The sequence below is a fragment of the Paenibacillus sp. JSM ZJ436 genome (genome assembly GCF_044383795.1).
Classification (GTDB): Bacteria; Bacillota; Bacilli; order Paenibacillales; family Paenibacillaceae; genus Paenibacillus_AQ; species Paenibacillus_AQ algicola.
Genome location: NZ_JBISEO010000003.1, coordinates 57672 through 114921 on the forward strand (window position 1 = coordinate 57672; position 57250 = coordinate 114921).

56 protein-coding genes and 1 riboswitch (2 of these 57 only partly in view) are annotated in these 57250 nt (G+C 53.1%); of the genes, 42 read left to right on the forward strand and 14 right to left on the reverse strand.

Annotation, left to right across the window (positions count from 1 at the left end; translation table 11 throughout):
- The 7 genes from ACH6EH_RS04485 to ACH6EH_RS04515 all read left to right on the forward strand — a co-directional run.
- A protein-coding gene (locus ACH6EH_RS04485; RefSeq protein WP_397331301.1) for a VWA domain-containing protein crosses the window boundary here: on the forward strand, positions 1–1258 show its end. Its footprint begins 1652 nt before the window's first position; only the last 1258 of its 2910 coding nucleotides appear in the window; its start codon lies off the left edge, out of view; it ends in the stop codon at positions 1256–1258.
- 224 nt (positions 1259–1482) lie between these two features.
- Entirely contained in the window at positions 1483–1749 is a 267-nt protein-coding gene (locus ACH6EH_RS04490) for a hypothetical protein (protein WP_397331302.1), read from the forward strand.
- 597 nt (positions 1750–2346) lie between these two features.
- Positions 2347–4362, forward strand: a complete 2016-nt coding sequence (gene tkt / locus ACH6EH_RS04495; RefSeq protein WP_138226760.1) for a transketolase — start codon at positions 2347–2349, stop codon at positions 4360–4362.
- A gap of 104 nt (positions 4363–4466) precedes the next feature.
- Positions 4467–4784, forward strand: a complete 318-nt coding sequence (ppnP, locus tag ACH6EH_RS04500; protein ID WP_138226759.1) for a pyrimidine/purine nucleoside phosphorylase — start codon at positions 4467–4469, stop codon at positions 4782–4784.
- 192 nt (positions 4785–4976) lie between these two features.
- The gene (locus ACH6EH_RS04505; RefSeq protein ID WP_138226758.1) at positions 4977–6332 is read left to right on the forward strand and encodes a glucose-6-phosphate isomerase; all 1356 of its coding nucleotides are present in this window, start codon (positions 4977–4979) and stop codon (positions 6330–6332) included.
- 148 nt (positions 6333–6480) lie between these two features.
- On the forward strand, positions 6481–7113 hold the full coding sequence (locus tag ACH6EH_RS04510) for a YigZ family protein (protein ID WP_397331303.1): 633 nt from the start codon (positions 6481–6483) through the stop codon (positions 7111–7113).
- Between the two features lie 5 nt (positions 7114–7118).
- Positions 7119–7712, forward strand: coding sequence for a TetR/AcrR family transcriptional regulator (locus ACH6EH_RS04515; RefSeq protein WP_138226756.1), 594 nt, complete (start codon positions 7119–7121; stop codon positions 7710–7712).
- A 178-nt stretch (positions 7713–7890) separates the two neighbouring features.
- Here ACH6EH_RS04515 and ACH6EH_RS04520 read toward each other — a convergent pair whose 3' ends face one another.
- Positions 7891–8292: a secondary thiamine-phosphate synthase enzyme YjbQ gene (locus ACH6EH_RS04520; RefSeq protein ID WP_397331304.1), complete on the reverse strand. Its 402-nt coding sequence runs from the start codon at positions 8290–8292 to the stop codon at positions 7891–7893.
- A gap of 190 nt (positions 8293–8482) precedes the next feature.
- Between ACH6EH_RS04520 and cysT the strand changes: the two genes are divergently transcribed.
- The 5 genes from cysT to ACH6EH_RS04545 all read left to right on the forward strand — a co-directional run bounded on the left by cysT (position 8483) and on the right by ACH6EH_RS04545 (position 13190).
- The gene (gene cysT / locus ACH6EH_RS04525) at positions 8483–9298 is read left to right on the forward strand and encodes a sulfate ABC transporter permease subunit CysT (protein ID WP_397331305.1); all 816 of its coding nucleotides are present in this window, start codon (positions 8483–8485) and stop codon (positions 9296–9298) included.
- On the forward strand, positions 9295–10092 hold the full coding sequence (locus ACH6EH_RS04530) for a sulfate ABC transporter permease subunit (RefSeq protein WP_397331306.1): 798 nt from the start codon (positions 9295–9297) through the stop codon (positions 10090–10092). Before cysT ends, ACH6EH_RS04530 begins: the two co-directional genes overlap by 4 nt.
- A gap of 1 nt (position 10093) precedes the next feature.
- The gene (locus tag ACH6EH_RS04535; protein WP_397331307.1) at positions 10094–11158 is read left to right on the forward strand and encodes a sulfate/molybdate ABC transporter ATP-binding protein; all 1065 of its coding nucleotides are present in this window, start codon (positions 10094–10096) and stop codon (positions 11156–11158) included.
- Between the two features lie 61 nt (positions 11159–11219).
- Positions 11220–12251, forward strand: coding sequence for a sulfate ABC transporter substrate-binding protein (locus tag ACH6EH_RS04540; RefSeq protein ID WP_397331545.1), 1032 nt, complete (start codon positions 11220–11222; stop codon positions 12249–12251).
- A gap of 156 nt (positions 12252–12407) precedes the next feature.
- A complete protein-coding gene (locus ACH6EH_RS04545; protein ID WP_175415336.1) occupies positions 12408–13190 on the forward strand; it encodes an MBL fold metallo-hydrolase in 783 nt (260 codons plus the stop codon).
- Positions 13191–13336: 146 nt separating this feature from the next.
- On the opposite strand, the gene ACH6EH_RS04550 is transcribed toward ACH6EH_RS04545, so the two are convergent.
- Positions 13337–14143: a Cof-type HAD-IIB family hydrolase gene (locus ACH6EH_RS04550; RefSeq protein WP_208203021.1), complete on the reverse strand. Its 807-nt coding sequence runs from the start codon at positions 14141–14143 to the stop codon at positions 13337–13339.
- 209 nt (positions 14144–14352) lie between these two features.
- Here ACH6EH_RS04550 and ACH6EH_RS04555 point away from each other — a divergent pair, with 209 nt between their 5' ends.
- Complete coding sequence (locus ACH6EH_RS04555; RefSeq protein WP_397331308.1) at positions 14353–15060, forward strand: metal-dependent hydrolase; 708 nt, start codon at positions 14353–14355, stop codon at positions 15058–15060.
- A gap of 116 nt (positions 15061–15176) precedes the next feature.
- Here the strand turns inward: ACH6EH_RS04555 and lplA are convergent, their stop codons facing one another.
- Entirely contained in the window at positions 15177–16178 is a 1002-nt protein-coding gene (gene lplA, locus ACH6EH_RS04560; protein ID WP_397331309.1) for a lipoate--protein ligase, read from the reverse strand.
- A 206-nt stretch (positions 16179–16384) separates the two neighbouring features.
- Between lplA and ACH6EH_RS04565 the strand changes: the two genes are divergently transcribed.
- From ACH6EH_RS04565 to ACH6EH_RS04580, 4 genes are all read left to right on the forward strand, one after another.
- On the forward strand, positions 16385–17113 hold the full coding sequence (locus ACH6EH_RS04565) for a lamin tail domain-containing protein (RefSeq protein WP_397331310.1): 729 nt from the start codon (positions 16385–16387) through the stop codon (positions 17111–17113).
- A gap of 75 nt (positions 17114–17188) precedes the next feature.
- Positions 17189–17395: riboswitch (cobalamin riboswitch) on the forward strand.
- A 251-nt stretch (positions 17396–17646) separates the two neighbouring features.
- Positions 17647–18669: an ABC transporter substrate-binding protein gene (locus ACH6EH_RS04570; protein ID WP_397331311.1), complete on the forward strand. Its 1023-nt coding sequence runs from the start codon at positions 17647–17649 to the stop codon at positions 18667–18669.
- The gene (locus tag ACH6EH_RS04575; RefSeq protein WP_397331312.1) at positions 18666–19712 is read left to right on the forward strand and encodes a FecCD family ABC transporter permease; all 1047 of its coding nucleotides are present in this window, start codon (positions 18666–18668) and stop codon (positions 19710–19712) included. The genes ACH6EH_RS04570 and ACH6EH_RS04575 overlap by 4 nt, the downstream gene beginning before the upstream one ends.
- Positions 19709–20506: an ABC transporter ATP-binding protein gene (locus ACH6EH_RS04580; protein ID WP_138226745.1), complete on the forward strand. Its 798-nt coding sequence runs from the start codon at positions 19709–19711 to the stop codon at positions 20504–20506. Before ACH6EH_RS04575 ends, ACH6EH_RS04580 begins: the two co-directional genes overlap by 4 nt.
- Positions 20507–20603: 97 nt before the next feature.
- Here ACH6EH_RS04580 and ACH6EH_RS04585 read toward each other — a convergent pair whose 3' ends face one another.
- Positions 20604–21146, reverse strand: a complete 543-nt coding sequence (locus ACH6EH_RS04585) for a dihydrofolate reductase family protein (RefSeq protein ID WP_397331313.1) — start codon at positions 21144–21146, stop codon at positions 20604–20606.
- Positions 21147–21238: 92 nt separating this feature from the next.
- Between ACH6EH_RS04585 and ACH6EH_RS04590 the strand changes: the two genes are divergently transcribed.
- Positions 21239–21982 (forward strand): hypothetical protein, encoded by a 744-nt coding sequence (locus tag ACH6EH_RS04590; protein WP_397331314.1) that lies wholly within the window; start codon positions 21239–21241, stop codon positions 21980–21982.
- A 110-nt stretch (positions 21983–22092) separates the two neighbouring features.
- Positions 22093–23487, forward strand: a complete 1395-nt coding sequence (locus tag ACH6EH_RS04595; protein WP_397331315.1) for an L-cystine transporter — start codon at positions 22093–22095, stop codon at positions 23485–23487.
- A gap of 106 nt (positions 23488–23593) precedes the next feature.
- Here the strand turns inward: ACH6EH_RS04595 and ACH6EH_RS04600 are convergent, their stop codons facing one another.
- Positions 23594–24682, reverse strand: a complete 1089-nt coding sequence (locus ACH6EH_RS04600) for a M24 family metallopeptidase (protein ID WP_397331316.1) — start codon at positions 24680–24682, stop codon at positions 23594–23596.
- Positions 24683–24829: 147 nt separating this feature from the next.
- Between ACH6EH_RS04600 and ACH6EH_RS04605 the strand changes: the two genes are divergently transcribed.
- From ACH6EH_RS04605 to ACH6EH_RS04620, 4 genes are all read left to right on the forward strand, one after another.
- A complete protein-coding gene (locus ACH6EH_RS04605; protein WP_138226740.1) occupies positions 24830–25330 on the forward strand; it encodes a GNAT family N-acetyltransferase in 501 nt (166 codons plus the stop codon).
- Positions 25331–25419: 89 nt separating this feature from the next.
- Positions 25420–27375, forward strand: coding sequence for a DUF2207 domain-containing protein (locus tag ACH6EH_RS04610; protein WP_397331317.1), 1956 nt, complete (start codon positions 25420–25422; stop codon positions 27373–27375).
- Positions 27376–27400: 25 nt separating this feature from the next.
- Complete coding sequence (locus ACH6EH_RS04615) at positions 27401–28327, forward strand: AEC family transporter (RefSeq protein ID WP_397331546.1); 927 nt, start codon at positions 27401–27403, stop codon at positions 28325–28327.
- A gap of 91 nt (positions 28328–28418) precedes the next feature.
- Positions 28419–28586, forward strand: coding sequence for a hypothetical protein (locus ACH6EH_RS04620; protein WP_175415334.1), 168 nt, complete (start codon positions 28419–28421; stop codon positions 28584–28586).
- A gap of 79 nt (positions 28587–28665) precedes the next feature.
- Here the strand turns inward: ACH6EH_RS04620 and ACH6EH_RS04625 are convergent, their stop codons facing one another.
- On the reverse strand, positions 28666–29667 hold the full coding sequence (locus ACH6EH_RS04625; protein WP_397331318.1) for a DL-endopeptidase inhibitor IseA family protein: 1002 nt from the start codon (positions 29665–29667) through the stop codon (positions 28666–28668).
- 223 nt (positions 29668–29890) lie between these two features.
- Positions 29891–30703 carry an adenosylmethionine decarboxylase gene (speD, locus tag ACH6EH_RS04630; RefSeq protein WP_138226738.1) on the reverse strand — a complete coding sequence of 271 codons (813 nt, stop codon included), beginning with the start codon at positions 30701–30703 and terminating at the stop codon, positions 29891–29893.
- Between the two features lie 305 nt (positions 30704–31008).
- On the opposite strand from speD, the gene recQ reads away from it, so the two are divergent.
- Positions 31009–32853 (forward strand): DNA helicase RecQ, encoded by a 1845-nt coding sequence (gene recQ, locus ACH6EH_RS04635; RefSeq protein WP_397331547.1) that lies wholly within the window; start codon positions 31009–31011, stop codon positions 32851–32853.
- 21 nt (positions 32854–32874) lie between these two features.
- Positions 32875–34698: a B12-binding domain-containing radical SAM protein gene (locus ACH6EH_RS04640; RefSeq protein WP_397331319.1), complete on the forward strand. Its 1824-nt coding sequence runs from the start codon at positions 32875–32877 to the stop codon at positions 34696–34698.
- Positions 34699–34769: 71 nt separating this feature from the next.
- Here the strand turns inward: ACH6EH_RS04640 and ACH6EH_RS04645 are convergent, their stop codons facing one another.
- From ACH6EH_RS04645 to mnmL, 4 genes are all read right to left on the reverse strand, one after another.
- Positions 34770–35729 carry an alpha/beta fold hydrolase gene (locus ACH6EH_RS04645; protein ID WP_397331548.1) on the reverse strand — a complete coding sequence of 320 codons (960 nt, stop codon included), beginning with the start codon at positions 35727–35729 and terminating at the stop codon, positions 34770–34772.
- Between the two features lie 75 nt (positions 35730–35804).
- Positions 35805–36773 carry a type I phosphomannose isomerase catalytic subunit gene (locus tag ACH6EH_RS04650; protein ID WP_208203031.1) on the reverse strand — a complete coding sequence of 323 codons (969 nt, stop codon included), beginning with the start codon at positions 36771–36773 and terminating at the stop codon, positions 35805–35807.
- Positions 36774–36816: 43 nt separating this feature from the next.
- Positions 36817–37407, reverse strand: a complete 591-nt coding sequence (gene mnmM / locus ACH6EH_RS04655) for a tRNA 5-(aminomethyl)-2-thiouridylate-methyltransferase MnmM (protein ID WP_397331320.1) — start codon at positions 37405–37407, stop codon at positions 36817–36819.
- Positions 37407–38363 carry a tRNA modification radical SAM protein MnmL/YtqA gene (gene mnmL / locus ACH6EH_RS04660; protein WP_397331321.1) on the reverse strand — a complete coding sequence of 319 codons (957 nt, stop codon included), beginning with the start codon at positions 38361–38363 and terminating at the stop codon, positions 37407–37409. The genes mnmM and mnmL overlap by 1 nt, the downstream gene beginning before the upstream one ends.
- 226 nt (positions 38364–38589) lie before the next feature.
- Between mnmL and ACH6EH_RS04665 the strand changes: the two genes are divergently transcribed.
- Together ACH6EH_RS04665 and trmB are read left to right on the forward strand one after the other, a co-directional pair.
- Entirely contained in the window at positions 38590–38778 is a 189-nt protein-coding gene (locus ACH6EH_RS04665) for a hypothetical protein (RefSeq protein WP_138226732.1), read from the forward strand.
- Positions 38779–38965: 187 nt separating this feature from the next.
- Complete coding sequence (gene trmB, locus ACH6EH_RS04670) at positions 38966–39679, forward strand: tRNA (guanosine(46)-N7)-methyltransferase TrmB (protein WP_397331322.1); 714 nt, start codon at positions 38966–38968, stop codon at positions 39677–39679.
- Positions 39680–39750: 71 nt separating this feature from the next.
- On the opposite strand, the gene ACH6EH_RS04675 is transcribed toward trmB, so the two are convergent.
- Entirely contained in the window at positions 39751–40878 is a 1128-nt protein-coding gene (locus ACH6EH_RS04675) for an MGDG synthase family glycosyltransferase (RefSeq protein ID WP_397331323.1), read from the reverse strand.
- A 644-nt stretch (positions 40879–41522) separates the two neighbouring features.
- Between ACH6EH_RS04675 and ACH6EH_RS04680 the strand changes: the two genes are divergently transcribed.
- From ACH6EH_RS04680 to ACH6EH_RS04700, 5 genes are all read left to right on the forward strand, one after another.
- Complete coding sequence (locus ACH6EH_RS04680) at positions 41523–42761, forward strand: glycosyltransferase family 2 protein (RefSeq protein WP_138226729.1); 1239 nt, start codon at positions 41523–41525, stop codon at positions 42759–42761.
- Positions 42762–43045: 284 nt separating this feature from the next.
- Positions 43046–43540 carry a translation initiation factor IF-3 gene (gene infC / locus ACH6EH_RS04685; RefSeq protein WP_397331324.1) on the forward strand — a complete coding sequence of 165 codons (495 nt, stop codon included), beginning with the start codon at positions 43046–43048 and terminating at the stop codon, positions 43538–43540.
- Between the two features lie 27 nt (positions 43541–43567).
- On the forward strand, positions 43568–43768 hold the full coding sequence (gene rpmI, locus ACH6EH_RS04690; RefSeq protein ID WP_106766633.1) for a 50S ribosomal protein L35: 201 nt from the start codon (positions 43568–43570) through the stop codon (positions 43766–43768).
- Between the two features lie 30 nt (positions 43769–43798).
- Positions 43799–44158, forward strand: coding sequence for a 50S ribosomal protein L20 (gene rplT, locus ACH6EH_RS04695; protein WP_138226727.1), 360 nt, complete (start codon positions 43799–43801; stop codon positions 44156–44158).
- A 149-nt stretch (positions 44159–44307) separates the two neighbouring features.
- A complete protein-coding gene (locus ACH6EH_RS04700; RefSeq protein ID WP_138226726.1) occupies positions 44308–44691 on the forward strand; it encodes a hypothetical protein in 384 nt (127 codons plus the stop codon).
- A gap of 3 nt (positions 44692–44694) precedes the next feature.
- Here ACH6EH_RS04700 and ACH6EH_RS04705 read toward each other — a convergent pair whose 3' ends face one another.
- Positions 44695–45159 carry a GNAT family N-acetyltransferase gene (locus ACH6EH_RS04705; RefSeq protein ID WP_233281036.1) on the reverse strand — a complete coding sequence of 155 codons (465 nt, stop codon included), beginning with the start codon at positions 45157–45159 and terminating at the stop codon, positions 44695–44697.
- A gap of 587 nt (positions 45160–45746) precedes the next feature.
- Here ACH6EH_RS04705 and ilvB point away from each other — a divergent pair.
- From ilvB to ACH6EH_RS04725, 4 genes are all read left to right on the forward strand, one after another.
- On the forward strand, positions 45747–47489 hold the full coding sequence (ilvB, locus tag ACH6EH_RS04710; RefSeq protein ID WP_138226725.1) for a biosynthetic-type acetolactate synthase large subunit: 1743 nt from the start codon (positions 45747–45749) through the stop codon (positions 47487–47489).
- Position 47490: 1 nt separating this feature from the next.
- Entirely contained in the window at positions 47491–47982 is a 492-nt protein-coding gene (gene ilvN / locus ACH6EH_RS04715; RefSeq protein ID WP_138226724.1) for an acetolactate synthase small subunit, read from the forward strand.
- A gap of 146 nt (positions 47983–48128) precedes the next feature.
- Complete coding sequence (ilvC, locus tag ACH6EH_RS04720; RefSeq protein WP_397331325.1) at positions 48129–49121, forward strand: ketol-acid reductoisomerase; 993 nt, start codon at positions 48129–48131, stop codon at positions 49119–49121.
- 106 nt (positions 49122–49227) lie between these two features.
- Positions 49228–50766 carry a 2-isopropylmalate synthase gene (locus ACH6EH_RS04725; protein ID WP_138226722.1) on the forward strand — a complete coding sequence of 513 codons (1539 nt, stop codon included), beginning with the start codon at positions 49228–49230 and terminating at the stop codon, positions 50764–50766.
- Positions 50767–50856: 90 nt separating this feature from the next.
- Here ACH6EH_RS04725 and ACH6EH_RS04730 read toward each other — a convergent pair whose 3' ends face one another.
- A complete protein-coding gene (locus ACH6EH_RS04730; protein ID WP_208203037.1) occupies positions 50857–51837 on the reverse strand; it encodes an aldo/keto reductase in 981 nt (326 codons plus the stop codon).
- Positions 51838–52060: 223 nt separating this feature from the next.
- Between ACH6EH_RS04730 and leuB the strand changes: the two genes are divergently transcribed.
- The 6 genes from leuB to ACH6EH_RS04760 form a co-directional block, all read left to right on the forward strand.
- Positions 52061–53143: a 3-isopropylmalate dehydrogenase gene (gene leuB / locus ACH6EH_RS04735; RefSeq protein WP_397331326.1), complete on the forward strand. Its 1083-nt coding sequence runs from the start codon at positions 52061–52063 to the stop codon at positions 53141–53143.
- Between the two features lie 161 nt (positions 53144–53304).
- Entirely contained in the window at positions 53305–53844 is a 540-nt protein-coding gene (locus tag ACH6EH_RS04740) for a peroxiredoxin (protein WP_138226719.1), read from the forward strand.
- A 317-nt stretch (positions 53845–54161) separates the two neighbouring features.
- Positions 54162–54569, forward strand: a complete 408-nt coding sequence (locus ACH6EH_RS04745; protein ID WP_138226718.1) for a hypothetical protein — start codon at positions 54162–54164, stop codon at positions 54567–54569.
- 118 nt (positions 54570–54687) lie between these two features.
- Complete coding sequence (locus ACH6EH_RS04750) at positions 54688–55230, forward strand: hypothetical protein (protein WP_397331328.1); 543 nt, start codon at positions 54688–54690, stop codon at positions 55228–55230.
- A gap of 286 nt (positions 55231–55516) precedes the next feature.
- Entirely contained in the window at positions 55517–56638 is a 1122-nt protein-coding gene (locus ACH6EH_RS04755; RefSeq protein WP_397331330.1) for an ATP-binding protein, read from the forward strand.
- A gap of 57 nt (positions 56639–56695) precedes the next feature.
- A protein-coding gene (locus ACH6EH_RS04760; protein WP_397331331.1) for a leucyl aminopeptidase crosses the window boundary here: on the forward strand, positions 56696–57250 show its beginning. The gene runs 972 nt beyond the window's last position; the window shows 555 of its 1527 coding nt (coding positions 1–555); it begins with the start codon at positions 56696–56698; its stop codon lies off the right edge, out of view.

A 57250-nucleotide genomic window follows, 5' to 3' on the forward strand; every position in this document is an offset into this window, starting at 1 on the left:
TGCGAAGGGCCGTTACTACTTCGTAGAAGATGAAACAACGCTTCCGGCCATATTCAGCCGGGAGGCTGTTTTGCTGGCCAAGTCCTATATCGTGGATAAGCCGTTTATTCCAGCTGTACAAAATGCGGGCGACTGGGGACCGTTATTCGCGGAGGGCGTTCCCGGACTGCTTGGTTATGTCGCAACGACGCCGAAATCGACGGCCCAGGTGGTGCTGTCGAGCCCGGAGCCGGACCCGATTCTGGCCCGCTGGCAATATGGGTCGGGACGAACGGTGGCCTGGAGCAGTGATCTGAGCGGAAAGTGGTCGAAGGCGTGGGTCTCGTGGCCGAAATTTGCAGACACGCTGACCGAGCTTGTGAAATGGACGTTTCCGCAATTTGAGGCGTCCCCTTATGAAGTGAGCGCGGAGGTTGCAGGCAGCCGGGTGAATTTGCAGATTACGACAGATGGCAGCAGCGCTCCGGAGAAGCTGTCTGCGATGATTACCGGAGAAGAGGGGCAGGAGCAGCAGGTCGAGCTGGTTCAAGAGGCCCCTGGTCGCTATACAGGTCAACTGGACATCTCCAAGCCGGGTGCATTTCTGCTATCGCTGTCGGATGACAGCGGGGATACGCCTGTTCAGGCAGCGGCAGGCACGGGATTCGTCGTCCCGTATTCGCCGGAGTACAAGATCTCCACGGGCGGCGGGGCAGAGGCACTCCAGCAGCTGGCCGAGCTGACGGGAGGCCGGGTGCTTAAGTGGGAGGAGCCGGCCGCGGTGTTTGACCGCGAAGCGGTTTCGCGGCAGGTGCTCCATGATTGGAGCTACCCGCTGCTGGCGGCGGCCCTGCTTCTGTGGGTCGCCGATATCGCCGTGCGGCGCCTGGCTCTGCCATGGGCCGCCATCGGCGCCTGGCTGGCGCGGCCGCTGCGCCGCCAGCCTGCCGCTGCCGCTGAGGCCGGGCGGGACCCCGGCCTCGGGCGGTTGGCTGCGCGCAAGGCACGCGCAGCCAGCTTTTACGGCGGGAGCCGGAGCGGCGGCATGAAGCCGCCCGGTCCCGCCGCCGAGCCCGCGCGCAGCGATGCGGGCTCGGAGGGGCGCGGCGGCAGTGCAGCCGCGCCGGGGGTGCCGGCGCAGCGGCGGGACGCCCCGCTGCGCGAGCCGGCGCCGGCCGGGGCGAAGCCGGCCGGGCAGGGCGGGGTGCCGCCGGCGGAGCAAGGCGGCACTTCCATGGATCGGCTGCTGCAGGCCAAAAGCCGCACGCGCCGCAAATAGTGCTGCAGGAGCGTCAGCGCCCAGCGCCGTCACGCCGCGTGAACGCGAAAAAGGAACTCGTTGCGCCGCTGAGGCGGTGCTAGCGCAAACGAACACCAAAACCCGAACTCGTTGCGCCGCTGAGGCGGTGCTGGCGCAAACGAACACCAAAAACCGAACTCGTTGCGCCGCTGAGGCGGTGCTAGCGCAAACGAACACCAAAAACCGAACTCGTTGCGCCGCTGGTGTGGCTCTGGCACAAACGAACACCAAAAACCGAGCTCGTTGCGCCGCTAAGGCGGTTCCAGCGCAAACGAACACCAAAAACCGAGCTCGTTGCGCCACTGGTGTGGTTCTGGCACAAACGAACACCAAAAACCGAGCTCGTTGCGCTGCTGGTGTGGTTCTGGCGCAAACGAACACCAAAAACCGAACTCGTTGCGCCGCTGGTGCGGCTCCCGCGCAAACGAACACCAAAAACCGAACTCGTTGCGCTGCTGGTGCGGTTCTAGCGCAAACGAACACCAAAACCCAAACACGATGCACCGCTGGTGCGGCTCCCGCGCAACTGTTGCGGTCCCAGACTCTACAACTCAACAATAGATCCAAATACAGCATCGGCGGTGCAGGGAGTATTCCTTGGCACCGTCGTTTTTTATATCCCATAGAGAACCTTTGCCATGTGTATCTAGCTTGGAGCTCCCCGCTCCTCATCTACTTTTTCTAACCTTCCAGCTTGCTGCTTCAATAGCCGTTGATGAGGTTATAGCCCTCGTAGAGAGGGCATAATGCTGAAGGGCTTTGGCTGCAGAAGCAATGCGTGGATGTTACTCAGAGAGACATGGAATGAAATCGCCACAATAGCCGAGGATCAGCTCAGGATGCCGGGTCCATATAAAATGCCGGGTCCATATAAAATGAAAACGAGCAGAGCTAAAATGAAAACACATGAACATGAATTCCCGTATAGCAAAGAAACGCATCAGGTGATACAATAAGAGTCAAATTGATAATTTCAACTTACCTAATTGCCCTCTGACCTGGATAAGCTCCAGGTTGAAGACCCAAGAACGCTTGAATCAAGCACTGAACCTGAGGAGGATTTTTTTATGACAAGTAATCAGACGATTGACAATCTGTCCATCGCTACAATCCGGACACTCTCGATTGACGCGATCGAGAAAGCAAAATCCGGACATCCCGGCATGCCAATGGGGTCTGCACCCATGGGCTATCAGCTGTTTGCGAAGACGATGAATCACAACCCGGACCAGCCTTCTTGGATCAACCGCGACCGTTTTGTGCTGTCTGCCGGACACGGCTCGATGCTGCTGTACAGCTTGCTGCACCTGAGCGGCTATGATCTGTCGATCGAGGATTTGAAGCAGTTCCGTCAGTGGGGTAGCAAAACTCCGGGACATCCGGAATTCGGCCACACTGCAGGTGTTGACGCGACAACCGGTCCGCTGGGACAAGGGGTAGGCATGGCTGTCGGTATGGCGATGGCAGAAGCGCACATGAGTGCTGTTTACAATAAAGAGGATTTCAACGTCATGGATCACTATACGTACGCGATTTGCGGCGATGGCGACCTGATGGAGGGCGTTTCCGCTGAAGCGGCTTCTCTGGCGGGACATTTGAAGCTGGGCAAGCTGATCATGCTGTATGATTCCAATGACATTTCCTTGGATGGCGAGCTGAACCTGTCCTTCTCGGAAAATGCAGCACAGCGCTTCGAAGCTTACGGCTGGCAGGTGCTGCGCGTAGAGGACGGTAATGATCTGGCTGCAATCGAGCAGGCGATCAAGGAAGCTCAGGCCGACTCGCAGCGTCCGACACTGATCGAGGTAAAGACGGTGATTGGCTATGGCAGCCCGAACAAGCAGGGCAAAGGCGGTCATGGCGGTACACACGGCTCTCCACTGGGTGCAGAAGAGACCAAGCTGACGAAGGAATTCTATAACTGGGTTTCCGAAGAGGACTTCTATGTTCCTGAAGAGGTTGCAGCTCATTTTGCCGAAGTGAAGGAACGCGGCATTGCAGCTTTCAAGGCATGGGAAGACAAGTTTGAGCAGTACAAGGCAGCTTATCCTGAGCTTGCGGCTCAATTTGAAGCTGCAGTATCCGGAAAGCTGAACGAGGGCTGGGATCAGGACCTTCCGAAGTACACTGCGGAGGACAAAGCTGTTTCTACCCGTATTGCTTCCGGTAAAGCCTTGAACGGCTTGACAGGCGGAATTCCGCAGCTGCTGGGCGGCTCGGCTGACCTGGAGAGCTCCACGATGACGCATCTGAACGATCTGAGTAACTTTACAGCGAACAGCTATGAAGGCCGTAATGTTTACTACGGTGTACGTGAGTTCGCAATGGCAGCAGCCAACAACGGAATTGCCCTGCACGGCGGTCTCAAGGTATTTGGAGGTACGTTCTTTGTATTTACGGACTACCTGCGTCCGGCAATTCGCCTGGCTGCTATTATGAAGCTTCCAGTGACCTATGTGCTGACGCATGACAGTATCGCTGTTGGTGAAGATGGACCTACGCATGAGCCGATTGAGCAGCTGGCTTCCCTGCGTATTATTCCGGGCCTTACGGTAATCCGTCCGGCGGACGCTAACGAAACCTCCGCAGCCTGGGCATATTCTATGGAGAATCAGGATCGTCCGGTTGCTTTGGTGCTCACTCGCCAGAATCTTCCAGTGCTTGAAGGCGCCGTAGATCAGGCGCGTGAAGGGATCAAACGCGGTGCTTATGTGATTTCCGATGCCAAGGAAGGGAAAGCACAGGCTCAAATCATCGCTACCGGCTCCGAAGTACAGCTGGCGGTCAAGGCTCAGGAAGCATTGGCACAGGATGGTATTCAGGTCCGTGTCATCAGCATGCCAAGCTGGGATTTGTTCGATGCTCAGGATCAGGCATATAAGGATTCTGTCCTGCTTCCAGAGGTGAAAGCCCGTCTGGCCATCGAAATGGCTCATCCATTTGGATGGGAGCGTTATGTTGGCGATCAGGGCGATATTCTTGGCATCAGCACTTTTGGCGCATCCGCTCCGGGAGACCGCGTCATTGCTGAATATGGCTTCACAGTCGAGAATGTCGTTAGCCGCATCAAAGCCCTGCTGTAAGCTTCACTGTTCAGATTGACATCATGATTATCAAGGTCGGCACCTGCTCTTGCTCTATCACTGCGGGTGCCGACCTATCTATATAGCGAGAGGGGAAGCCGCACATGTCTCAATTCAATCAGGTTTCAGTTCAGAAGGAAGCTAATATTTACTATGACGGTCAAGTGACCAGCCGCACGGTGATCTTGGAAAATGGGGAGAAGGTTACCTTGGGTATCATGCTCCCGGGAAGCTATGAATTCGGGACAGATGGACCGGAAATTATGGAGATCCTGTCAGGTGATTTGAAGGTGCTGCTTCCAGGTGAAGAGAGCTGGATGGAAATACAAGGCCAAGCCACTTTTCACGTACCTGCGAAGGCCTCCTTCAAGCTGGAGATCCGCAAAGTAACCGATTACTGCTGCTCTTACCCGTCTGCATAAGTCTAGCTAACAGTCAGATGAGGCCTGCCCTCATCGCCCTGCACCACCCGCACCACCCGCACCACCCGTACCACCAGCATCACCAGCACCACCTGCACCACCCGCTCCAGCTTGAACCGGGGCGTCAATTGAAGTATGGTAATGGAACAGAAATGCCAATGATGACTATGAAAACAGGAGGCTGTCTATACCATGTCGAAAAAAATCAAGTTTGACTACAGCAAGGCCCTGACTTTTGTAAACCAGCACGAAATTGATTATTTTGCCGAGCCGATCCGTACGGCCCACGAGCAATTACATAATGGCACTGGCGCAGGCTCCGATTACTTGGGCTGGATTGACCTCCCGACCCAATATGACAAGGAAGAGTTCAGCCGCATCCAGCAGGCAGCGGACAAGATCAAGCAGGACTCCGATGTCCTGATCGTTATCGGCATCGGGGGCTCTTACCTGGGCGCGCGTGCAGCGATTGAGATGCTGTCCCACAGCTTCTATAATGAGCTGTCGAAGGATCAGCGCAAGACACCGGAAATTTATTTTGCCGGCAACAACATCAGCTCCACGTATGTAACGCACCTGCTGCAGCTGATTGAAGGCAAGGATTTCTCCGTCAATGTGATTTCCAAATCCGGCACGACGACAGAGCCGGCAATCGCTTTCCGTATCTTCCGCGCAGAGCTGGAGAAGAAATACGGCAAGGAAGAAGCGCGCAAGCGGATCTACGCGACAACGGACCAGGAGAAGGGGGCACTCAAGAAGCTGGCCACTGAAGAAGGCTACGAATCCTTCATTATCCCGGATGACGTAGGCGGACGCTATTCCGTTCTGACCGCGGTCGGACTTCTTCCAATTGCTGCAGCTGGCATTAACATTGAAGAAATGATGCAGGGTGCAGCTGACGCCTCCAAGGAATACAGCAGCCCGAACGTGGCGGAGAACGAAGCGTATCAATACGCGGCGGTCCGCAACGCCCTGTACCGTAAAGGCAAAGGCATCGAAATTCTCGTGAACTACGAGCCCTCCCTGCATTTCGTGTCGGAGTGGTGGAAGCAGCTGTACGGCGAGAGCGAAGGCAAGGATTATAAGGGCATTTACCCGGCTTCCGTCGATTTCTCGACCGATTTGCATTCCATGGGACAATTTATCCAGGAAGGCAGCCGGAACATTTTCGAAACGGTGCTTCAGGTCGAGAATGTAGCAGACCATATTACGATTGAATCCGATCCGGATGATCTGGACGGACTGAACTTCCTGAGCGGCAAAACGCTTGATTTCGTCAACAAAAAAGCGTTCCAGGGCACGATGCTGGCGCATACCGATGGCCAGGTTCCAAATTTGATTGTGACAATTCCAGATTTCACTCCCTATTCCTTCGGATATCTGGTATACTTTTTCGAAAAGGCCTGCGGAATCAGCGGTTATCTGTTGGGTGTGAACCCGTTTGACCAGCCGGGCGTGGAAGCGTACAAGAAGAATATGTTCGCTCTGCTCGGCAAGCCGGGTTACGAGAAAGAGAAAGCCGAATTGGAAGCCAGACTTTCCGAATAAACACCTTCATGATGACGGGACCTCACTCTAGGTACCCTTTCAGCAATCCCGTCATCATGGGGACAGAACAGCTGATGAAAGCAGTCCCTGCGGCCTTGTTATGGCCTAAGGACTGCTTTCTTCTCGCATAAGGGGTGGTAATCAGAAGATGCTGGAAGCCTACAAAACGGTGCGTGCAGCCGGGTCCAAGGAAATTGTGATCCGCAAATCCCGGTTTATCGGCCATTGCAAGCCGGTAGAATCGGAAGAGGAGGCTGCCGCATTCATTGAAGACATCAAGAAGCAGCATTGGAATGCCACGCATAATTGTTCAGCTTATGTCATCGGAGAGCGGGATGAAATCCAGAAGCAGTCTGATGACGGGGAGCCGAGCGGAACGGCTGGTAAGCCGATCCTCGAGGTCATCCGCAACCAAGGCCTGAAGAACGTGGCCGTCGTCGTTACCCGATACTTCGGAGGGATTATGCTGGGGGCCGGCGGACTGATCCGCGCTTATACGGATGGAGCTGTAGCGGCTCTGGAAGCCGGGGAGGTCATTAGGCGTGTGCTGCACCGGGAGGTTATTGTCGAGCTGGATTATACCTGGCTGGGTAAGGTAGAGAATGAGCTTCGCAGCCGCAATGTCCGTTTGGGGGAAACGGTGTTTGCGGATAAGGTAACGTTAACCTGTCTGCCGGTAGTCGGTGAGAGCGAGGCCTTCCAGGCGTGGATGGTGGATTTGACACAAGGACAGTCCGTGATCTCGGAGGGAGCGTCGATTTTTTTTATTGAAGGGGAATAAATGATATGGCAAGAAGAGCGGTAGAACGCGAGTTGTCGAGGGAGCGTATTTTGGAAGCGGCCAGGCATTTGTTTATTACCAAGGGGTACAGGGCGATTTCGATGCGCAGCATTGGACAGCACCTGGGTTACAGCCATGGGTCCTTATACTATCACTTCAAAGAGAAGGCGGAGCTTTTCTACGCCATTGTCATGAAAGACTTCAACGATTTGGCCATCCTGATGAATGAGGTGTCAGGCCGGGCATCCGGGGATGGCCATTCAAAGATCGAGCAGCTGCTGCTCGAGTTTGTCCGCTTTGGACTGGATCATCCGTATCAATACGAAATTATGTTCATGATTCGGGATGAAGAGCTGCTGGCGTACTGTCGTTCGGAGCAGAGCCGCTGCTTCGATATGTTCTCTTCCCTGGTGCGCAAGCATCTGCTGGAGGATGCCTGCAGCGACGAAGAGAGGCATCATCTGCCGCTGTCGCTGTTTCTCGGGATGCATGGCTTTATATCCTTTTATATTCAGGACCGGGTTAGCTTTGACGAGATCAAGCCGGCTGCCGTAGCTCATGTAAAAACCTTGTGTCGCAGCTTTTATACAAAGGTTTAGGAAATGGATTGACACCCCCTGCAGATTGCAGGAGGCGCAGCTTTGGCATCCTCACGCTTCACCCTATTGCATCGTTGTAGCGTTGAAACGTCACATTATAACGTAAAAGGGACATGTTTCTCATTTTGATAGAAACATGTCCCTTTTTGTGCTGGAATGAATCGGGTCTTCGTTATCCCTAGCCCTGCATAATTTTCACATAATACTCCCGGCTTCGAGGGCCGTCAAAATCACAAAAGTAAATGCCCTGCCAGCGCCCCAGCAGCAGGCGCCCGCCTTCAATAATCAGCTGCTGGGAAGGCCCGCAGGTTATCGACTTCAGGTGGGAGGCTGTATTGCCCTCTACGTGGCGATATTGAGGGTGCTCCCACGGATATACTTCGTCCAGGCGCATCAGTACATCCTTTTTGACATCGGGATCGGCATTTTCATTAATGGCAATGCCCGCGGTGGTATGAGGGCAATAGACGAGGACCGTGCCGCTCTGTACTCCGCTTTGTTGAACCCGGGCAGCCACCTCGCGGGTAATGTCTCTCAGTTCATCTCGTTGTGTCGTAGACAGCTTTACAGGATACAGCATAAATAACAACAGCTCCTTATTCCATGATGAATATATTTTACCCTATAAATTACAGAAGATGGATTGACGGTGAGGATTCTCTTTTGGTAAAGTGTAAAATATTAAACCAAGTATACTCATAGGAAATGTAAAATTTAAATCCCGGACGTAAGCAGGTTACTGAATGGATTCGGGTTGAGGGGGCTGACAGATGACGGCAGGATTACGCCAGCACGGCTGGACATGGGGATTTCGGAGTACGATACTGCTTTATTTCTTGATTTTAATTGTGCTGCCGATCTGTGGAGTGTATGTGCAGGCCTTCTCCGCAGGCTGGGGAGAGTTTGCGGCTAGCCTGCTGGATCCCATTGCTTGGAAGGCGGTGCTGCTCACCCTGAAGCTGGGCTTGCTTGCAGCCTTCATCAATGTGCTGGCGGGCACGATGGTGGCATGGGTGCTGACCCGCTACCGTTTCCCCGGCAGAGCTGTGCTGAACAGCCTCGTGGATCTGCCATTTGCCCTTCCTACGGCGGTGGGAGGATTGATGATTCTGCTGCTGCTGGGACCAGGGAGCTGGCTGGGTAGCGCCGCTGAGGCGGCTGGATTTTCAATTGTATTTCATCAGCCGGCTATTGTGATCGCTATGGTGTTCGTTACGTTTCCTTTTGTCATCCGGGCGGTTCAGCCGCTGCTGGAGGAGCTGGAATCCTCGCAGGAGGAGGCGGCATATACGCTCGGTGCTTCGCGGTCACGTACCTTTTTTCAAGTGATTCTGCCTTCCATGCTTCCAGGCATTATGAGCGGCGGGATGCTGGCATTCTCCAGGGCTCTGGCGGAATTTGGCGCGGTCGTCCTGATCGCCGGGAACATTCCCGGGCGGACGCTCGTCGCTTCTGTATTCATCTACGGTGAGGTGGAAAGCGACAATCCGGTAGGGGCGGCTGCGGTTTCCGTTGTGCTGCTGACCTTGTCCTTTAGCGTGCTCTGGCTGATGAACCGGGTACAGCGCCGGGGAGGGCGGTCATGAGAAAATTGTGGATCGGACTGACCTATGCCGTATTTCTGGTTCTGCTTGCAGCGCCATTGTACAAAATTGCAGGCAGTGCCTTCAGCGGAGGCTGGGCAGGGCTGAGCCGGGCGTTAGGACGGCCGGAAGCGCTGCATGCTCTCATGATGACCGGGGCGATTGTGGTTGTTGTCACACTGCTTAATGCACTCTTTGGCATTATGATGGCTTTGTATCTCGTCAGAGCCAGCTGGCTGTCCGACAAAATCAAAAGTCTCCTGAACAGCATTGTAGACCTTCCTTACGCGGTGTCTCCTGTGATTGGCGGTCTTATGATTGTGCTTCTGCTGGGTCCGGACAGCATCATCGGCGTATTTCTGGAGGGTACGGGCTTTCAGGTGGTCTATGCGTTCCCCGGGATGATTATCGCTACGCTGTTTGTGACGTTTCCACTTATGGTTCGTGAAGTGATGCCGGTACTGCAGGAGATCGGAACCGACCAGGAGCAGGCCGCTGCTACGCTGGGGGCCTACAGCTGGCTGACGTTTCGCCAAATTACGTGGCCAATGATTCGCTGGGCGGTCGTGTACGGGATGGTGCTGACAGTGGCAAGATCGCTGGGAGAGTTTGGAGCGGTGCTGGTCGTATCCGGCAACATTATGAACAAGACACAGACGGCCACAACATTGGTGTATCAGGATGTCGAGAATTTCAATGTTGCCGCGGCGAGCGGAGTTGCACTCGTGCTGGCTGCCTTCTCAGCGGGACTGCTGCTGTTGATGGAATGGGTGAAAAAAAGAAAGGAAGTGCACTGATATGCATATCCAGGTCTCAAAGCTTGATAAGCATTTTGGCCAATTTCATGCTGTCAAGGACGTCAGCTTTCAGATTGAGAAGGGTCATTTAATCGGTCTGCTGGGCCCGAGCGGTGGCGGAAAAACCTCCATTCTTCGCATGCTCGCAGGCCTGGAAACGCCGGACCGCGGGGAGATCTCCTTTCACGGGCGCGTAGTCAACGACTTGCCGCCGCAGGAGCGGGGCATCGGCTTTGTATTTCAGAACTATGCTCTGTTCAAGCACATGACCGTGTTTGATAATATTGCATTCGGCCTGCGGGTCAAAAAAGCCTCTAAATCCGCGATCCAGAGCAAGGTCATGGAGCTGGTGGAGCTGACAGGCCTGAAAGGATTTGAGCAGCGCTATCCGCACCAGCTCTCCGGAGGACAGCGGCAGCGTGTAGCCTTTGCCCGTGCACTCGCACCAGAGCCGCAGCTGCTGCTGCTGGATGAGCCTTTTGCCGCCATTGATGCGAAAATCCGGCAGGAGCTGCGATCCTGGCTGCGGGAGCTGATTGAGCGAGTGGGGATCACCTCCATTTTCGTGACGCACGACCAGGATGAGGCGATTGAGGTGGCAGATGAAATTATGATTATCCAGCAAGGAAGAGTCGAGCAGAAGGGAACGCCGTGGGACATTTATAAGGAGCCTCGAACACCGTTTGTCGCTTCCTTTATCGGGGAATCCACCATGGTGGAGGAGGCGTCGCTGCTGAAAGGCTTTGATGGATTCAACCATTTGGGTCCTACACGCGCATTAATCCGTCCGGAATATATCGAGCTGGGGGAACATACTGACTTTCCGATCCTTTCAGCTACTGAACAGGGCATAGTGCGGCATCTTCACTTCCGGGGCAGTGAATGGCTGGTGGAGGTAGAGGTTAAAGGACAGAAGCTTGTCACCTACCGCTCTTTGGAGAAGGAAACGCTGCGGCCGGGCCAGGAGATTAGAGTTTTGATTCATCGCGCATACCTCTTTAATGAGGAAAACAGCTGGATTGAAGAGAACCGGCTGAAGGTTGATCCGATGCCGATTATGATTTAGCAAGCAGCCGAGTGAGGAGGTATATCGTTTGAAAAAGCACACAAAGCGGAGCGGGACGGGGATGCTGGCGATATGGCTGGGATTGACGCTGCTGACCGGCTGCTTCAGTCCGGCAGACGGGGACGAGGCTGATCTGACTGCCGCTGCAGCACCGGGGGAGCGGACACTCGTAATAGGCGCGTACAGTGTTGTAAAGGATGCAATGGGCGAGCTTCTCCCGGCATTTCAGGAGCATTGGCTGCAGCAAACGGGAGAAAGAATTGTTTTTCAGGAATCCTATGAAGCTTCCGGGACTCAGGCGCGCTCGATTGCCGGCGGATTTGAGGCAGATGTCACACTGCTGGCGCTGGAGGGGGATATGGATAAGCTGGTGAGATCAGGTCATGTCAGCCCGGACTGGAAGAAGCAGCCTGCAGGGGGGATGATCACCCGCTCGATCGTCGTGCTGGGCACGCGGGAAGGCAATCCCAAGGGAATTCAGGATTTTGAGGATCTGACCCTGGACGATGTCCGGGTGCTGTACCCCAATCCGAAGACCTCAGGGGGGGCGCAGTGGGACATTAATGCGATTTACGGAGCTGGGCTGCGGAAGGCTGAGGCTGAAGGGCATCCGGATCCGGAGGCTGCAGCCAAGCAATTCCTGAAGCAGGTGCATCATAATATCGAGTCCCTGGACAAAAGCGGACGCGCCTCTATGGCGGCCTTCGAATACGGGGTTGGGGACGTCATCGTCACCTACGAGAACGAGCTGTTGGCCCGGGTTGCCAAGGGTGTCCCTTACGACATTGTTGTACCAGAGGACACGATCCTGATTGAGAATCCGGCTGCCGTCGTCCAAAAGTATGCGCAGGAGCGGGGCACAACAGATCTGGCAGAGGCGTTCGTCAGCTATCTTCACGCTCCGGCCGCGCAGGAGACGTTCGTCAAGCACGGCTTCCGCCCCGTTAATCCGAAGACCTGGGATCAGACACAGCAGCAATTTGCGAAGCCGACAGGACTGTTTCGCATTGAGGACTTAGGCGGGTGGGATCATGTCCGGGAGAAGCTGTATTCCAAGCGTGGCATCTGGTATCAGGTGTTAGCAGGAATCTAGAATCTTCAAACAGAAGGTTGCGGATACATATCCGTTCTGTTATTCTTGAGGGGAAAATGATGACTAACGACAGGCTTCAGCCGTTCGGTGTATGTGCCGGGCGGCTTTTTTCTATGAAGTAATTTCAACGGTGATGACAAACAAGAGGTGAAGGTGTTGGATACATTAACGTTTCTGGGGACAGGTGACGCCATGGGGGTCCCGCGTGTCTATTGCAGCTGTACGGTCTGTATGGAAGCCAGGGCAGAAGGCAGAAATCGCCGGTTCCGGTCCTCGGCCATGGTAAGCAGCGGAGAGCAGTTCTTCCTGATCGACTGCGGCCCCGACTGGCGTGTGATGATGGAGCGGTTGGACATCCGTCAGGTCCAGGACGTGCTGGTGACGCATGCCCATTTCGATCATATTGCCGGACTGCCGGAGTGGGCGGATGCCTGCCGGTGGCTGGGACACAAGGGAAGACTGCATGCTCCCCGGGAGGTTCTGGACGTTATTCAAAGTCAGTATCCCTGGCTGTCCAACCACCTGAGCATGATTCAGACAGACGACGGCTGCACTCTGGCGGGCTGGAGCATCCAGGGCTGGAGGGTAAATCACGGGAAGAATGGCTATTCCTATGCATATCGGTTGGAAAAAGACGGCTATGCATGGGTATATAACTCGGACTCCATCCATCTGAAGAAGCAGGAGAAGAAGCCTCTCCACGGGCTGGATCTGCTGGTGCTCGGGACAAGCTTTGTCCAGGAAAGGGCAGAGCGAAGCACCCGCTCGGTCTATGATATGGAGGAGGCTGCCGTGCTGCTGGAAGAGGTGTCTCCCAAGCAAGCGATTTATACCCATATGTCCCATGACGTAGATGTCACCTGTCTGCCGGCGCTTCCGGCCGGTGTGCTGCTGGCACATACCGGCATGGAGGTCGCATTAGGCAAGGCTGAGGGGTAAACCATCATGCAGTAAATGTATGCAGCGCCATAGTATTGTGCCAAGCGTGATGCCCAAAGGCTTCTCCCCGCAGCACAGCTCCAAAAGCCCCGTTCGGCAATGGCTGCCGCGGGGCTTCTTGGCTGTGGTCTATCTGTGAGTCAGGATCAGTCTTGATTCAGGACAAACTGCTCGATGACCTGCTTGACGCCATCCTCATTGTTGCTGGCTGTTACATAGTCTGCGATATCCTTCAAAGGCTGAATAGCATTGCCCATAGCAACCCCTAGTCCAGCGCATTCCAGCATTTCATGGTCATTCCAGGAATCGCCGATGGCAATGGTCTCCTCCAGCTTGCAGCCGAAGTGGTCTGCCAGGAACGTTAACGCATGGCCCTTGGTGCCCTCTTTATGCATGAACTCCAGGAAGTGAGGCTTTGATTTCGTAATATGCATCTGGTCGCCGACCAGCTCCTGAAAGATCGGGATCAGCTCATCCAAATAGTCTGGCTCGTCAATAATGAGCATTTTGGGTGTCGGCTGATTAATCATCTTGGCAAAGTCAGGCTCTACGTAATAAGGAGTCTTGTTCAAGGCGCAGTAGTCAATAAGCTTCTGATTCTCCTCCCGGGCATAGAGCTTGTCATCAATATAAGTCTGCAGATGCAGATCATGCTCCAGGCAATAGTCAAACAGCTTGCGAGCCGCGTCCATCGGAACGAATCGCTCATACAGGACCTTTTCATCCAGCAGGTTCTTAATCAGCGCACCCTGGTATGTAATGATCGGAACGTTTAGCCCGGTTTGGCGGGCAATCTTTTGTGCGGAGGCATAAGCCCGTCCGGTGGCCAGGGTCACGACAACATCCTTGGCTACAGCCTGCTCCAAAGCCTGCTGAACTCCGGGGGTAACCTCCTTCTCATCATTAATCAGTGTATCGTCAATATCAATAGCTATTAATTTGTACTGCGTCATTATGATTGCTCCTCTCTTGATCTGGCAATGTGTACTCCTATCCACGTAGTATTCTCTAAGCACACAATTTGATCAAATTGTATCCCATTCTCTTACGCAGGACAAGGGTAGACAAATAGGCGCGCCGATTGCTATACTAATAAAATCGAACGTATATTCTCATATATGCTGTACGAAAGACTGCACGGTAAGGAAAGGAATTTATAGCTATGATGGGAAGAGCCCACTTGGTCATCAGCACCGGAGTCACCCTCTCTGTAATGGGGCTGGCCGGTATTCCCGTCACGCTCCCCGCGGCGGCGGTAGCCGTGGTGAGCTCACTGCTGCCGGATATTGATGAACCGAATTCGATCCTGGTCCGCACGGCCATCCCTACAGGGCTGCTGCGTGTGCTGCAGCTGGTGCTGATTGCCGGAGCGGCGTTTATTTATTTTTACGGAGCTGCCTTCTCTCCCTGGAATTTGGCGCTGGGAGGCCTGATTGCGGTCGTATCCTTTTTACCGGGCCGAACGCTTCGCCATATTGTCATGTTTATGATCGGATTGGGGCTGGTGCAATTTGGTCAGTTCTTCAACCCGTGGAACCTGATTGCCGGCTGTGTGCTGATGATCAGCTCACTAGTCTCGCACCGGGGACTGACACATAGCCTGTACGCTGTTGCAGGCTGGGGAGCATTGCTGTATTTTGCAGCTCAGAATGCGGAGCATGGAACCAGCCTCTGGGTCGCCGGCGCCTTGTCCTATGCCCTGCATCTGGCCGCAGATACCCTGACGAATCGGGGGATTCGCCCCCTGCCGCCGCTGAAGCTAAGGCTGAAGCTGAAGCTGATGAGTACAGGAACGAAATGGGGCAATATGGTGGAGAATATATGCATGATTCTGACCTTTGTCCTGTTATGGTATGTATTCATCGCTTAATCTGCCCTTCAGCATGCTGCAATCCGTGCCCACATGGGTACTAAAGACATAATAGGCTGCCTCACGGAATGTTGGTTCCGGGGCAGCCTATTGTAGTCTGTTGCAGGATCTATCTGTTATTCCTCCAGAAAAATCAGCCCAATCAGGTCTTCCTGAGCGAGGTTCCCGAAGTAGTGCTTGACGTTAAAGGGAGAGAGGGCTTCTCTGATTTGATTCTCTTCATACCGTTTGCCCCGGAGTGCATCCTCGATGTCTGCAACATCCCCGACACCAAAGAAATCGCCGTAAATCTTGATCTCCGCAATATGTCCGTCTTTAATATTCATCCGAATGTCAATGATGCCTACGGGAAACTTGCGGGCATGCTTCACATTAGACTCTGGCGACTGTCCGTAATTCCAGTCCCAGCTCTGATACCGTTCCCTGGAGATCTGATGGATCATGTCCCAGTCCTTCTCCTGCAGCACATATTGCGGAACCTGGTCCGGTTCCATGCCGAAGATCGAGCGCAGCAGCTCTGCCCGGAATTGCTCAATGGTCATATCCGTTCCAAGCAGTTCTTTAATGTTGGCTACACGGCTGCGGACCGACTTGGTGCTCTTGGATTTGAACTTTTCCGGATTAGCATTCAGGGAGGCCTGCACGTCATCTAGGTTCAAGTCATACATCAAGGTGCCGTGGCTGAACATACGGCCGCGCGTGGAGAACTGGGCGTTGCCAGAAATTTTCTTCTCCCCGACCTGCAGATCGTTACGGCCGCTAAGCTCGGCAGGAACGCCCATTTTTTGCAGAAAATCAATGACCGGCTGTGTGAACTTCAAAAAGTTGTGGAAAGATTGTCTGTCATCCCTCGTAATAAAGCTGAAGTTCAGATTGCCCAGGTCATGGTAGACTGCTCCGCCGCCGGACAGACGCCGTACGACCTGAATCCGGTGATCGCGGATGTATTCCTGGTTAATCTCTTCAATCGTATTCTGATGCTTGCCGATAATGATAGATGGCTGGTTGATGTAAAACAGAAGATAGCTGTCGTCCATAGGAAGATGCTTCAGCGCATATTCCTCAATCGCCAGATTGATGGCGGGATCATGGATTCCTTGATTATCAATAAACAGCATAGGTTACGCCTCCGCTTATTCAGTCTTGTCCAGGTTCTATTGTAAACGAAGACCCGCTTCAAGGGCAAAGCCGTACGAGAGAGGGATCCAGAACGCCGGTGCCTTTCCTGTCAAAAGCTTCATACAGATCGCCATCAGAATTAACACACACCTCATCTTCGTCCTGTTAACTGGTAGAAACGAAAGGATGACAGGAGGCGACGTATTTGCTGGACAGAAAAATAGGAGCGCGCACACTTGGACTTCTCAGTGTATTGGGCCTCCTCCTGTTTCAGGGTATTTTGTGGGCAGCGGAAGCGGAGCCCCAGCTTCCGCGGGAGCTTACCGCAAGCTCTGTTACAGCCGTGCCGGTATATATTACGGAGGTATATCCTGATGACCGCTCTCACCATGGTGTGTTTGAAGGCGCGGGCGGGGCTGATTTATTTGAATTCGTGGAGATTGTGAACATGTCGGAAGAAGCGGTTGATTTCAATGAGCGATATGCTCTTTATTATGTGTTCGGGGCATACTCAACAGAGCTGTCTGTTAGAAGCGGCGAAGACATCGACGCCAAGGTGATCCTTCCGGCGCAAAGTACAGCCGTGCTGTGGGTGAAGCGTTCTAGCTCCGGCATTACGGGAGCAGCTTCAAGGCTGACGAAATCGGATTTCAGGGCTTATCATCAGCTGGAGGCACAGGTGCCTGTATTTCAGCTGGAGGGGCAGGATGGCCTTCATCATGCAGATCGCGGGCTGGTCCTGACTGCCCGGGGAGACAGCACGGTGGTTAGTGAGGTGTTTTATGGGGCAGGGGATGTGCAGAGAGGAGGAAGCATCCATGTCAAGCCCCCGCATAAGGGGAACCGCATGCTGCTTCTGGAACAGCGTTCTGCGCCCTCTCCGGGAGCGCTGCTGCCAGAGCAGCAACTCTTTCCAGGCAGTGCTCCCGAGTAGATAATGGTTGTAAGGCTTGTCCAGATGTCCTATAATTCACAACAGAGAACAAGCTTGTATATCAAACTAGATAATCCATACACATACATGCGAGGTCCCGGGCTTAACCTTTAAAGCGTTAGCCTCGGGTGAAAAGGGAAGCCGGTGCAATTCCGGCACGGTCCCGCCACTGTGAAGCAGGAGACTCCCCCACGATGCCACTGGCTGTACGACTAGGCTCGGGAAGGCGGGGGAGAAGCACCACCTGCAAGTCAGGAGACCTGCCTTGCGTGATGATCTGACGGTCCTTCGAGGAGAGGATTACGTTTGGAGCTGCCGTGCATGCAGCGGAACAGATCCTGCCTGTGAAGTACAGCAGGAGGTGTTTCGCCCGGCTTTATGCTGCGGTGTACCGATCCAATAACGTAACCCCTGATTCTTCAACGAGGAGTCAGGGGTTTTTTTTGCGGTCCAAATCCGGACGCCAGATGAATGATGTTAAAGTGGAGCAAGCTGTATTTCTCGAGATTATACCAATAAGGGGAGAGAAACCAATGAACAAGATGTTAAAGTTCGGATCCACGCTCTTGATGACGATGATGCTGGCCATGATGCTGGCGGCGTGCACAAGCCCGGCCGAAGAGAACGAGACACAGCCGGCGCAGCAAGAGCAGTCACAGGGAAGTGAAGCCAATAACGATGAGGCCCAGAAGGAAGAGGGCAAAGACAGCGAAGCCGACAAGACCGTCTATCCGTTAACGGTGAAGGATGCGACCGGGACCGAAATGACATTCGAAGCGGCACCGGCGAAGGTAGTTTCCTTGTCTCCGTCTGAAACCGAGAAGCTGTTTGCGCTCGGCCTTGATGAGCAGATTGTTGGTGTGTCCGAGGTGGACGATTACCCGGAGGCGGCGAAGTCCAAGCCCAAGATGGGCGGATATGAGATGGATGTAGAGGCGATTGTGGCATCTGGAGCAGATGTAGTGTTCACGGCTGCCATGAATGAGGATAATATCAACAAGCTTCGTGATCTGGATGTCAAGCTGTTCGTTAATGATCCCAAGACCATCGCTGAAGTGATGGACAATATCGCGCTGGTGGGAGAGATTACAGACCGTAAGGCCGAAGCCAAGGAAATTACCGATCAGATGCAGCAAGAGCTGGACATGGTGAAAAACGCGGTAAAAGACGTGAAGGAAGAAGAAAAGAAGACCGTGTATGTTGAATTTTCACCGGGCTGGACAGTAGGCAGCGGAACCTACCTGGATGAAATGCTGAAGCTGAGCAATGCCATCAATGCGGCGGGCGAGGCAGAAGGCTGGTTTGAGGTAAGTGAAGAGAACATTATTGCTGCGAATCCTGATGTCATTCTGTATTCCGCAAATGTCATGGATGAGAACAACCAGTCTTTAGATCAGCTCATTCAATCTCGCAGCGGCTGGGATCAAATCCAGGCTATTCAGGACGGACAGCTGTTCAAGCTGGACGACAATCTGATTAGCCGCCCGGGACCTCGTGTTACGCAGGGCCTGATTGAAGTAGCGAAGGCGATCTATCCGGATTTGATGACTCCGTGAATTCCAAGCTGGCAGGCTATATGATAGCGGGACTGCTGCTTCTGGTGCTGACCCTTGTGGTCAGCCTGGGTATCGGCTCCGTTCATCTGCCTGCCGGGCAGATCGGAGCCATGCTTCTTCAGCGGGTTCCCGGTCTGGCAGAGCGGTTTCCGACAGCCTGGGAGTCCTCGGCGGAACAAATTATTATGAAGGTGCGTCTACCTCGTATACTGCTCGGCATGCTGGTGGGTGCATCCCTGGCAACGGCAGGGGCTGCCTTTCAAGGAGTGCTGCGTAATCCGCTCGCGGACCCGTTTACACTGGGCGTGGCCTCCGGCTCGTCACTGGGCGCAGCGCTGCTTATTTTTTACGGCATGCAGTATTCCTTTGCGGGGGCATGGACACTGCCGCTCGTTGCATTTGCTACCGGTGCTGTAACACTGTGGATCGTGCTGGCATTATCGAGGGAACAGGGCAAGCTTCCAACGCACGGACTGATCCTGGCTGGCGTCATTATGCAGTCCTTTCTGGGAGCGGTGGTGTCTTTCTTGACGATTATGTCTCGTGATACGATGAATGATATTTTATTCTGGACGCTGGGCAGCCTCAGCCTGCGGGGCTGGACGTATATTTTGGTGCTGCTGCCTTATTTCACAGCGGGCCTGATTTATTTATGGAGCCGGTCGAGAGCCTTGAACCTGCTGGCACTAGGAGAGCGCCAGGCTGCATATACGGGGTTGAATGTGGATCGGTTAAAGGGAAGCGTGCTCGTGGTGGCTACCCTGCTGACAGCTGCTGCTGTGTCCGTATCTGGCGTGATCGGCTTCGTCGGGCTTGTCATTCCGCATATGATCCGCCTGCTGACGGGGTCGGATTACCGAATCATTATTCCGCTTTCTGCCTTGGGCGGGGCAGTATTCATGGTCTGGAGCGACACGGCGGCCCGAACGCTGCTGGCTCCGTCTGAGATACCGATTGGTGTCGTGACGGCCTTCATCGGTGCTCCGTTCTTTGCCTACCTGCTGTATCGCAGCCGGAGGCAGCGCAGGGAGGGAAAGCAATGATTACTCTTGAGGGTGCCGGCAGACGGTACGGCGAGGTTATGGCGCTGCAGCCTCTGGACTGGCAGGTCCAGGCAGGAGAGTGGTGGGGGGTGATCGGGCCGAACGGAAGCGGAAAATCTACCCTGCTGCAGCTTCTTTCCGGTGTAGAGGCGCCTTCCTGCGGCACGGTTACTGTAGCCGGCCGCAATATTCGCAAGCACAGCCGCAAGGAACTGGCTCGCTTCATTGCCGTCCTGCAGCAGGAAGGGCTGCCCGCGACAAGCTTTACAGTACGGGAAGTGCTGGAGATGGGCAGATACCCGTTCCAGGGCTGGCTGGGCCGTGAACCTCACGACCCTGCTCCGTTACTGGACTCCATTATGGAGAAGCTGGATCTGCTGGTATTGCAGAACCGTCCGGTGGATGAGCTGAGCGGCGGTCAGCGGCAGCGGACAGCACTCGGCAAGGTGATGGCGCAGCAGCCGACTTTGCTGCTGCTGGATGAGCCCACAACCTATCTCGATATCCGTTATCAGCTGCAGTTCATGGAGATGGTATCACAATGGCGCCAGGAGAGCGGCATTACGATCATCAGCGTGCTGCATGATCTGAATCTGGCGGCTCAATTCTGCGACAAGCTGCTGCTGCTCCAGGATGGACGGGCGGCAGGCGCAGGGCCGCCGCAGGACATGCTGACAGAGGAACGGCTCAGAGAAATTTTTGGTGTAGACACTTCAATTGTCAGCCATCCCTCTAACGGGTCACCCCAGGTGCTGCTGACGGCTTCTCCAAGGGAGGCGCAGAAGAGGGAATAAATTGTGTTGCTGATGCACAGTCGTGCCTAAACCGAATGCTTAGTTCTCCTGTACGTTTACACCATGTAAAAAAGACGGCGAATGCCGTCTTTTTTTTTCATCTCCCGAGTGATGATTTCACCTCATAATGCAGCTCCACAAATTGATTAAAGCTTCTGGAGCCCTTGAAGAGCAGCTCCTGCGGCGGTCCGCCTCCTTTAAAGAGCGGTATTCCTTCTCCCAGCAGCACCGGTGCAATCGTAATGAACAATTCATCCACCAGCCGCTCGGACAGCAGAGCTTGAAGCAGCTCGCCTCCGCCGACGACCCAGATTTTTTGGCCGTCTTCCTTTTTCAGCTTCTGAATCAGCTCTCCCGGGCTGCCGTTCACAAAGGTCACATCCTCATGGCTTGCTGTCTCTGACCGGGTAAATACGTAGCAGGCCTTTCCTTTGTAGGGAAATGCTTCTCCCTGGTTCACAATCCAGTCAAACGTCCGTTTACCCATAAGGATTGTATCCACAGTGTCATAGAACTCGCTGTACCCATTGTCTCCTTCCCCCTCTACCTTAAAGAGCCAATCCAGGGAATCATCCTTTCCTGCAATGTACCCGTCCAAGGTGGGCGCGATAAATACGGAGACCTTACGATCCTCCTTCATCCTGTTCCCTCCATCCTTCACTTCATTTGATTAGACTCCCCGCCATCCGGTTATGTATACAAAAATCTGGTATTCAGCTGGAGGATGGTAGGATGAGTATAACCTTAATTATGGCATGCGTCATAGCCTGTGCCCATATCTTTTCAGGACATTTGAGCTTTCTTCGTGTCATCCCCCGGAGCTGGGTGCTTTCGGCCGCTGGCGGCGTGTCGGTTGCATATGTGTTCGTCCACATTCTCCCGGAACTGCAGCAGCATCAGAACGTGATCCAAGACCATACGCCTCAGAGTCTTGCGTTTCTGGAGCATCATGTGTATCTCGTGGCGATGCTTGGCCTGATGTTCTTCTATGTGATGGAGAGGCTGGTCAAGGCCAGTGCAGAATCAGCTTCTGGCAGTCAACGGGGCGAGGGGACACCGGGAGTCGGCGTCTTCTGGTTTCATATGAGTATCTTTTTCGTATACAACGTGCTGATTGGCTATTTGCTGCTTCAACGCACCTCACACTCCTTCTACAGCCTGCTTCTGTTTACCATTGCCATGACACTTCACTTTATGGTCAACGATCATTCGCTGCGGGCAGCGCATAAGCACCGCTATGATCTGGCGGGACGCTGGTTTCTGACTGCAGGGGTGCTGACAGGATGGCTGGCAGGGACGGTCATTCAGGTGGAGACGGCTGTCGTCTCGATCATTTTTGCATTTCTGGCTGGAGGCATTCTATTAAATGTCCTTAAGGAGGAACTGCCCAAGGAGCAGCAAAGCCGGGTGCTTCCATTTGTGTTCGGGGCCATTTTTTACAGCGTGCTGCTACTGATTTTGGCTACAGCCGAATAGAGGATTTTTTTATATTCGATTCGTATATATAGGGTAATGTTTACATAAGAATGGGATCGAAAATCCATATTAAGGCTGAAATACATAAACAGGAGGCTGAAGTCCATATCATGGAAAACTTATGGGTGTTTTTAAACGTGCTTTCGCTTGCCATACTGATCGGTATTTTATTCTGGATGCAGAAGAAGCACTATTCATTTACCAAAAGGGTGTTTGCCGGATTAGTGCTAGGCGTTGCGTTCGGTGTCATTCTGCAGGCTATTTACACCGCCGATTCGGATACGATCTCAAAGTCCAGTGACTGGTTCAATCTGGTCGGCTACGGCTATGTGCGTCTGCTGCAAATGATGGTTATTCCGCTCATTATGGTGTCGATTATATCGGCAATTATGAACCTGAAGGGCGGCAGCAACCTGGGTAAAATGAGCGCCTCCATTATCGCGGTTCTCATTCTGACCACCGGTGTAGCGGCTGTGGTCGGCATTACCGCTGCGAATGTGTTCGATCTCTCTGCCGAGAATATCCAGGCCGGTGCAGCGGAGCAGGAGCAGGGTGCTGCTCTGGAGGAGCGGCTTGGCACGGTGCAGGATCAGTCTCTGCCGGAGCAGATTCTGGAATTCGTTCCTTCCAATCCATTCGCGGATATGACCGGGGCACGGCGCTCCTCAACGATTGCTGTCGTCATCTTCTCGGCCTTTATCGGCATAGCTGTACTGGGTCTGGACCGGAAGCAGCCAGAGCAGGCGGAAACGTTCCGCAAGCTGGTGCGCTCTCTGTACGGCATCGTGATGCGGATCGTCACCCTGGTGCTGCGCCTGACCCCTTACGGCATCCTGGCCCTCATGGCCAAGACGATTGCCAGCACGGATCTGCAGGTCATTCTCGACCTGATCGACTTTGTCCTGGCTTCCTACGTTGCCTTGTTTGTCATGTTTCTTATCCACCTGCTGCTCCTGCTGGTGTTCGGCTTTAATCCGGTGACTTACTTGAGAAAGGTGCTGCCCGTGCTAACCTTTGCATTTACCTCCCGCTCCAGCGCAGCAACCATTCCGTTAAACGTGCAGACCCAGAACAAGAAGCTGGGCGTTTCGGAAGGTGTCGCCAACCTGTCGGCTTCATTTGGAGCAACGATGGGGCAAAACGGCTGTGCCGGAATTTATCCCGCTATGCTCGCGGTTATGATTGCGCCGACCCAGGGCATCGATCCGCTGGACTGGACCTTCCTGCTGACGCTTGTCGTCGTGGTTATGATCAGCTCCTTCGGTGTGGCGGGCATCGGAGGCGGAGCGACCTTTGCTTCCCTGATCGTTCTGTCTACGATGAATCTGCCGGTCGCACTGGCAGGTCTGTTGATCTCTGTAGAGCCTCTGATTGATATGGGACGTACAGCACTGAACGTAAACGGCTCCATGACCGCCGGGATGATTACCGGCAAAGCGCTGAATCAGGTCGATGAGAAGGTGTATCAGGAGCGGAATCAGGAAATCGACGTCATGCAGGCATAAACCTATAGATCTAGCAAAATAGCGCGCAAGGATGGTTACAGTCTCACCTTTCTTCAAGAGAGAGGATGTGCCTGTATCAATCCTGCGCGCTATTTGTGCAGTGGCCTTAACCGAGCACGGTCAGCTCTTTGGGAAAAGTCGTTAGAATTTCAACTCCCTGCTCGGTGACCCATACATCGTCTTCAATGCGGACACCGCCGATCCCTGGGATATAAACGCCCGGCTCAATCGTGAACACAGCGCCCGGCTGCAGCAGATCGTTGTTCAGGCCGTGGATGAAAGGCGCCTCATGCACATCCAGACCCAGGCCATGACCGAGGCGGTGAAGAAATGCTTCTCCGTATCCGGCTTGCTCAATGAGTGACCGTGCGGCCTGATCAATAGAGCCGTAAGAAACACCTGGCTTTACAGCAGCAATAGCAGAAAGGTTGGCGGCGAGAACGGTATCGTAGATGTGACGTGCCTCTGCCGAAAGGTGGCCAACGGCGAAGGTTCGGGTAATGTCGGAGGCATAGCCGCCGTAATACACACCCAAATCAAACATCAGCAGATCGCCTTCTTGAATCTCACGCATTCCCGGAACGCCGTGCGGGAGGGCGGTATGACTGCCGGTAAGCACCATGGTGTCGAAGGAGGGAGCCTGGGCGCCGGATTTCTTCATGAGATATTCCAGCTCCGCAACAAGCTCCATCTCCCGGACCCCCGGGCGTACAGATCTTAATCCCTCAGTAAGCACCTGCTCAACGATGCGGACTGCTTCTTTCATGGTGCTGATCTCGTGCGGCGACTTGACGGCTCTCATGTCCTGAAGCAGCGGACCGATATCGGCATAATGATGCGCTGAGAGCGTCTCCTGCAGCTGCTCAAAGCGGCTGAGCGTCATATGTGATTTCTCCAGTGCCAAGACGCCGACCGGCGACTGAAGCCGGCTCTTCAAAATGTCATACGGCTGATCGGTATCGCGATGTGTCAGAATGCAGATCCCCCCTGAGGCCGCAGCGGCGACATCCGCGTCCAGTGCAGGAAGAAGCAGGAACGGCTCGCACGACTGCTGCAGAACAAGTCCGAGGAATCGCTCATGGGGATCACTGGCATAACCTGTCAAATAATAGATATGTTTAGGATCTGTAAGGAGCACGGTATCCCACCCGTGCTGCTCCATTGTGGAAATGATATCCTTTAATTTTGGATTCATAGAAGTCTCCTTCTCCTGAAAATAGGGTTTATATCCTTCAATAGCTTGCATTTTATCATACCATTCTCATAAAAAAATAAAGCATTTTTAATCCACCTCCGTTAAAATAAATATGTTGTGAGCTCATATTAACGGGGGAATTATTCAATGGCATCTTTATTCACGATTGAGTTTGCGGCCAAGGCCGATTTGCCGGCCATCGTCGACATCTATAATTCAACGATCGCCGGCCGGATGGTCACGGCGGATCTTAATCCAGTGACAGCCGAGAGCCGGCTGAGCTGGTTTGAGGAGCATGATCCGGCGCACCGTCCGCTTTGGGTCATGAAGGACGGCAGCCGGGTTGCGGCATGGATGAGCTTTCAGTCCTTCTACGGCCGGCCAGCTTATAATGCAACGGTAGAGGTAAGTATTTATGTACATGAGGATTACCGCGGGAGCGGGGCGGGCAGCCGCTTAATTGAGAAGGCGCTGGAGGAATGCCCGCGTCTTGAGGTGAGCAATCTGGTCGGCTTTGTATTCGGGCATAATGACCCTAGCCTGGGCCTGCTCCGCAAGTTCGGTTTTGAGCAATGGGGACTGCTTCCGGGTGTTGCAGAGCTGGATGGTATCAAGCGCGACCTCGTGATTGTCGGACGTAAAGTATAGAGCAGCTTCTCTTTGCCAAAAGACCGTCCCGAAATGTCGCATGCCACGGACGGTTTTTTGACTTTGGGACAAGGAGGAGGACCCATGACATGATGATAAGCCGGCGGATATACCGGTATATGCTCAGTGCAGCGCTGCTGCTCCTGGCTTTGTTCACCACGGCTTGTGATCACGAGCGGTCGTATTCCATGGAGCAAAGCGACGTTTATGCTTACGTGATGCCGGACGGGGATTTGTATGTGGAGGAAATGCACACCTATCGTTTTAACGGTTCTTACAACAGGGTTACCCGCCATTTAGCGGTCAAGGAGCGCAGTCAGGTCGAGTTCTTTGAGGCGTATGAGCTGGAGTCGCATGAAAGAAGCTCGCTACCCTTGGATGAGCTGCCCCTTCTTGACTCAGGGTATGATGAGGAGAGTGGCTTCTTCTACGCGTCCAGCCCGTCCGAAGACGAAACCAGGCATTACTTTTACCGTTATCGGATTAGTCAGGTGGTGAAACGTACCAAGCAGGCTGCAGACCTCGATTGGAGCTTTTTTGAGCAGAATGACCAGGAGCTGAACCAGGTCAATATTGATGTTTTTTTGCCGGACCGGTTTACGGGGGTGGATGTACACACCTTCATCAAGGACCGAACCAGGGGCGGAGTCATGCAAAAAAATCCCCATTCCGGAGCCTTTGTAAGAATACACTATGACACCTTGTCGGAAATCGGCAATGCGCGGCTGCGTGTGCTGTTTCCGCAGGAGGTGGTAGTTGATGCGCCTTTTGCCAAGCAGAGCCTGTCTCTCCGTGCTACGCTAGCGGCCGAGCAGGAGCAGATGAAACGAAGAATCGAGCGGGAACAGCGGTTCGAAGGACTGCGGTGGGTGCTGCTGGGATTGGGCGCTGCGGTCTGGGGGGGCGTTATGCTGCTGTGGCTGGCGCCGCAGAAGGTGGCGGCCCGAAGAGCAGCGCAGCGGAAGGACCTGTCACTGGTGTGGACCCTGGATCCCAAGCAGGTAGCCTATATTTACCGCAGGGGCCGGCTGCAGGAACGGGATTTCATCTCCGGCCTGTTCTCACTGCACCAGCGCGGCATGCTTCACATTTCGGAGGTCCAGGCCTCGCCAAGGCTGGCAAGCGATCCTTATGCACCGAAGGTCATGCTGCAATTCGAGCTGATCCCGGACTTGCCGGCGCTCAGTGAAGAAGATGTGCTCCTGATTGACTGGCTGTTTACAGAGCAGGAAGGGCGGAGGATATTTTATCTTGAGTCTATCACGGGCCCGACTTCCACAGAGAAGCACAGCCGCAATGAGCTGGCAAACAAGCGTTATGCTGCTTTATGGAAGCTTACTCAGCGCAAGGTGAAGGAATGGAGCAGCCAGCTTGCCTCCATGGAGGCATACCACCGGTTCGCAGCCCCATCGAGCATGTACAGGGTGGCGCTCATCGCTGCGGTCGCGGTGCACTTCACAATCGTAATTCTGATGAAGTATTTCGATGCGGCTCCATATTCTTCACTGCTGTGGACTATCTTAGTGCTTGGCGTTGCAGGGCTATGGGCTCTGCGTTCGCCACAGCCGAAATGGGTTATGCTGCTCTTTCTGGGATTGAGCATGCTTGGCGGCTATCAGGTTATGTATGGCGGACTGGCTGCGTATCATGCTATGGTGGTGCTGGGCACCGCCGCGGGGCTGCTCAGTATGCCAAAGAAAAGCTTAAGCAAGCAGGGACTGGAGATGTATTATCTCCTGCTTCGCTGGAAGGCGCAGCTGGATGCAGAGGCAGGGCCGCTTCAGGAAGAAGGGCCTAACCGGAAATTTGTATGGGAAATGGCTGTGCTGCTGGATGCCGGAGGGTGGCTTAGGAAGCAGGCCGAGCTTGATCAGCAGCTTGCAGGCACCCACCGGGACTTGGATGAGCATGCTGCCTTGTCAGCATGTCTGTATACACAGAGCCATCTGATGCCTCTAACGGCCTCTTCAGCAGCTACGGGAGCTCATAGCACTCATGCAGCCAGCAGCTCTGATGGCGGAAGCGCGGGAACAGGAGCGGATTAATGAATTTGAGGAGTTATATTGCAGCATGCTGACATCATTCTTAACTACGCTATATCATGTGTTTCTTCCGATCTCCCTGCCGGTGGTGGCAGGGGCTTTACTGAGATATTACAAGGGCTTGGCGACCAAGCCCTTGTCTGCAGTGTCGCTTTATATCATGAGTCCAGCACTGATCTTTGACACCCTGCTGCATGCCGAGATCACGACATCGGATGTGGCAGTGACAGCCGTCTTCTGCGTCGCCAATGTGGTGGTGCTATGGCTGCTCTGCTCCCTGCTCGGAAAGCTGCTGAAGCTGTCCCAGCCGGAGCAGGCAGGCCTTGCGCTGACGACCCTGTTCACGAACAGTGTCAATTACGGACTGCCCCTCGTGCAGCTGGCCTTCGGTCAGCTGGGACTGGATAAGGCCTCGGTTTATGTTATTATCCAGATTATTATTGTGAACACCTTTGGGGTATTTGTTGCCGCACGTTCCCATTTCTCCGCAGCGAAGGCGTTTCAATCGGTCTTCACGCTTCCTTCGATTTATGCAGCGGTGTGTGCGGTGCTGCTCCGGATGAGCGGAACCGTGCTGCCGGAGGCGCTGGATACCGGGGTGTCTATGCTGTCTGCGGCCTATGCGCCGTTAGCTTTGGTCATTCTGGGTGCACAGATGATGGGGGTAAAAGAAGGCAAGGAAACAGCCCTTGTCACACCCGCTGGGTTCTGGTCCGGCATGGCAATGCGGATGATCATCGGGCCTTTAACGGCCTGGGGGCTCCTGCTTCTGCTGCCGGTGGACCGTACGCTGTTTGCCGTGCTGCTCATCCTCTCTTCCATGCCTGCGGCTGTAAACGCGGTAATTCTGGCGGAGCAGTATGACGCGGCCCCGAAGCTCGTATCGCGGTGCATCCTGTGGACGACGCTGTCCTCCTTTATCCTGCTGCCCGTGCTGATTGGCGTCATGGGGTAGGAATGGTTCAAGCGCCTGCATAATGTGTAAGAATAAGCAAGCAGCTGCAAACCAGATCCTGGCTGACCAGGAGAAAAGGGAGGAATAGAAGATGGATTCCCGCCAGCGTCATGAAAATGTTGAAGTCGAAACCCGTAATGTTGAAGAACGAAACGATAACAGTATGGTAGCTTCCACGTTTATTAAATATGCTGCCTACCTTATTATTTTCTTCGGGCTGTTATACTTCTTGATCAATTACGTGTTTCCAATGTTTTAACATTATGACTTCACAACATACAGACAGCAAAAAAGACCGGGCCTCCCGGTCTTTTTTGCTGTCTGGGGACATGCTGCAGCTACCTGATTGTGCCGATTGCTTCATTCACTTTCCATCCTTGAGCGGTAAGGGTAAAGGCGATCACGACGGTTTCGGTCTCTTTTTCGCCGACAGGAACCGAGAAGCTGAACACTTTGTCAGTTTTTCCGTCCTTAAGAAGCGTGGCTTTTGCTTTCGACCACATCAGCCGGCTACCGCCATCGGCGTTAGGCTGAGCCAGTCTGCCGTTAATTTCGACAAGGGCTCCAGCCTTCAGCTGACCGTCGATAAATGACTTTGATTGCTCCGGCGTAAATACCTGTACAAGGAATGCATTCAGCTCGGCTATGGTATCGAGATCCTTGCCCATCCAACGATAGTAATTACCAATTCCAGGGATTGAGAATTCCTCGACAGTCCCGATTAGCTTCCCTCCGGAGGTCATATACCAATAAGCTGAGGCTGCTTTAGCTGCAAGAGTCTGGGCATCCTGAATGCCAAGGTCTGCTCCACGGCTGGCCGGAGCTTGCGCTAGCCCGCTGCGTGTGAGCTCTCCGCTTAATGAGACGGCATCAACAAGCCAGCTGCTGCCTGCTTTTACCACAGTAATCTTAAGTGTTGCAGGGGTGGAGGGACCAGATAGCGTTGCGGTATTCAGCTTCAGCTCAACAGAGTGCTTGGTGCTGCTGAGCTTTGTCTCACGGGTGATCTCCCAGCTTGTGATCCATGAGCTGGAGCTGCCGGTAACCCATTTCAGTTTTTCAAAGGTGTTTGCCATTTTCTTTTTCAATGAATCTGTGAATGAGGCATACTGAATGTGAGCATTACGCTTCTGAAGTCCAAAGGCATACAGCTCCGCAGCCTGGACAGGATGAGTTAGCAGCAGGCCAGCTTGCGGAGCCTTCACATCGGAAGCTGCGGACTTGCTGGCTTGCTGGTTCTTGGCTGCAGCGGGTTGATCGGCTGCATAGGCTGCTCCGGTGACGAGAAGACAGGCTGTGATGGCTGCGGTCATGATTGTGCTGGTTGTTTTTCTGGACATAAACATACACTCCTTTAAATGGACGGGTTAGCATCTTCAAGCACAGCTGCAGTCTGCGCTTATCACTTCTATCTAACGAGATACCAAGCGTAAAGTTACAAGGTTTCAAAAAAATAAAACTGTTGATTTTCGTTGTTAGCATACGTATCTGGTTCCGGTAAACAAACAGCGCCCTTGCTTTAGAGCAAAGGCGCTGTTTGGTGTATGTTCACGAACTCTCCAGCTAGGAACGCTCGATATTTTTGGCGTAATAGATTTCATCCATCTCCAGCTTCAGCCGCTCGGTAATGGCTTCCTGCTCCTTGCGGGAGAGCTTGTCCTTCGTGTAGCCGAACAAATAGTTGTCCAGATCAAACTGCTTCAGCTTGCATTTGGTATGGAAAATATTTTCCTGATACACATTGACGTCAATCATATCGTATAATTCCTGGGCCTCGTCGGGAATGTAATTCTGGATGGAGCTGATATCATGGTCGATGAACAGCTTCTGGCCGTTAATATCGCGCGTAAAGCCGCGAATGCGGTAATCAATGGTCATAATGTCCGTGTCAAAGGAATGAATCAAATAGTTCAGTGCTTTTAGCGGAGATATTTCTCCACAAGTGGACACGTCGATATCTGCCCGGAACGTGCTGATTCCTTCATGCGGATGATACTCCGGGTAGGTGTGCACCGTAATATGGCTTTTGTCCAGCTGAAGAACGACATTGTCGGGCAGCGGTCCCGGTGATTCCTCATAGGATTCGTTCGGCACCTCTACAATCGGACCCTCGGACACGAGGACCGTTACGCTCGCACCCTGCGGCACATAATCCTGCTTGGCGACATTCAGCACATGGGCGCCGATAATATCAGAGACGTGGGTCAGGATTTTGGTCAAGCGGTCAGCATTGTACTGCTCGTCAATATATTCAATATATGCCTCGCGTTCTTCCTTCGTCTTCGTATAGCAAATATCGTACATGTTAAAGCTCAGTGATTTCGTCAGGTTGTTAAACCCGTGCAGCGTAATACGTTCATCGGAAACAGGTTTCATAGCATTTTCCCCTTTAACATCGAGTTTGTAAGGTAGGTTTTCCAGGAACTCCGGTTCTTAATCCTTTGGGCAGACAGACTATGCCTTTGTTTTACCCGTTTCGAAGACGTTTTTAACCGTTCTGAACATGATCCGGGATCACAGGCGGAAAAGCTGTGCTCCTTCGTGGTTGCCCATCCTGCCAAAGCCCGGTAAAATTAGAGAGGAATAGGGAGCGCTGTAAAGCCCGGAGCATCCGTGATCACGCAGCAAGAGAGGATGTCCCCCTAGGGGCTTAAAGGTGAACAGAAGGAGTTTTATCATTGATCCATAAACAATCTATTGAATTTCATACAGCGAAGGAGTATCTGCAGAAATATTACGGGTATCCTGATTTTCGTGAAGGCCAGAAGAAGATTGTCGCCAGCCTGCTGGAAGGCAGTGACACGCTCGGCATTATGCCGACCGGAGGCGGCAAGTCCATTTGCTATCAGATTCCGGCGCTTATTTATCAGGGCCTGACTCTCGTGGTATCGCCGCTCATTTCCCTGATGAAGGATCAGGTGGATGCGCTGCAAAGCGCTGGCATTGCTGCAGCATATATCAATAGCACACTGAGCGGCCGTGAGGTTAACGACCGGATCCGTGCAGCCAAGGCAAGAGAGCTGAAGCTGCTCTATGTAGCTCCGGAGCGTCTGGAGCTGGACTGGTTCCGCGAGGAAATGGGGAGCCTGGACATCTCCTGTGTAGCGGTGGACGAAGCTCACTGTGTATCTCAATGGGGACATGATTTCCGGACAAGCTATTTGTCTGTGGCACCGTTCGTGCGGGGACTGCCAAGACGTCCCATTGTCGCCGCATTTACCGCGACCGCGACGCCGGAGGTCATGGAGGACATTCAGCGACTGCTGCAGCTTCAGACTCCGCAGGTATTCGTTACCGGGCTTGGTCGGGACAACCTGCATATGTCCGTTCTCCGCGGTGAGAGCAAGAAGGAGTTCGTGCTGGATTATGCGGCCTCGCATGCTCATGAGTCGGGCATTGTATATGCCGCAACCCGCAAAGAGGTCGATGATCTATGTCAGCGGCTTCAGCTGAAAGGCTTGGCCGCAGGACGGTATCATGCAGGGATGAGCGATGACGAGCGGGCGTCGAGCCAGGAAGCTTTTCTGTATGACGACATTCGCGTGATTGTCGCTACGAATGCATTCGGCATGGGGATTGATAAATCTAACGTCCGCTATGTCATTCACTACAATATGCCCAAGAACATGGAGTCCTACATTCAAGAGGCAGGCCGCGCGGGCCGGGACGGCGAGCCGAGCCAGTGCATCCTGCTGTTTAGCGCCCAGGACATTATGACCCAAAAGTTTCTGATCGAGCAAAATCCCCAGGATGGGGAGCGCAAGCATAATGAATACCGCAAGCTGCAGCAGATGATCGATTATTGCTATACGACCCGCTGCCTGCGCAGCGCGATGCTGGATTACTTCGGAGAAGAGCACGGCGACGAGCGCTGCGGCACGTGCAGCTCCTGCACGGATGATCGCGAGCTTGTTGATATTACGGTGGATGCGCAGAAGATTTTTTCTTGTATCCACAGGATGCGCGAGCGCTTCGGGGTGTCGATGATTGCCTCCGTGCTGAAGGGCTCCCGTGCCAAAAAGCTGCTGGAGTACGGCTTTGACCGCCTGCCTACCTACGGCGTTATGAATGGCCGGACAGAGAAGGAGATTGCCGAAAGTATCAATGTACTGATCTCGGAAGGCTATCTGGCCCTCTCTGAAGGCCAGTATCCGGTCGTGAGGCTGCAGAGCCTTGCCGCCGAGGTGCTGCGCGGACAGCGCGAGGTTACGCAGCGGGTGCCGCGGCCATCCAAGGCCGTCTCCCAGCGCCGGAGCGCGAGGGATACCTCTCCGTCTGCTGTGAACGAGACGGTGTTCGAGCAGCTGCGGCTGATCCGGCGGGAGCTGGCGAGTCGGGAGCATGTTCCCTCTTATATTATTTTTAATGATGCTACGCTGCGCGAGATGAGCGTGATTTGTCCCCAGACGGAGCAGGATATGCTCCAGGTCAAAGGGGTCGGAGAAGTGAAATACCGGAAATACGGCCTGCCATTCCTGCAGTTTTTTCAAAGCCAGGGGGCAGACGGAGGTTCGGATGAATACTAAATTAGAGTTAGGTCGTGAAGCATGAAAGTCATCCTGTCTACATTAAACGCAAAATACATCCATACCTCCCTGGCGATTCGCTGCCTGAAGGCGTACAGCGAGCATGACTTTGACATTGAGCTGGCAGAGTATACGATCAAGGATCCGGTGATGAATATCGTCTCCGATCTGTTTCAGCGACGGCCGGCAGTGGTGGGCTTCTCCTGCTATATCTGGAATATTGAAGAGACGATCAAGGTTATTGATATTCTCAAAAAAGTAATGCCGGAGGTGACCATCGTCCTCGGCGGTCCGGAGGTGTCCTACGATACCGGGTATTGGATGGAGCGGCTCGTCAACGTTGATTTTATCGTCATGGGCGAAGGGGAAGAGACGCTGCACCATCTGCTGAAGACGATCGAGGGAGATCAGAAGTATCATTTCGTGTACGGGATTGCATACCGCAAGGGGAGTGAGACGGTCATCAATCCTCCGCGCCCGAAGGCGGAGCTCAAGGATTTACCCTCGCCGCACCGGTTTCAAGAGGATATTCCGCATCTGGCAAACCGTGTCGTCTATTTCGAGACAAGCCGGGGCTGTCCCTTTAACTGCCAGTTCTGCCTGTCCAGTATTGAGGTGGGCGTGCGCTACTATGATATTGAGCGGACCAAGGCGGACATTCTGTATCTGATTGACCAAGGGGCCAAGCTCATCAAATTTGTGGATCGGACCTTTAACATCAAGCGGGACTATGCACTGGATATGTTCGCGTTTCTGATTGAGAATCATCAGGGCTGTGTGTTTCAATTTGAGATTACTGCTGATATTATGCGGCCGGAGGTGCTGGATTATTTGGCCGAGCATGCACCGCCGGGAATCTTCCGCTTCGAGATCGGGGTACAGTCCACGAATGACCCGACGAATGAGCTGGTGAAGCGCAGACAGAACTTCTCCAAGCTGACCCGCACGGTAACCAAAATCAAAGAAAGCGGCAAGATTGACCAGCATCTGGATCTCATTGCCGGCCTGCCGCTGGAGGATTACGATACGTTCCGCAAAACGTTTAATGACGTATTCGCATTGGGGCCGGAGGAGCTGCAGCTCGGCTTCCTGAAAATGCTTCGCGGTACAGGGCTGCGAATTGATGCAGCCAAATACAATTACACGTACATGGACCATGCGCCGTATGAGATGCTGAGCAGCGATGTGATGCCCTTCACCGATATTGTCCGTCTGAAGCGGCTGGAGGACGTGCTGGAGAAGTATTGGAATGCCCACCGGATGGACCATACCTTAAACTATCTAATGAGCCACAGCTTCCCGTCCCCCTTCGACTTCTTCCAGGCCTTTGGAGACTACTGGGAGGGGCAGGGCTGGCAGAAGATCGGTCATCAGCTGGAGGATTTGTTCACTCGGCTGAACGCCTTCCTGCTGGAGCGGGGCACGCCGCAAATGGATGTCATTCAGGGACTGATGAAGCTCGATTATTTCCTGGGTCATAAATATAAGCCGCGCAAAATCTGGTGGGACTTTACGCAGAATAAAGACGAATGGACTGCATTGGTCAAAAAGGCTGTCGAGCGGGCTCAGGACTTTACTGGCGACTTCGCACAATTGGGAATCGGAGAGCGGGAGCTGCAGAAGCATGCGATGATCGAGGTGCTGCCTTTCGACCTGGAAGAAGTGCTGGCAAAGCGCAGCCTGGCAGAAGCAGAAGTGCTGGGTGCAGCAGGCGGGTCAGGGAATGCTGCTTCCGCGGCCTTCAGCAGGGATCATTCTTCTCAGGCCACGCTGCTGGTTGTGCTGTATCAGCAGCACACGCCGGACGGGAAGCCCCGGTATTTTACCGCCAAGCTGGAAGGGTAAGAAATCTAAAGCATCACAGAACCCAAAACGTCCGGAAATCACTCAAGAGTGGCTTCCGGACGTTTTTTAGGTTACATCAGAGGGGCGGGGTTCAAAGGCTCTTCCGACTTCACATGGCTGTCCAGCCAGTGGAGCATATCTCCTTCGACCTCCCGCCGATTGGTCTCATGCAGCATTTCATGCCTGCCGCCGGGATACAAGCGGTATTCCAGCTGCTGTACCCCGCGCTCCCGATACATCTGGATCAGGTTCCGTACTCCCTTGCCCCGCATTCCGACAGGATCGTCCTCCCCGGAGAAAATATAAATCGGCCTGTTCTTCACAAGCCCCTTCAGCAGCTTCGGCTGGTGAATCTCACGCAGCAGTGTGAAGAACTCCTTGAAGAAGCGGGTAGAGCAGATCTGGCCGCAGTACGGGTCCTCAACATATCGACGTACCTCTTCTTCATCCCGAGAGAGCCAGTCAAAGGCGGTTCGGATGGGGCCGAGGCCTTTGCTGTAGGGTCCGAACACGATCGTGTTCAGGAGCAGGCTGCGGTGCATTTGTCCCTGAAGCCGAAGTTGCAGTGCGGCAAGGGTCTGCCCGAATGACAGAAGACTGCGGGGGCCGTTCGAGCCTGATAGAAGGTAGCCGTCATAGGTATTTCCTTCGGTACACATGATTTTTTGGACAAGAAAGGACCCCATACTGTGGCCCAGCATAAAGAGCGGAAGCTCCCCATATTGCTTCCGAATGATGCCCTGCAGCAGCAGCAGATCGGCGATCATGCCGTTGAAGCCGTTCTCCCCGGCATCACCTAACCGATCGATCTGACCCGCAGTGCGGCCATGGCCGCGGTGGTCATTGGCATACACCGCATAGCCGTTTGAGCTCAACAGAGCGGCGAGATCAGCATAACGGTCGCTGGTCTCGCACATACCATGGGCAATTTGAAGCACAGCCTTGACAGGGACTCCGGCCGGCGGGGTCCACTGTTGTACGAAAATGTCCATGCCGGCATCGTTCAGCATGGTGAAGCTTTCGTGCTGCATCACTCAGCCACCTCCACATGCGTTGTCCTGGTTTGAAGCAAAGCGGTTATGAATCGGATGACATCATGAAATGGCTTAAGGCAGATAAGAGCGGAGCACCACTGCATGGCCTTCAAGAGAGTAGGATCCCAGATTCGCTGGAAGCAGGAAGCATTGGCCGGAAGTGAACTTCTGGGAGCCGCCTTCCCATGTCAGGGTGCCTTCCCCTTCACAGGTTACGAGAATCGTAAAGCTGTCTTGGGTAGTGCCGAGACTCCATTCTCCTTCCACGATGCCCTTCTCCACGACAAAATAAGGAGAGGCAGCCAGCTGAAGCCACTGACCCGGTACTGCCTGGTCTGTGCTCATTGTTGTCGCACCGGAGCCTTCATAAGCAGTTACATTCAGGGAATCCTCCACATGCAGCTCCCGCGGCTTGCCGTCGAGGCCTGGACGGTTATAATCATAAATCCGGTACGTTGTGTCGGAGTTTTGCTGGATTTCAGCAACGACAACACCCGCACAAAGAGCATGAACGGTACCGGCAGGGATGTAGAAGGTGTCACCCGCCTTAACAGGGACCTCCTGCAGAGAATCCATGACGGTGCCGTTCTCCAGAGCCGTCTTTAAATCCTCGCGCTTCACGCCTTCCTTCAAGCCGTAGATGATCTTGGCATCGGGCTTGGCGTCAAGCACATACCACATTTCAGTCTTACCGAGCTCTCCTTGAGGCAGTCCTGCATAATCATCTGTAGGGTGTACCTGAACGGACAAATCATCGTTGCAGTCCAGCAGCTTGATCAGCAGGGGGAAACGGCCGTTCTTCTCAGAGAAGCCTTTATTTCCGAACCATTCCCGGCCCATTTGTTCCCGGATCTGGTCCAGTCCGGTTCCGGCGAGCTCGCCGTTCGCAACCGTCGTAGTGCCGTTGGGATGATCGGCGATCATCCAGCCTTCGCCGATCTGTCCTTCCGGAAGGTTAAGGCCGAACTGCTCCAGGGCACGTCCGCCCCAGACGCGTTCCTTGAATTCGGGCTGAAATAATAGCGGGTATGGTTTTGTCATGATGTAATCATCTGCCTTTCACGTGTTTTTTGGATTCAATCTATCATAACGGCTTTTTTCGTTCCAGTGCAATAAGATAAGGCGCATCATCCCGCTGCAGCCCGCGGTACAAAATACACTGCGCGGTAAGCTGTGGAATGCCGGCGCACCAGGTCTCTACAGCAGCAGCTTCCTCTCTGCCGCCTTCATGGCCGGGATAGAGGACAATGGTCATGATGCCGCCTGGCGCCAGCAGCTCAAGGCCCGCCTCCAGCGCGGGCAGTGTGCTTGAAGGTGAGGTGATTAATGCCTTGTCAGCCCCCTCTGCCGGCAAATAGCCCAGGTTGAACATGATCGCAGACACCTTGCCGCGGCAGGAGGGAGGCAGCAGCTCCAGCATGGCATGGTGGCTGCCCAGCACAAGCTCCACCTCGGCAAGTTTCTTTGAAGCCGCTCGCTCCAGGCGTGCCCGGGTTAATTGCAGCGCCTGCTCCTGGATATCCAGCGCATAGACCTTGCCCCTGCTTCCAGCCTTCTCCGCAAGAAAAAGGGTATCTGCGCCTGTTCCGGCGGTGCCGTCCACGGCGATTCCCCCGGCAGAGAGGCGATCGGTTACCAGTTTGTGCGCAAAGCTCAGCACCGATAGAAATCCCATCAGCCCAGCTCCTTCCATAGCTTGCCCTGCCACGTATTGCGGCGCTTCAGCTCGGCATCAATGCCGTTTAGAACTTCCCATTTGCGTCTGCTCCACATGGGACCGATCAGCAGGTCGCGGGGAGCATCGCCGGTCAGCCGGTGGACAATCATCTCCGGCGGAAGAAATTCCAGTGTGTCTGCAATAAGCCCGATATATTCATCCTGCTCCAGAAAACGGAGCAATCCCGCCTCATACTGCTTGACCATAGGGGTCTTGCGCATCAGATGCAGCAGGTGGATTTTGATGCCCTGAACGTCCATCCCTGCAACCGCGCGGCCAGTGGACAGCATCATCTCATGATCCTCCTGTGGCAGGCCGTAAATAATATGGGAGCAGATCCGGATATTGTGCCTGCGCAGCTTTTCTACGGCCTCATAATAACATTGTGTATCGTGGGCGCGATTGATCAGCTGGGAGGTGGATTCATGTATCGTCTGCAGACCCATTTCTACCCATAGATAGGTAAGCTCGTTCAGCTCAGCGAGGTATTCCACGACATCATCCGGCAGACAATCCGGCCGTGTAGCAATCGACAGCCCGACGACACCCGGCTGCTTTAGAATGGTTTCGAAATACACTCGCAGCTCTTCTACGGGAGCGTAAGTATTCGTATAGGCCTGGAAATAGCCGATATACTTGGCGTGCGGCCATTTCTGGTGCTGCCGATCGCGGATGGTGTTGAATTGTGTCACCAGGTCATCACGGCGGCTGCCAGCGAAGTCACCGGAGCCTCTTGCGCTGCAGAACGTGCAGCCGCCCTTGGCGATCGTGCCGTCACGATTCGGGCAGGTAAAGCCGGCGTCCAGTGTCACCTTGAACACTTTTTCCTGGAACACCTCCCGCATTTCCGCATTCCAGGTATGAAATCGTTTGTCGCCCCACAGCAGGGGAGCTTCATGAGTGGATGTCAGCATAGGATCTCCTTTATATATGATCGTACCCATTGTAACAAATAGTTGTCACTTGATCATTTCATTTGCCATTTGATATATTTTAGAAAGAGTACTGTACGACAAAGTTTCAGCAGCTTGAATCATGGGTATAATATTAGCAGGACGTGAAATTTTTTCTTCAGGATTATCTCATAAGTGTAGAGTTTGGTGGATATACTGATCTACATCTACAGAAGAGGTGATTAGAATGAATTCATCGTCAACCAGCAGTACCAGCAAGGACAAAATCTCTGTGGAACTAACTCCGGAGGAAGCACTAGCCCTGACCGGTGTGGAGTTTAACGGTAACCCGAAGGTCAAATCAAGCGCCCAGCGCAAGATCAGGGATGCATTTGAGAAAACCTTTGAATTTGCCCCTTCTCATCCGTCACATTAACCACAGACTGACATTCGCGGAACCCCAATTCCAAATATATTGAGGGAGGAGCCTTTTTCTCTGCAAAGAGAGAGGGGTCCTCTTTCTTTTTGTCCCAAAGTTGGAGGCAGCTCTTTACTTTTGAGGTCAAGTTCGGCACAATATCACAAGGTTCGTAATTTTATAGCAATAGGGTCGGAGGTATATTATGCGTTTACGGGGACGAAAAGGGATCCGGGAAAGTCTGGAGGAGCAACAGGATATTGTTGTTCTGAATCCCAAGGAATATAAAGGAAAATGGTCGTCGCTATTCGGCAATGATCGGCCGATTCATGTCGAATTCGGGATGGGTAAGGGTCAGTTTATCAGTCAGATGAGCTACCGCAATCAGGAGATTAATTTCATTGGCGTGGATATGTATGATGAGCTTATTCGCCGTGCCAGTGAGAAAGGACGCCTCGCGTGGGCGGAGGAAGAGGTAGAGTCTCCTCCTAATCTGCAGCTGGCGCTGATGAATATTGAGAACGTTGAGGATGTGTTTGAGGAAGGCGAGTTGGAGCGGATTTATTTGAACTTTAGTGATCCGTGGCCCAAGAAGAAGCATGGCCGCCGCCGCTTGACGCATCCAAGATTCCTGGATAAATATGTCCGGATTCTGAATGAGCGCGGAGAGATCCACTTCAAGACGGATTCGGTCAGCCTTTTCGAATTTTCGCTGAATGCATTTGCCGATTACGGACTGCAAATGACCAACATTTCGCTGAATTTGCATGCGGAAGGGCCGAACGAGGAGTTTGTCATGACGGAGTATGAGTCGAAGTTCTACTCGCAGGGCATGAACATTCATCGCTGTGAGGCGATCGTAGGACAGGAAGCGCTGGAGCGTTACGGGAAGCAGCGTCTTTCGAAATACGGAGTCTAGTCTAAGCGGAGAGAGGCTTGCTCACCATACGTGGTGGGGAGTCTCTTTTTATTTTATGGGAACAGCCTGTCTCAGTGCTGGACAGGCTGCTCCTGAAGCATTTCCAAGATGCTGAGTGCGCTTTGCTTCGGAAAATATTTCTCGGTATTGGCAAGGTTCTTCTGCCGTTCCCGCACGACGTCGTCGTAATGCTCCACTAAACGGTGCATCCAGCGTCCCAGCACCTCCAGAGAATCAATGGGCTCTCCCAGGCCCTGTGCCGTAAAGTACTGAAAATTCTCCTCCTCCTGACCCGGCAGCGGGTGATGAAACAGCATGGGAATGCCTTTGGCCAGCCCCTCCGTGCATGTCATGCCGCCGGGCTTCGTAATGAGCAGATCAGACACCTCCATCAGCCGGTCCACTTCCTTGGTAAAGCCAAGGATATGGATATGAGGATGACAGTAGCGGTCCTGTGCCTCCATTTCGCGGCGTGCCTCCTCATTGCTGCCGAAGCAGAAGATGATCTGGACCTGATCCTTCCAGCGGGCCAGATATTCATGGACCACCTGATCCTTCATCATCCCCCATCCGCCTCCCATAACCAGGATCGCCGGGAGGTCGGACAGCCCGAACTCCCGGCGAATTTCATCTTTGCTATGGCGTTTCCAGAAGTCCGGATGGACGGGAATGCCTGTAACCTGAATTTTGGCCCGGGACACGCCTCTGCTCCGCAGCTTTCGCTTGACCTCCGGTGTAGAGACAAAGTATCGGTCTACCTCCGGGCTGATCCACGTATCATGGGCATCGTAATCCGTAATCACGGTGCACAGCGGGACGCGGGCGCCCAGGCGCTTGAGCCTGGCAATGACGGCATTGGGAATGAAGTGTGTGCAGACGATCAGATCCGGGTTCAGCTGCTGCACGACGTCCTGGGTGCTCGTATAAAAAATCCGGTGCAGCGCGAGAGACGTAAAGCGGTTGAAGGATTTCTGATGACGGTACATATATCCGATCACGCGAGGCTTTGAAATCAAGGTTTTGCGGTATGCTGAAATGATGAGCGGAGCCATCTTCGGATTCAAGAAGCTGCCGAGCTCCAGCACCTTAGTTTGAACGTCCGGTGCGCATTGGCGCAGGCTGCTTGCAAGCGCATGAGCAGCCTGGGTATGGCCGGCGCCAAAGCCCTCGGACAATAGCAGAACTCTTTTTTGTGCCACGTTTCGTCACCTGTTCCTGAAGCAATTTTTGTAATCCTAACATAATGTGTTCTGTTGAGGAAAGCAAACCAAAGCTGCTATGCGCGCTGCCTGATTGACGCTATAGGTGACAGGGTGCAGTCCCGGGTTCATAGGTCTGCCGTTCCCAAAGCTTACCTGCCAAGAAGGGTCTAAGGCCTTTTGACTGCCCCTGAAAGGAACGCTACAATTAGAGCTGCGTGATTCAAAAGATGGCAAGACAGGTTATTAAAACCTGAACATGAACGCAAACCTTTTGGGTCTTTTTAGCGTTATAGAAATGGGGCGGACAACAAGTTCAGGAAAAAAATGAACGCGGCATGAAATAAAAAGCATGAAAACGGATGAAAATAGAAATTAAAGCGTGCTGAGGAAGAGCCTGCTGGCATGAAGCTCGGCGGGAAAGCTCTTTTTAACAGAAAATCTCACGAATTAGAGCTTCTGGCGCTTTTGACAAACGCACGTAAAGGATGGAAAATCGAAATGACGTGCAAAGCTTGATACATTACAAAGAACCCAAGCTTTTTACGTCAGCTTCTCCGGCACCACAAAGGGTCATGCAGCTTTACAATCATCAGAGAGAAAAAAACATTCTCAGGGTAGAAAAAAGGGGGTAGCGGGGAATCATGACAGACGCCATTTTTATCGCACTGCAGGTCTTGCTGGCTGCGATTGGTGTGTACCAGTTTGTATTCTCTATATTTGGGATGTACACCAAAAAGAAAAAGAAGCATTTTGAACCAAGAAAATCGTTCGCCGTCCTGGTGGCCGCTCATAACGAGGAGCAGGTCGTCGGTGCACTGATGGAGAACCTGAAGCAGTTAAATTATCCGAGGGAGCTCTACGAGGTATTCGTCATTTGCGATAACTGCACAGACCGTACCGCAGACATCGTCCGAGAGCACGGCATGCATGCTTGCGTACGTACGAACCAGAACCTGCGCGGCAAAGGGTATGCGATTGAGTGGATGCTGAAGGAATTGTGGGCTATGCCGCGGCAGTTTGACGCCGTTGTCATGTTTGATGCCGACAATCTGGCTCATCCAGATTTTCTGAAGGAAATGAATGACGATCTGTGCTCCGGCGCGAAGGTCATTCAAGGCTACATTGATACCAAGAATCCGGAGGATTCCTGGATCACTGCCGCTTACGGAGTATCATACTGGTATATTAACCGTCTGTGGCAAAATTCCCGCCATAATCTGAATATGGCGAATTTCCTGGGCGGCACGGGCATGTGCTTCGAAACCAACCTGCTGAAGGAAATCGGCTGGGGTGCAACGAGCCTGGTAGAGGACCTGGAGTTTACGATGCGCAGCGTGATGCGGGGCATTCATCCGAAGTTCAACTATCATGCCAAGGTGTTTGACGAGAAGCCGCTCACATTTAAGGCTTCTGCCAGACAGCGCCTGAGATGGATGCAAGGTCATTTCACCGTAGCAAGAAGATATTTCTTCCCGCTGCTGTGGCGCGCACTTAAGGAACGCAGCATTGTGAAGCTGGATCTGGCGCTCTATGGAGCGAACGTATATATTGTACTGCTCACCTTTATTCTGACGGCCGTGCTTTGGGCAGATGCAGCCTTTTTCGACGGTCCGAACATCGCGAATCTGTATGGACAGCTTCCAGTGTGGCTGAGCTTTACCGCAATCGCGGCGAATGTGCTCACCTTCCTGACGGCTATGATTCTGGAGAAGGTTACCTTCAAGAAGGTATATGCTTATCTGGTGCTCTTCCCGGTGTATCTGCTGTCGTGGTATCCAATCACGGTGTATGCGTTCTTCACGCAGAACAACAAGCAGTGGAGCCATACTCAGCACACCCGGGTAGTTCGTCTGGAGGAAGTGCAGAGCAAGCAGGGGTAAGCTCAGTATTGAAAGAGGTTGACAGGGTTATGTTCTCTGTGATACACTCATTGGGTGTCTTGAACAGAATACTGATTGCAAGCAGAAGCGCCGCTTCTCACCTGATCGACTCCTGTCGGCTGGTATGATCACGAACCCTAACGAACATTTACGTTCATGTTAAGATTGTGTATCACACGGGATGCCGGCGATTGACCGGCATCCCTTTATTTTTTTAAGTCTTCTGATCCTTAGTATTCTCACGAACAATAAATCGGAGGTGGAGAACGATTAGTAAGGAACATATGATCAACGACGAAATTCGGGCGAGGGAAGTACGTTTGGTTGGCGCGGAAGGTGAACAGATCGGAATCAAGCCGATTCGGGAAGCGCTGCAGATGGCAATCGACCTCAATCTTGATTTGGTCAACGTAGCCCCTCAGGCGAAACCGCCGGTCTGCCGCATCATGGACTATGGTAAATTCCGTTATGAGCAGCAGAAGAAAGAGAAGGAAGCGCGCAAGAACCAGAAGATTGTCGATATCAAGGAAGTCTGGTTCCGTGCAAACATTGAGGAGCATGACTACCAAACGAAGCTTCGCAATGTGGTGAAATTCTTGAAGGACGGCGACAAAGTGAAATGTTCCGTTCGTTTCCGCGGCCGTGAAATCACGCATGCCAATATTGGCCAGAAGATTCTGGAGCGCGTGAAGACGGAAGTGGCCGAGCTCAGCGTGATCGAGCGCCAGCCGAAGCTGGAAGGCCGCAGCATGATTATGATCTTGGCTCCTAAAGCCTAAGAGACATTTAGAGGAGGAAGAAGTACAATGCCTAAAATGAAAACACACAGCAGCCTGAAAGGCCGCTTCAAAATCACTGGTACTGGTAAAGTAAAGCGTTATAAGGCTTACAAAAACCACCTGCTGTCCCACAAGTCCAAGCGTGCGAAGCGTGTTCTTGGAACAAGCCCGGTTATGGCACCTGGGGATGTAAAGCGTCTAAAGCAAGGTCTGTCCAACCTGAAATAGTAAACAACATATATTGGGAGGTTCTTAAATATGGCACGAGTTAAAGGCGGCTTTGTGGTTCGTCGCAGACATAAAAAAGTATTGAAGCTTGCAAAGGGTTATTTCGGTTCCAAACACCGCATTTTCAAAACAGCTAAAGAACAAGTTATGAAATCCATGCTGTATGCATATCGTGACCGTCGTCAGACGAAGCGTAACTTCCGCAAGCTGTGGATCGTTCGTATCAATGCGGCTGCACGTCAAAATGGTCTGTCCTACAGCAAAATGATGCATGGCCTGAAGCTTGCAGGTGTGAACATCAACCGCAAAATGCTGGCTGATCTGGCTGTAAATGATCTGAATGCATTTAACTCTCTGGCTACAGTTGCCAAAGAAAAGGTAAATGCTTAATTATAGCTTTTGTTAAATAAGAGAACCGCTCCGGTATGGAGCGGTTCTCTTATTTATGCTTTGCCTATGTTGCTGGCAGAGGGCGATGAAACAAGCGAAATCGGTACAGGGGACATAGACTGGATCTATATTACCCGAGGAGGGATTTCATGCAGAAGCCTGTCAGCAAGAAAGAGGCGAAGCGGTATGTAGGTAAGACCATTGTGGCATATAAAAAGGATGGCACAGTGGTAAAGGGCAAGCTTGTCAGAATTTCGGGAGACCGGCTTTATCTTGAAGCCGGGAGAGGCAAAGAGGCCAGGATCAAAGCGATTGCTCCGCTCGTGCTGTTTGATCTGCTAGCGATCGGGACAGCGCCGTTTGCTTATGGTCAATACGGCTATGGAGGCGGATATAAAGGCGGTTATGGCGGTGGCTATGGCGGAGGATATGGTGGCTATGGCAGCGGCTATGGCGCAGGAGGATACGGGTACGGCCCGGGAGCCGGGCCGGGTTACGGAGGATACCCGCCGTACGGAGGGTTCTTCTGGTAGGCTTCACCACGTCTTCTCCAGCTCATAGCAGTGGCTGGTGCTGTGGGTACGAATAATCTGGTAGCCGAGCTTGTGGTAGAACCGGAGCCCTTTGCGGTTGCCGGCATCCACCATAACCTTGGCAAGCCTGCAGCCCCTGGAGCGGGCGAAGCCTTCAGCCTGCTCCATGAGGGCGGCTCCAAAGCGTCTTCTCTGGGCCGCAGGAGCCACGGCCAGCATATCAATATACATCAGCTCCCCATGCAGCATGAAGTGAATGAAGCCAACCGGAGCCTCGCCTGAGTCCCTGCAGGCTACGAAGGTTACCCCGCGGCGCAGCCGGGCCGGCATATCCTTGCGGATGACCTCTACCTCCTTGGGCTTCAGGTGGGTCAGGGGAACAAGCTGGGTCTCGATCAGCTGGACAATGGCAGGATCATCGAGGCCGGGATGACGGTAGCGGATGATCTCTGAACGCCTCCCTTCCATGAACTTTCAAGGGCTGCATTATTGTATGCTGCAAGGCTGAAGCAGGTGAAATGGAGTCCTGACGGAGCGTGATGCCGTTGATGTAAATGGCACGAATAAAAAAGCTGACGCTGAACGTAAAATAAAACAGTTGACTTCTGGATTCAATGAATCATATAATGTTTCTAAACATTTTAACGAAATATATTCCATCGGCAATGATGAGGACGAAGTTTAAAGGGCTCTTTTGCTCAGAGAGTGGAGAGATTTGCTGCAACCTCCACCAAAATCCCTTTTATACGAGCTCACCTCGGAGCTGTTTTCCTGAAAAACCCAGAACCTTACGCTTCAACGCATTAAAGGTTCACCGTCTATTAGGGAAAATCGTTTGGTTCACGTTACGAACGTCAGATATTGGAGCCTTTGTATGTCACAAAGGGCCTTCATACCTGCTGAGGCTTTACATTGCGAAATGTGAAGCAAATATGGGTGGTACCACGGAAGCGTAAACCTTTCGTCCCTCACGCGGCTTTAGTCCGCAGTGGGGGCGGAAGGTTTTTTTGATGTAATGTAGGTTTGACAGGTAATTTTTGAGAGGAGGATGACTGATGAGCGCGCAAACTCCAGAAGTGCGGTCTACAGAGCAATTACGTGAGAAATGGATGAAGCCTGAAGTAATTTCCGGATCGGAAATTTTGCTTCGGAGTCTTCTTTTGGAAGGTGTCGAATGCGTCTTTGGATATCCCGGCGGCGCCGTTCTCTATATTTACGATGCCATGTATGGATTTGAGGATTTCAAGCACGTCCTGACACGCCATGAGCAAGGAGCCATCCATGCGGCTGATGGATATGCCCGTGCCAGCGGCAAGGTCGGAGTCTGCATCGCGACCTCCGGTCCTGGTGCGACGAACCTCGTCACCGGCATTGCAACAGCATATATGGATTCTGTGCCGATGGTTGTCATTACCGGCAACGTGGCAACAAGCCTGATCGGCACCGACGCTTTCCAGGAAGCAGACATTACGGGCATTACGATGCCTATTACAAAGCACAGTTATCTGGTGCGCGATGTGAAGGATCTGCCGCGCATCATCCATGAAGCCTTCCATATCGCCTCGACAGGCCGTAAGGGACCGGTGCTGATTGATATTCCGAAGGATGTATCCGCCGCGAAAGAGCTGTTCCAGCCGCCAGGTGACGTACAGCTGAGAGGCTACAATCCGCGGACCGTGCCGAACCGCCTGCAGCTCGACAAGCTTTGCCGGGCGATTGGCGAGGCAGAGCGCCCGCTGATTCTGGCTGGCGGCGGCGTGATCTACTCCGGTGCCCATGAAGCATTGTATGAATTCGTGACTCGGACGCAGATTCCGATTACAACTACGCTGCTGGGGCTGGGAGCCTTCCCGAGCGGACATGAGCTGTGGACCGGCATGCCGGGCATGCACGGTACCTACACCTCGAACCATGCGATTCAGCAGAGCGATCTGCTCATTAACATCGGTGCCCGCTTTGACGACCGTGTCACCGGCAAGCTGGACGGCTTTGCACCACATGCCAAGATCGTTCACATTGATATCGATCCTGCCGAGATTGGCAAGAACGTGCCGACAGACATTCCGGTCGTTGGCGATGTGAAGACGGTGCTGGAAATGCTGAACCCGATTGCACCGGCTGCAGCCAAAGCCGATGCCTGGAGAGCCCAGATCTCCGAATGGAAAGGAACTCACCCGTTCAAGTACCAGGATTCAGAGGAAGTGCTGAAGCCGCAATGGGTTATTGAGATGCTCAATGAAACAACGAACGGAGAAGCAATTGTAAGCACGGACGTGGGACAGCATCAGATGTGGGCAGCCCAGTATTACAAGTTCAACCAGCCGCGCTCCTGGATTACATCCGGAGGACTGGGAACGATGGGCTTCGGCTTCCCTGCTGCGATCGGTGCCCAGATGGCTCACCCGGACCGGCTGGTCATCTCGATCAACGGAGACGGCGGGATGCAGATGTGCTCCCAGGAGCTGGCGATTTGCGCGATCAACAAGATTCCGGTCAAAATCGTAGTGATTAACAACCAGGTGCTGGGCATGGTTCGCCAGTGGCAGGAGCTCATTTACGATAACCGTTACAGCCATATTGATCTTTCCGGCAGTCCGGATTTTGTAAAGCTGGCTGAAGCTTATGGTGTCAAGGGACTGCGCGCGACGAACAAGGAAGAAGCTCGCAAGGCATGGGCGGAGGCCATGGATACGCCAGGGCCGGTGCTGATCGACTTTGTCGTTGCCAAAGGCGAGAATGTATATCCGATGGTGACCCAAGGGTCCACTATTGACCAAATGCTGATGGGGGATGCGTGAGATGAGCGGTTTTAAACATACGATTGCCGTATTGGTTAACGATCAGCCTGGTGTCCTCCAGCGGGTTGCAGGTTTGTTCGGCCGCCGCGGCTTCAACATTGAGAGTATCACGGTGGGACAGTCCGAAGAGGTCGGATTGTCCCGGATGGTCATTGTTACCACAGGGAGCGATACCACCCTGGAGCAAATTGAGAAGCAGCTGTACAAGCTCATTGACGTCATCAAGGTGATCAATCTCAGCTCCAAGCCGATGGTAGCCAGAGAACTGGCACTGATCAAGGTCAAAGCCGAGCCTTCGGCAAGACCGGAGATCCTGGGCGTAGTAGAGACCTTCCGGGCCTCCGTTGTCGACATTGGTGCAAACAGCATGATGGTTCAATCTGTAGGCGATACCGGCAAAATTGATGCCATCATTGAGCTTTTGAAGCCATATGGCATTCAGGAGCTTACCAGAACCGGTGTCACCGCGATGATCCGGGGCAATGCACAGTAACATTGTAATACGGGCAAGTTATCATTGATCCGCAAGCCTGCCTGGAATGAGCGGGAATTTGAGTAGATTTTGGACGACATTCTCAGGTCTGCTGAAATACCCGCTCATTCATGAAGGGGCTTTATATTAAAGGAGGATTTATACTAATGGCAATTACAACGTACTATGAACAAGACGCAGAACTGAGTGTACTGAAAGACAAGACGATCGCAGTAATCGGTTATGGCAGCCAGGGACATGCCCAGGCGCAAAACCTTCGTGACAGCGGACTCCGTGTTGTGATTGGCCTTCGTGAAGGCAAATCCTTCGACAAGGCGAAGAATGATGGCTTCGAGGTTCTTTCCGTAGCCGAGGCTGTTCAGCAAGCTGATGTGGTTCAAATCCTGATGCCAGACGAAACTCAAGCTTCAGTATACAAGAACGACATCGAGCCGAACCTCAAACAAGGCGCAGCCCTGATGTTCTCCCACGGCTTTAACGTTCACTTCGGTCAAATCGTAGCTCCAAAAGAAAATGACGTGCTGCTGGTAGCACCAAAGTCCCCTGGACATATGGTTCGCCGTACGTATGTTGAAGGCTTTGGCGTACCTGGCCTGATCGCGATCGAGAAGGACGCTACAGGCAATGCTAAGGCTATCGGCCTGGCTTATGCCAAGGGTATTGGCTGCACTCGTGCAGGGGTTATTGAAACCTCCTTCCGTGAAGAAACGGAAACTGATCTGTTCGGGGAGCAGGCTGTTCTGTGCGGCGGCGTATCCGCTCTGATCAAGGCAGGCTTTGAAACGCTGACAGAAGCTGGATATGCTCCGGAAATGGCATACTTCGAGTGTCTGCATGAGCTGAAGCTGATCGTTGACATGATCTATGAAGGCGGCCTGGCTTCCATGCGTGATTCCATCAGTAACACAGCCGAGTACGGTGATTATGTAACCGGACCACGCATCGTTACCGACGAAACGAAGAAAGCGATGAAGGAAGTACTGTCCGACATCCAGCAGGGTAAATTTGCCCGCGACTTCATCTTGGAGAACCAATCCAACCGTGCGTTCCTGACCGCTACACGCCGCAACGAATCCGAGCATCCGGTAGAGGTTGTGGGTGCGCAGCTGCGTGAAATGATGCATTGGATCAAGAAGTAACAGCGTATACTGGACTATTCATAACCAAGCGCCGGCGGCTAGGGACAGCCTTGTTCCTGCCGCCGGAACTATATATTCTGCCAAAGAACTTTAAGGAGGTGTCAGCATGCGTAAGATTTATGTGTTTGATACGACACTGCGGGATGGGGAGCAATCACCGGGCGTGAACCTGAACACGCGTGAAAAGGTAGAGATCGCCCATCAGCTTGAAAAGCTGGGAATCGACCGCATGGAAGCAGGCTTTCCAGCCGCATCACCCGGGGATTTGGCCGCGGTAAATGCTGTAGCGCGAGCGGTTAAGGATGTGACTGTCATCGGATTGTCCCGTTCCCGAGAGAATGACATTGACGCCGTTCGGGAAGCGCTGATTGGTGCACAGGACCCGTGCATCCATGTGTTTCTGGCGACATCGCCGATCCACCGCAAGTTTAAGCTGCGGATGGAGAAAAGCCAGGTGCTGGAAACCGCGCAGGCGGCGATCCGGTATGCCAAGAAATACTTCTCCAAAATCGAATTTTCGCTCGAGGACGCTGGCCGGACGGAGCTGGACTTCATGTCCGAGGTTGTAGGCATGGCGGTACGCGAGGGTGTTCAGGTTGTGAACATTCCGGATACCGTAGGATATATGAATCCGGCGGAATACGGCGCTATTTTCAAGCACCTCAAGCAAAGTGTGCCGGGTATTGAGCAAGTACAGCTCAGCGCCCACTGTCATAACGATCTGGGTCTGGCAACAGCCAACACCCTGGCAGCAATTCTGAACGGTGCCGACCAGATTGAAGGCACAATTAACGGTATTGGAGAGCGTGCCGGTAATACAGCGATCGAGGAAATTGCGATGGCGCTAGCGACACGTCAGGAATTTTTCCAGGCCAAGACCGATCTGACGCTGACGGAGATTGCACGTACGAGCCGTCTGGTCAGCAAGCTGACGGGTATGGTGGTACCGGGGAACAAAGCGGTTGTAGGCGCGAACGCCTTCGCCCATGAGTCCGGGATTCATCAGGACGGTATGCTGAAGGAGAAATCCACGTACGAGATCATGACTCCGGAATCCATCGGACTGAAGGAAAGCAAGCTGGTGCTGGGCAAGCACTCCGGACGCCATGCGTTCCGCGAGAAGCTGCTGGAGCTGGGGTATGAACTGGGTGAAGAGCAGGTGAACGACGCTTTTGCCAAGTTCAAGATTCTGGCAGACAAGAAGAAGGAAGTGTCGGATGAGGACATCCTGGCGATTCTGGAGGAGAAGCTCATTGATACTCCGGAAGTGTTCCAGCTGAAAACGATGTTCGTGACGTTCGGCAATGAAGCAACACCGACGGCCAAGATTACGATCGAAACCGCGGACGGCCTGATTGAAGAGGAAGCTGAGGGCAACGGCTCTGTGGATGCAATTTATAACGCCATCGACAAGGTCACGGCTGAAGAAGTTACGCTGTCTGATTATTCCATCAAGTCGGTTTCGCAGGGTAAGGATGCTCAAGGTGAAGTACATGTCGTTCTGACGCAGAACGAGGTGTCTGCGCAAGGGCGCGGGCTGAGCACAGATATTCTGGAAGCCAGCGCGAGAGCCTATGTGGATGCGGTCAATCAGCTGATTGAGAAGCGGAAGACCTTCGGGAAGCGGGACCGCGTGACATTGTAATCTGACAACCGCAGGAAAGTGTATAAAAATGGTGCCGGGATGTTTGAATCCGGCACCATTTTTTTTGTACAAGAGAGATTGTCTTATCCGTTACCAGGCGTAGGCCTGTGGCGCAGTGCCTCCGGGACCCGGGAAAATGTCATCGAGAGCTTTCATGACGGATTCGTCCAGCGTCACCTCAAGACAACGCAGAGAGCTTTCCAGCTGCTCTAGTGTACGAGGGCCGATAATCGGAGACGTCACCGCAGGATTGGCGGCCACCCAGGCCAAGGCTACAACATCCTGCGGCTCGCCCAGCTCCAGGCACAGGGAGGCGAACTGCTCCAGCTGTGTCCGGTGCTGCTCAACCCGCTCGTCATTGCCGCCGCTGCGGGAGCCCTGAATCTTCTTCAATGCATTGCGTCCAAGCAGTCCTCCGTCCAGCGGGCTCCACGGAATGACACCCAGACCGTAATGCTGAGCGGCAGGAAGCACTTCCAGCTCTGGCAGGCGGCAGTTCAGGCTGTATTTGTGCTGCTCGGATACCAGGCCCAGAAAGTGCCGGCTCTTGGCTTCAGACTGCGCCGCTGCAATTTGCCAGCCTGCAAAGTTACTGGAGCCAACGTAGCCGATTTTGCCCTGCTGCACGGCGACCTCAAACGCACCCCACATTTCATCCCAGGTGACCGAAAGATCACTGTGATGCATCTGGTACAGCTCGATGTGATCAGTCTGCAAGCGCTTTAGAGAAGCGTCGAGATGACGGCGCACCTTGTAGGAGGACAGACCGGCATGATCGTTCGGTCCATCTAATGGATCGCTCATCGTACCGTACATTTTGGTGGCGAGAACCACCTTCTCCCGGCGTCCGCCGCCCTGCTGAAACCAGCGTCCGATAATGCTTTCTGTCAAACCGGAATTCTCACCCCAGCCATACACATTGGCGGTGTCAAAAAAATTAATGCCGGCATCCAGCGCAGTATCCATAATCCGGAAGGCCTCTTTTTCATCAGTGACAGGTCCAAAATTCATGGTGCCTAAACAGAGGCGGCTGACCTTCATGCCGGATTTTCCGAGCGGAGCAAATTGCATCTTGTCATCTCCTTCGTAGTTTAATGAACTGCAGCGTACTTCTCTCTATTCTAAAGAAGGATCACGGATGATAGCAAATCTAGGGGAATACAGCTAACTTATAGGCAAAGCTTATTAAGTTCATAGATTCTATATCTTGGTCAAGCTTGACTAAACTATGATACAACAGTGAGTAGGATAAAACGGATGAATTACGCATTTACATATGAAGGAGTGGATTTACATGTCAGAAACGAAGAAAATTGCGGTTATTGCTGGGGACGGGATTGGTCCAGAGGTTGTAGCAGAGGCAGAGAAAATTATGAAGGTAACGGAAGAGGTTTTCGGGTACTCCTTTAGCACAGAGCATGCTCTGTTTGGCGGCATTGCCATTGACGAGAAGGGAACTCCACTGCCGGCGGAAACGCTGGAGGTGTGTAAGAATGCGGATGCGGTGCTGCTTGGAGCGGTTGGCGGTCCGAAGTGGGACAATAATTCGAAGGAGCTGCGTCCTGAAACCGGTCTGCTCGGCATTCGCAAAGAGCTGGGACTGTTCTCGAACCTTCGTCCGGCCGTTATTTTTGATTGCTTAAAGGATGCGTCCACCTTGAAGCCGGAAGTGCTGGAAGGCACCGACCTGATGGTTGTCCGTGAGCTGACTGGTGGAATCTACTTCGGTGAGAAGTTCAGACGTGAAGGAGCAGGCGGCGAAGAAGCAGTAGATACCTGCGTATACAACACGGCTGAGGTCGAGCGTATTGTACGTCAGGCATTTGAAATTGCGGGCAAGCGCCGCAAGAAGCTGGCTTCGGTCGATAAAGCGAACGTTCTGGAAACCTCCCGCCTGTGGCGTGAAACCGTCAACCGCATCGCGCCAGAGTATCCGGAGATCGAGCTGGAGCATGTCCTGGTTGACAATTGTGCGATGCAGCTGCTGCGCCGCCCGGCAAGCTTTGATGTCATCGTAACGGAGAACATGTTTGGTGATATCCTGAGCGACGAGGCCGCGATGCTGACAGGCTCGATCGGCATGCTGGCTTCGGCTTCTATGGGTGAAGGGAGCTATGGCTTGTACGAGCCGGTACACGGCTCAGCTCCGGACATCGCAGGCCAAGGCCTTGCGAACCCGATTGCAACGATCCTCTCGGTAGCGCTGATGTACCGTCTGACCTTCGGCTATGCCGACGCTGCAGATGCGATTGAACGGGCTGTAGCTGAGGTGCTGGATGCCGGTCACCGCACTGCGGACATTGCGGTAGACAAGAGCCAAGCGCTAAGCACTACAGAGATGGGCGACCTGATTGCGAAGGCCATCCGCAAAGCTTAATGGACTGATTTCCTTAATTATAATGATTATAATAAAATAACGTCTATAATCTTGACTTTGCCATTTTGCAATGATAACATCATTAAGGAACTGTTCCCGGAACATAAATTATGTATATGTACAAGCTGTTGGCTTGTACACCTTAAGGAGGAAAATCAATCATGGCAGAACGTTTGGTTGGTAAAGCAGCACCGGATTTCACAATGGAAACCGTATCCGGCGATGGCAAAGACTTTGGTAAAGTCAGCCTGTCCGACTACCGCGGCAAGTGGCTTGTATTCTTTTTCTACCCGCTGGATTTCACCTTTGTATGCCCTACTGAAATTACAGCTTTGAGCGATGCATATGAGCAATTCAAGACATTGGACACTGAGGTTCTGGGCGTAAGCGTGGACTCTGTTCACAGCCACAAGGCTTGGATCAATGCCTCCAAGGATGCTAACGGCCTGGGTCAGCTGAACTTCCCGCTGGCTTCTGACATCACCAAGAACGTTGCTCGTGACTACGGCGTCCTGATCGAGGAAGAGGGCGTAGCTCTGCGCGGCCTGTTCATCATCGATCCGGAAGGCGAACTGAAGTATCAAGTCGTTAACCACAATGACGTTGGCCGCAGTGTAGAAGAGACGCTGCGTGTTCTGCAAGCTCTGCAATCCGGCGGTCTGTGTGCAATGAACTGGAAGCCAGGCGACACGAACCTGTAATTGAACCTGGACTTTTTCATACGAAAGCTCTCAATCCCTTGATAGAGGAAGGGAACGAGAGCTTTTTCGTTTCAATAATGATGTTTAATTGATCCCTGCGGGGTTGAAATATAAGTAGCACAAGTTTAGTGTATATGGTAGTAGACGTTCTGGTTAGCATAGGATCTGTATATTCGTGTAGTTCTTTCATAACATAACGTAAGGGTCATTTGACTCAATTTTGAGGTAAGCGGGACAGCTTGAAGGAATCATAGGGGCTGAAAGCGAATACAATATCGAAAGCATAAGCTATGGATTGACAGGGGAGGGTGAACAGTATGAGTTTTTGCTGCGGAGCTAGTATGGTGGGAACAAAAGGTACATTGAAGCATTATCGGACCCAGGTGCATAATGTTCCCCTGTTGTTTTGTCCGGTATGTCAGCGCATTGAAGTTCATCATCGGGTAGAGAATGAATATGAGATCCTCGCGGAATACGCTCATGGCGACGGTGCGGCCCATGTGGATTTTCAAGACTACGTGATGGAAGATGAGGAGACGATCTTCGAAAATGTGGTGAACCGCGAATCCGAAGATGCGCTGGAGGTTGTACAGAGCCAGATTGACATGTCTCTCGATCTCCTGGCCGTAGCCAAATGGATGCAGGATGAGAAATGGCAAGGTGAGCTCAAACGCCGGCTTGCGGTGATGAGTCAGCGCAGGCTGCAGCTTCAGCATAAGGCATAGCATAGATCTAGGGGGTGTCCCGGGAACGCTTCAGTGCGTTGAGGGACAGCCCCTTTTTGTTGTCGTTGGGGGCCGTGAGGCGGCCCGGAGGCGTAGCGTATGCGAAAAAGCGAACTCGATGCGTCGCTCGCCCGCTCCTGCGCCAAATGAACGCGAAAAACTGAACCCGATGCGTCGCACGCTCGCCCCCGCGCCAAACGAACGCGAAAAAGCGAACTCGATGCGTCGCTCGCCCGCCCCCGCGCCAAACGAACGCGAAAAAGCGAACTCAATGCGTCGCACGCTCGCCCCCGCGCCAAACGAAAGCGAAAAAGCGAACTCGATGCGTCGCACGCCCGCCCCCGCGCCAAACGAACGCGAAAAACCGAACTCGATGCGTCGCACGCTCGCCCCCGCGCCAAACGAACGCGAAAAACCGAACTCGATGCGTCGCACGCCCGCTCCTGCGCCAAATGAACGCGAAAAACTGAACCCGATGCGTCGCACGCCCGCCCCCGCGCCAAACGAACGCGAAAAAGCGAACTCGATGCGTCGCACGCTCGCCCCCGCGCCAAACGAACGCGAAAAAGCGATACTCGATGCGTCGCACGCTCGCCCCCGCGCCAAACGAACGCGAAAAAGCGAACTCGATGCGTCGCACGCCCGCCCCTGCGCCAAATGAACGCAAAAAAGCGAACTCGACAATAGTCTCTCAAGATGCCGGAAGCATGCACTTTATGAACAAGGCGGCTCTTCCAATTTAAATTTACCTTTACATAACTCGTAACGTTTTTTTTTTACGCATTTGATGTATTTCGACAGTTTCTCTGATTGACGGCTATTCCTTCCAGTGACTATGATGGAGAAAATACAGATTTTACAATTTTTCCTGCTGCCGTTATGTTGTTTTGTCGTATGCCGTTACCGATTTTCGACCTCATTATCTGATGGAGAGAGGGGGAGCTCGTTTGTTGAGTGATGTTCAACAAGCCGGCCCGAAGGACATGAGGGCTTTTCAAAACAGTCAGTTGGTGAGAAATAAGTATGAGAATATTCTGGAGAATCTGGACAGTGGAATTATTCTTTTTGACAGTGAAGGGGTACTTGCATTTGTCAATGTACAGATGGCTAGACTGCTGGGAGTGCCTAGGACATCCATGGCGGGGTGCACATTGACACAACTGCTAAGACATCCCGGAATTACACGCTTTAAACGGAAAAAAATTATCAGGATTTTTCGCGAAACCGTCTTTCACCGCAAAAAAAACCACGAGTTGGTTGATGAATACGGCCGATCCTGGCTCATTACCATGACGTATGGTGACCAGATGGAAGGAGATTTTTTGATAAGTGTCAAGGACGTATCCGAGTTTAAACAAATCGAGCAAACCGCTTACCAGAACGACAAGCTCGCCATGCTGGGTAAAATATCAGCTTCGATTGCCCACGAAATCCGGAACCCTCTCACTTCAATCCGCGGATTCATTCAGCTCCTTCGTCCACACCTGATCACGATGGGAAAAGATGAATATGTACGCATTATATTGATGGAAATTGATCGTGCGAACGATATCATATATGAATTTTTGAACTCATCCAAGCCGTCTGCTCCTCAAACGACCATGATTTCGGTGCTGTCGTTACTGAAGGAGGTTGCGCTTCTTACAGAGAGTGAGGCTCTAATGAAAGGCTGTCAGATTGTTCTTCATATGGATGAAGTCGATGAAACAGCCATCTCTGTCGATGTGAAGCAGATCAAGCAGGTCATCCTGAACCTGGTCAAAAATGCACTGGACGCCATGGACGACAATCATAGCCACATTCAGGGCAGGATTGAAATATGGGCCTCGCGGGTGGAGAAGCAAGTACATATCCGGATCTCGGACAATGGAAAGGGGATGGACCGTCATACGCTGAATCATCTGTTTAATCCTTTTTTTACGACAAAAGAGGGAGGGACCGGACTTGGACTGTCTGTCAGCTATCGCATTGTACGGAACCATGGAGGTTCAATTGCAGTAGAGAGTCAGGTCGGTAATGGGACAACCTTTATGATAACGCTTCCAATTATGGATGTTGCGCAAGAGTAAGAAAAGGGTAAAGGGATGGTGAAATCCGGAGCAGATACAAAACAGGGAGGGACAGCGATGAAATGGAAGCTGCGAAGTATTCACGACCCTTTAGAAAGCGCGGGGCCCGATGCACGAGTGCTGCTAATCAGCAGACATCAGATATTCCATGCCAGTTTAGATCGCCAGCTTCAACCGGTACTTCAATCTCTGGTGGAAAAAAGACTCTTTCAGGGCCAGCCGGGGTCTACCTATATTTTGCCAGTCTGGAAAAAGGATCACTTTGAGACCTATATTCTGACAGGCAGAACGGAGGGCCCCTTGACCGCTGGAGAGCTGCGCCAGGCGGCAGCTTATGCCGCAAGAGCCGCCATCAAGCTGGGGGCTAGAAGGCTGGAGATGGACATTCCCTCTACGATGCAGGAATTTATGGTGGAGCAGGATGCGGAGGGATGCGCTCAGGCGCTGTGCGAAGGCTTTATTTTGGGATCGCAACGGGCTAAGCATTATCGGAGAGAGCAGCCGGAGCAGGCTCAGCTTGAGGAGATCACGTTTCAGCTGGATGGACCGGTGGAGCCCGGCTTTCAGGAGGCATGGGAGGAAGGGGTTCGCTGGGGCAGTTCAATCGGCGAT

Excerpts from the sequence above, each read along its gene's own strand:
- tkt (WP_138226760.1), top strand. The coding sequence starts at position 2,347 with ATGACAAGTAATCAGACGATTGACAATCTGTCCATCGCTACAATCCGG.
- ppnP (WP_138226759.1), top strand. The coding sequence starts at position 4,467 with ATGTCTCAATTCAATCAGGTTTCAGTTCAGAAGGAAGCTAATATTTAC.
- ACH6EH_RS04505 (WP_138226758.1), top strand. The coding sequence starts at position 4,977 with ATGTCGAAAAAAATCAAGTTTGACTACAGCAAGGCCCTGACTTTTGTA.
- ACH6EH_RS04510 (WP_397331303.1), top strand. The coding sequence starts at position 6,481 with ATGCTGGAAGCCTACAAAACGGTGCGTGCAGCCGGGTCCAAGGAAATT.
- ACH6EH_RS04515 (WP_138226756.1), top strand. The coding sequence starts at position 7,119 with ATGGCAAGAAGAGCGGTAGAACGCGAGTTGTCGAGGGAGCGTATTTTG.
- ACH6EH_RS04520 (WP_397331304.1), bottom strand. The coding sequence starts at position 8,292 with ATGCTGTATCCTGTAAAGCTGTCTACGACACAACGAGATGAACTGAGA.
- cysT (WP_397331305.1), top strand. The coding sequence starts at position 8,483 with ATGACGGCAGGATTACGCCAGCACGGCTGGACATGGGGATTTCGGAGT.
- ACH6EH_RS04530 (WP_397331306.1), top strand. The coding sequence starts at position 9,295 with ATGAGAAAATTGTGGATCGGACTGACCTATGCCGTATTTCTGGTTCTG.
- ACH6EH_RS04535 (WP_397331307.1), top strand. The coding sequence starts at position 10,094 with ATGCATATCCAGGTCTCAAAGCTTGATAAGCATTTTGGCCAATTTCAT.
- ACH6EH_RS04540 (WP_397331545.1), top strand. The coding sequence starts at position 11,220 with ATGCTGGCGATATGGCTGGGATTGACGCTGCTGACCGGCTGCTTCAGT.
- ACH6EH_RS04550 (WP_208203021.1), bottom strand. The coding sequence starts at position 14,143 with ATGACGCAGTACAAATTAATAGCTATTGATATTGACGATACACTGATT.
- ACH6EH_RS04555 (WP_397331308.1), top strand. The coding sequence starts at position 14,353 with ATGATGGGAAGAGCCCACTTGGTCATCAGCACCGGAGTCACCCTCTCT.
- lplA (WP_397331309.1), bottom strand. The coding sequence starts at position 16,178 with ATGCTGTTTATTGATAATCAAGGAATCCATGATCCCGCCATCAATCTG.
- ACH6EH_RS04570 (WP_397331311.1), top strand. The coding sequence starts at position 17,647 with ATGAACAAGATGTTAAAGTTCGGATCCACGCTCTTGATGACGATGATG.
- ACH6EH_RS04580 (WP_138226745.1), top strand. The coding sequence starts at position 19,709 with ATGATTACTCTTGAGGGTGCCGGCAGACGGTACGGCGAGGTTATGGCG.
- ACH6EH_RS04585 (WP_397331313.1), bottom strand. The coding sequence starts at position 21,146 with ATGAAGGAGGATCGTAAGGTCTCCGTATTTATCGCGCCCACCTTGGAC.
- ACH6EH_RS04590 (WP_397331314.1), top strand. The coding sequence starts at position 21,239 with ATGAGTATAACCTTAATTATGGCATGCGTCATAGCCTGTGCCCATATC.
- ACH6EH_RS04595 (WP_397331315.1), top strand. The coding sequence starts at position 22,093 with ATGGAAAACTTATGGGTGTTTTTAAACGTGCTTTCGCTTGCCATACTG.
- ACH6EH_RS04600 (WP_397331316.1), bottom strand. The coding sequence starts at position 24,682 with ATGAATCCAAAATTAAAGGATATCATTTCCACAATGGAGCAGCACGGG.
- ACH6EH_RS04605 (WP_138226740.1), top strand. The coding sequence starts at position 24,830 with ATGGCATCTTTATTCACGATTGAGTTTGCGGCCAAGGCCGATTTGCCG.
- ACH6EH_RS04610 (WP_397331317.1), top strand. The coding sequence starts at position 25,420 with ATGATGATAAGCCGGCGGATATACCGGTATATGCTCAGTGCAGCGCTG.
- ACH6EH_RS04615 (WP_397331546.1), top strand. The coding sequence starts at position 27,401 with ATGCTGACATCATTCTTAACTACGCTATATCATGTGTTTCTTCCGATC.
- ACH6EH_RS04620 (WP_175415334.1), top strand. The coding sequence starts at position 28,419 with ATGGATTCCCGCCAGCGTCATGAAAATGTTGAAGTCGAAACCCGTAAT.
- ACH6EH_RS04625 (WP_397331318.1), bottom strand. The coding sequence starts at position 29,667 with ATGTCCAGAAAAACAACCAGCACAATCATGACCGCAGCCATCACAGCC.
- speD (WP_138226738.1), bottom strand. The coding sequence starts at position 30,703 with ATGAAACCTGTTTCCGATGAACGTATTACGCTGCACGGGTTTAACAAC.
- ACH6EH_RS04640 (WP_397331319.1), top strand. The coding sequence starts at position 32,875 with ATGAAAGTCATCCTGTCTACATTAAACGCAAAATACATCCATACCTCC.
- ACH6EH_RS04645 (WP_397331548.1), bottom strand. The coding sequence starts at position 35,729 with ATGCAGCACGAAAGCTTCACCATGCTGAACGATGCCGGCATGGACATT.
- ACH6EH_RS04650 (WP_208203031.1), bottom strand. The coding sequence starts at position 36,773 with ATGACAAAACCATACCCGCTATTATTTCAGCCCGAATTCAAGGAACGC.
- mnmM (WP_397331320.1), bottom strand. The coding sequence starts at position 37,407 with ATGGGATTTCTATCGGTGCTGAGCTTTGCGCACAAACTGGTAACCGAT.
- mnmL (WP_397331321.1), bottom strand. The coding sequence starts at position 38,363 with ATGCTGACATCCACTCATGAAGCTCCCCTGCTGTGGGGCGACAAACGA.
- ACH6EH_RS04665 (WP_138226732.1), top strand. The coding sequence starts at position 38,590 with ATGAATTCATCGTCAACCAGCAGTACCAGCAAGGACAAAATCTCTGTG.
- trmB (WP_397331322.1), top strand. The coding sequence starts at position 38,966 with ATGCGTTTACGGGGACGAAAAGGGATCCGGGAAAGTCTGGAGGAGCAA.
- ACH6EH_RS04680 (WP_138226729.1), top strand. The coding sequence starts at position 41,523 with ATGACAGACGCCATTTTTATCGCACTGCAGGTCTTGCTGGCTGCGATT.
- infC (WP_397331324.1), top strand. The coding sequence starts at position 43,046 with ATGATCAACGACGAAATTCGGGCGAGGGAAGTACGTTTGGTTGGCGCG.
- rpmI (WP_106766633.1), top strand. The coding sequence starts at position 43,568 with ATGCCTAAAATGAAAACACACAGCAGCCTGAAAGGCCGCTTCAAAATC.
- rplT (WP_138226727.1), top strand. The coding sequence starts at position 43,799 with ATGGCACGAGTTAAAGGCGGCTTTGTGGTTCGTCGCAGACATAAAAAA.
- ACH6EH_RS04700 (WP_138226726.1), top strand. The coding sequence starts at position 44,308 with ATGCAGAAGCCTGTCAGCAAGAAAGAGGCGAAGCGGTATGTAGGTAAG.
- ACH6EH_RS04705 (WP_233281036.1), bottom strand. The coding sequence starts at position 45,159 with ATGGAAGGGAGGCGTTCAGAGATCATCCGCTACCGTCATCCCGGCCTC.
- ilvB (WP_138226725.1), top strand. The coding sequence starts at position 45,747 with ATGAGCGCGCAAACTCCAGAAGTGCGGTCTACAGAGCAATTACGTGAG.
- ilvN (WP_138226724.1), top strand. The coding sequence starts at position 47,491 with ATGAGCGGTTTTAAACATACGATTGCCGTATTGGTTAACGATCAGCCT.
- ilvC (WP_397331325.1), top strand. The coding sequence starts at position 48,129 with ATGGCAATTACAACGTACTATGAACAAGACGCAGAACTGAGTGTACTG.
- ACH6EH_RS04725 (WP_138226722.1), top strand. The coding sequence starts at position 49,228 with ATGCGTAAGATTTATGTGTTTGATACGACACTGCGGGATGGGGAGCAA.
- ACH6EH_RS04730 (WP_208203037.1), bottom strand. The coding sequence starts at position 51,837 with ATGCAATTTGCTCCGCTCGGAAAATCCGGCATGAAGGTCAGCCGCCTC.
- leuB (WP_397331326.1), top strand. The coding sequence starts at position 52,061 with ATGTCAGAAACGAAGAAAATTGCGGTTATTGCTGGGGACGGGATTGGT.
- ACH6EH_RS04740 (WP_138226719.1), top strand. The coding sequence starts at position 53,305 with ATGGCAGAACGTTTGGTTGGTAAAGCAGCACCGGATTTCACAATGGAA.
- ACH6EH_RS04745 (WP_138226718.1), top strand. The coding sequence starts at position 54,162 with ATGAGTTTTTGCTGCGGAGCTAGTATGGTGGGAACAAAAGGTACATTG.
- ACH6EH_RS04750 (WP_397331328.1), top strand. The coding sequence starts at position 54,688 with ATGCGTCGCTCGCCCGCTCCTGCGCCAAATGAACGCGAAAAACTGAAC.